This is a genomic window from uncultured Streptococcus sp. (genome assembly GCF_963536705.1).
Taxonomy (GTDB): Bacteria; Bacillota; Bacilli; order Lactobacillales; family Streptococcaceae; genus Streptococcus.
Window position 1 is genome coordinate 1 of the sequence record NZ_CAUTAP010000015.1, and the last position, 57,671, is coordinate 57,671.

Consider the following 57,671-nt stretch of genomic DNA (forward strand, 5'->3'; position numbering starts at 1 on the left):
GTCGCTCAAACCTTGCACATTTCTCAAGCAGCCTTGACCCGTTTCGCCAAAAAATGTGGCTTTAAAGGTTATCGGGAATTTAACTTTCAATATTTACAGGACCTACAAAAGGCGCAAACCGAGTCAGATAATATGCAAAGCAGCTTATCCCGTCATGTCTTGTACAACTACAATCAAATCCACCAGCAGACAAAAGAACTGATAGATGAGGAAAAGCTGAAGCGAGTGGCTCAAATCATAGAAGAGGCCGACCGTGTTTATTTCTTTGGAACAGGGAGCTCAGGCTTAGTAGCACGTGATATGAAGCTACGCTTCATGAGACTAGGAGTCGTTTGTGAAGCCCTAACTGACCAAGATGGCTTCGCTTGGACAACTAGTATTCTGGACAAGAACTGCCTCGTTATCGGATTTTCTCTATCCGGACAGACCCAGTCTATCATTGACAGCTTGATTGACGCTAAAAATATGGGAGCAAAAACCATCTTGGTGACAGGACAGCCTGAAAAGATTCAAGAAGACTTCACTGAAGTCGTTCCTGTTGCTCTTCAAAGCAAGCCTGAGTTTATCTTGCGGATTTCCGCACAATTCCCCATGCTTCTCATGATTGACCTCATCTATGCCTTTTTCCTAGAGATTAACCGCGAGAAGAAAGAAAGAATCTTTAACAGCTTTTGGGAAAATCAGAAATTGAATGGCTATTACCGTCGCAATACCCATAAAAGATAAAAACGAATCAGGATTTTCTGACTCGTTTTCTTTTTTGGTCTAACGTTTTCCTCTTTTTTTCACAAGGGAAGGATTGGCCCGTAGATTTCTAATTGGGGCTGAACTTTTTCCATATGAAAGGCATCGTAGGCACGCCACTTTTGATAAGTAGACCGATCCAGTTTGAGGCTACTAAGACCAATTAAAAAACTAGCACTTTTATGGAAGCTTTCAAGAGCAATGAGAAGACGGTTATCCAGGACTTTGGTTTTCTCCAAATTCCTTAAAACTTCTGCTAAACACTCGTAAAAGCGGATTTCATCATTTGATTGAATTGTCTTCTTTTGAAAATCTTCCATCAAGGAACCTAGAAGCTGAGCGGCTTCCTGAATGAAACTTCTTTCTGCCATTTGATTTTCCTCTTGAAAGACAAGGAACCTGAGAAAAATCTCAGGTTAAGCTTGTCTATTTTTGAAATGATAGTAGGCTCCAAACATACCCGCAGTATTTTGATGATGAGCAAAGGCCAGTTTGGTTTTGTCAGCAATACTTGGAACCAAAGCATCCTGCAAAACCGCCTGAATACGCGGTCTAAGAATAGCTTCTTGTCCCATAATGCCGCCTCCTAGGATAACAACTTCTGGATTAACAACATAGCAGATATTGGCAATTCCTTGACCTAGATAGCCAACCATGCGATCGATGCCCTCGATACAGAGTTTATTGCCCTCAGTTGCTTCTTTGAAAATCCGACGGCCATTCCAATGCTCTGCGTCTTCTCCGTGTAGCTCAGCCACATAATTGACTAAAGCAGTTGTAGATGCCACATCCTGAAAGGCTCCGTCTGGTAGATGCAGGTAACCGACCTCACAAGCAGAGTTACTAAAACCATGGAAGACTTGACCATCTACGACTAGACAGCCTCCAATACCTGTACCAATCGTCAAACAAAGGGCAATCTTGGCTCCCTTGCCGCTGCCCGACATAGCCTCCGCCAGGCCAGCACAGTTGACATCATTTTCAATCTCACAAGGCAGGGAGAATTTTTCTTCCAGGACTTTTTTGAACTGGGTGCCAGCATAATTAGGAATCTGTGGCCCAGCATAGAAAATTTCACCCTTATCTGGATCCACCATGCCAGCTGAAGAAATACAAATCCCAGCAATAGGTCCTTTTTCTAAATAGCCTGCAACAATGCTTTCAACTTTCTGCATAATTCCCGGACCGCCTTTGTGGGCCTCCGTCGGCATTTCATGTGCTTCCACCAAGGTTTCCGCCTCGTTGATTAAGCCATACTTGATATTGGTGCCGCCAATATCAATAGCAACATAGTGTTTCATAGCACACCTTCTCTCTAGTGTTTATCCTGTTGCTTATAAAAATTGCTCCTTGGTTTGTCTAATCAACTGAGCAGCTTCTTCCACAATTGGCCGATCACTTTCCTGCACTGGTGTCAGAGGAGAGCGGACAGATCCGATGGTCAAGTCTTCGTTAATTTCCAAAACACCCTTAATAACAGCGTACATATTGCCATGGGCGCTGGTTAATTTTCCGATGATGGCATTTATCGCATATTGCAACTCTTTAGCACGTTCCAATTCCTTATCAGCAATCAGTTGATTGAGTTTGAGAAAGAGTTCTGGCATAGCTCCGTATGTACCACCGATACCGGCTGCAGCACCCATAAGACGGCCACCTAAGAATTGCTCATCTGGACCATTAAAGACTACATGATCTTCTCCACCAAGAGCTACAAAGGTCTGAATATCCTGCACCGGCATTGAAGAGTTCTTCACACCAATCACGCGCTCATTCTTGAGCATTTCCTTGTAAAGACTAGGAGTCAAGGCTACACCAGCCAGCTGAGGGATATTGTAAATCACGAAATCAGTATTAGGCGCCGCCGCACTGATGTCATTCCAATATTGGGCAACCGAATACTCTGGCAAACGGAAATAAATCGGCGGAATAGCGGCAATAGCATCCACACCCAAACTTTCCGCATGACGAGCCAGCTCCACGCTGTCTTTAGTATTGTTGCAAGCCACGTGGGCAATGATGGTCAGACGCCCCTTAACAACTTTCATCACTTCTTCTAGAACCCGTTTTCGGTCTTCTACACTCAGATAGATACACTCTCCCGAAGAACCGTTGACATAAAGACCTTGCACGCCCTTGGCGATGAAATATTCCACTAAAGCACGAGTCCGCTCCGGGCTGATTTCACCTTCTTCGTCATAGCAGGCGTAGAAAGCAGGAATGACTCCTTGGTATTTGGTCATATTTTTCATTTTCTTTTATCTCCAAATCTAGAATTTCTATAAATTAAGGCCTTTCGTATTTGGCAAAAATCTTCTCTAAAACAGTAATCTGCGTGAAGGCCAATCCAGCAAAACCGATTAAAACAAAGAGCGATAGCCCTAGTAAAAGCAGAAGTCCTGAACTAAGAAGCACTGTCAAAATTGCTACTAGAATGGCTATCATCAGGAAAAACCAAGGAAAGTTAAGACTGAGCAAAACTAGACTAGTCTGTAACCCACCTATGAGAGACTGCTCAAATCGGCCAGCCAGCGGATAAACACACAGAAAGAGCGCTGTTGTAAAGATAAGAAGAGCAAAGCAGGCAACTTTCAGGATTTGAAAAGGCAGAGCCTCCTGACCCCAGATAAGAAGGAGGTCAAAAATACTGATAGCAGACAGCATCAGCTCCAGCAGGCCTAGTTTGAAGCCCAGCTGCCAATTTTCTCGGAAGGCCTTGATATAGACAGCCGTTACTTTTACACGACGACCGCCTTTGATTTCAAAAAGAGTTTGATAGAGGCTTAGCTTCGCAATACCGATGGTTAGAAGAGGCAGAGATGTCAGCAGAAAAAGCAAGTTTACTGTCGCTAAATCAAGGATTTTCTCACAAATCTGCATAAAGAAATTATCCGTATCAAAAATAGTCTCTATCAATCGGGTACCTCTTTTATCCATTGCTAGCCTCCTTTTTAAATATTAATCCAATAAAACTTTAAACACACACTTTTTAACTGTCTCTTCTCTGCCAGCAAATTGATTAGGCTGGTGGGCTTCTTCTGGCAAAAAAGCAGCAAAATTGAAACCGTCTAACAAGAGCGGATAAGTCTGTTCGCAAACAACAAAACCAATATCTCGCCCTTCATCATAGGCTTCCTGAACTTCTCTAATCTGACAGCCGTATTGGATCAGCTCATGCCCTTCCAAAAGAAAGTGCAGGTCCAAGTATCTCTGGTGAAATTCAAAGCTTTCCTCTTGCTGCTGACTGAGAGTATTTTCCTGCAAAAAGAAGAAGACCTTATCACCATCTACTTCATAGCGCCCTGAGTTTAGATTAGATACATTGTGACTCAGGAAATAATCAATGGCTGTATCGATATTTTTGTGAATCCCTCGATAGCGAACGAGATTCTCTAATTGATCAAAAATCATATTTTTATCCTTTAACAGCTCCCATAGTGATTCCTTGTGTGAAGGATTTTTGGAAGATGAGGAAGACTGCCACAATTGGCACTGCAGCCAAAGCTGCTCCAGCCATAATGAGGCCATAGTTAGTTGCCATTTCAGCCTGCATAGTCGCAACCCCGAGCGAGATTGTCAGATTTTGGCGAGATGTCAACATAACCAATTGCATAAAGTAGTCGTTCCAAGTATTGATAAAGGTGAAAATAGCTAGAGCCGCAAAGCCCGGTTTGACAATCGGGAAAGCAACACTCCAGAAAGTCCGGATTTCGCCACAACCGTCGATTTTAGCAGACTCAAGAAGCTCTGTCGGGATGTTTTCACTGAACTGCTTCATTAGAAAAACTCCGAAAGGCCAGCCAACCAACGGTAAGATTACTGCAGCCAAGGTATCGTGAATTCCCATGAAATTAACAATACGCACTAGTGGTACCAGTACTACTTGCTTAGGCAAAGCCATGGCCGCAATGAAGATGGCAAAAAGAATCCGTTGACCATAGAACCGCTTCTTGGCCAAAACATATCCTGCCAAAGAAGACGTGGCGCAGACCAAAAACATGGTCGCAAGCGAAATGAAAACACTATTCCACATCCATTGCATTGCTGGATTTTGCACCATCAATTGCTGGAAGTTTTCAACCGTTGGCATTTTTGGCCACCATTCTGGCGGAATGACAATCGTTGCTGGTTGAGACTTGAAAGCTCCTGTCAAAATCCAATAGAAAGGAAAGACAAAGAGGATGGTTAGTATGGCCAGAACAAAGCCTGATACCACCTTAAAAACATTCATTTTTTTAGTTTGCATCTTCTTTCTCCTTTCTCTAGTATTCTACATCGTTTCCAAGAATCTTGAATTGGGCAAAGCTGATGATGGCAATCATGACTGCTAAAAAGACTCCCATGGTATTAGCATAGCCGTATTCAGATAACTTGAAGGCTTTTTCATACAGATAGTACATGAGCGTACTGGTTGAATAATTAGGTCCGCCTGATGTCAAGAGCTGAATCAAGGCAAAACACTGGAATGAGTTAATCGTAGTAATGATAGCAATGTAAAGGGTTGTTGGAAGCAGGCTAGGCCATTTGATCTTCCAGAAGACTTGCATTTCTGTTGCACCATCCACTCGCGCAGCCTCAACTAGAGAATTGTCAATATTTCCCATAGCTGCGATATAGAGAATGATAGGCTGGCCCACAGAAGTTGTTAAGAGAATAATGATAATCGCTAGCAATGCCCAATGTTTATCCCCAAGCCAAGAAATATTTTGATTGATGACATGGCCTGACTTCAAAACAAAGTTCAAAATACCAGACAGCGGATCGTAGATCCATTTCCATACGACCGTCACAGCTACGCTCCCTGTAACAACTGGCAGGAAGAATACAAAACGGTAAAAGGAACGAGAGACAGCATTCATCTCATAAGTCTGCGAAGCCACAAACAAAGAGAAGAGAACTACAATCGGCACAGAGCCGACCACGATAATGACCGTATTAATCAGCGATTTCATAAAGACCGGATCTTTAAACATCCGAATATAATTATCAAATCCGACAAAAGTAAAGGAGGTCATCGTATAGTTAAAAAAACTAGTAACAAAACCCATAATCATAGGTGCCAAGACAAATACCGTGAAAAATATCAGTATTGGAGCTAAAAACGCGTATGATACTAGGGTTTCTTTCATTCTGATTTTATTGACTTTCACAATGAGGTACCCCTCTTTCAAGATTTTCTAACAAAATCCCCCTTTTTCTACCTCTAGAAACTGTCAACAGAAAAAGGGGAGGATTTCACATTTGCTTATTTTTTAGTAATTGTTTCGTTTGCTTTTTCTGTAAATGTCTTCAAAGCAGGTTCAACCTTTTCATCACCATTGGATACAGATTGGAGCATTGGGAACCAAAGGGTTCTCATTTCAGCAAAGCCATCAATCGTGTTGTAATATGGTGAATAGTACTGAGTCCAGCCACTGATGGTTTCCATACGTTTATCATCATAGAGTTTTCCAAATGAAGTACGAACTGGGAAAGCACCTGTGCGAACTACATTCTTAGGTCCCCACTCTTTGTCATCAGCGATAAATTGGACGAACTTCTTAGAAGCTGCTACTTTCTTTTCATCTTTATTGTTAAAGACTGCAAATCCGTTTACAAGATATTCAAGAGCTGGTTTGCCAGATTCTGATGGGAACGGTACTTCCACCACATCGACTTTGCTGGCTTCTAAAAGTTGTGCTTGAATACCATTTTGAGAAGGAGCCCAAAGAAGAGTGTAGGATGTTTGGCCGTTAGCAAAGTTTTGAATATCTGCTCCACCATCATATTGAGAGCCGTTCATCATCAAACCGTCGTTAATCCAACCAACTGCTTTTTCCAGTCCTTTGACAAACTTAGGATCGTCAGTTGTGTATTTGGTAACTTTTTCGTCTGTAATAGATCCGCCGTAAAGATTAGCGATGAAGGCACGAGTTCCTTGGTCACCACCTTGACCATTACTAAAGAGGGAACCTGGAGTGTAGCCTTTATCTTTCAGAGCTTTCAGCACTTTTTCAAAATCAGATGTTGTCCAGCCTTCCTTGACAAGATTTGCTACACCGGCATCTTCCAACATTTTCTTATTGAAAGCCATATAGAATGGAGCAGAGCTGATAGGATACATGTAAGCCTTGTCTCCTGCCTTGCTAGCTTGGATAATGTTATCATTATTGACATCTTTGACAAAGTCATCAGTAAAGAGATCATTCAAATCAGCTAATTTACCATTTTTTCCATACTGAATAATCCGACCTGGTGCATCAAACAAAACATCTGGTGCTGTGCCTGCTTCGATAGCGGTCGTAATCTTTTCAGGACCAGATTTAAAGTCAATAGTTTCTAGATTGACATGAATATCTGGGTTCGCTTTTTCAAAAGCCTCGATAATTGATTTTTCATAAGTTCCAACACCATCGTTAGCATTTTCCTGTGTGAAGACTGGGAAAGCCCACCAAGTAATCTCTGTTTTGCCAGAATTACTGCCAGAGCTAGCTGTTTTATCTGATCCGCCACTGTTTCCACAAGCTGCTAAAGAAACAATCGCAGCACCTGTCAATAACGATGCGAATAATTTTCCGAATTTCATATTCTTTTCTCCTTAAAAATGGATTTCTCTTGAATCTAGTCCTTTTCTTTCCAAAAACCGAGAGACTTATTTGTCTTTGTTTTTCCAGTTTCAAGTAAGGATTGGACCTGGTGACAGACATGGACCTGTTAGTCCTTCTTGTTTTACTGCTTATTCAGAACAGTAAATAAGCATTTTTAGAACCTTAACTCGATAAATTCACTCCCTTTTAATAATTCTCTTTTTATAGATAGCGTTTTCATTTTTGTTTAAAATTCTTAGATTTTGATTCGCTCCTGACTATCAAAATCAAATATATGAGCCTTAGGCATCTTAAAGGTAAAGCGAATCTTAGAGCCAGGCTCCAAATAGTTAGAAGCTTCCACTTTGGCTGAAAATTCTTGTACGCCAGCCTTACAATAGAGAACAGACTCGCTGCCTAGTAACTCAGAAACGGTGACTTCAGCATCTACAGTGCTATCTGGAAAAGTATCTTCCACTATCAACTCAGCTGAGATATCCTCTGGTCGAATGCCCAGTATCACTTTCTTTCCTTGATATCCTTTTTCTTCTAGGATTTTACGCTGACCGTCTGGGAGTCCAACAGCAAAACCTTGTCCATCTGTAAGCTGATTGCCCTCTAAGTTCACTTCAAAGAAATTCATGGCTGGACTGCCGATAAAACCTGCCACAAATTTATTAGCTGGTTCGTTATAAAGTTCCTGAGGCGTACCGATTTGCTCAATTCGGCCGATAGTACCTGTTCCTGCTTCGTTCTTAGTAGCTGACATGATAACGATGCGGTCAGCCAAGGTCATGGCCTCGGTCTGGTCGTGGGTTACATAGATTGTCGTCGCTCCGATACGGCGATGAATTTTTGCGATTTCTGCCCGCATGGACACGCGCAGCTTAGCATCCAAGTTAGACAAGGGCTCATCCATAAGGAAGACTTTGGCATCACGGACAATCGCCCGCCCCATAGCTACCCGCTGGCGCTGACCACCAGACAAGTCGGCTGGTTTACGATCCAGCAGCTCTTTCAGCCCAAGGATTTCCGCTGCTTCCTGAACTCTTTTGTCAATATCAGCCTTGTCATACTTGCGAAGCTTAAGTCCGAATGCCATATTGTCATAAACAGTCATGTGAGGATAAAGGGCATAATTTTGAAAAACCATGGCGATATCCCGATCTTTAGGAGCAATGTCATTGACAAGATTTTGATCAATATAGAGCTCCCCTTCTGTGATATCCTCAAGTCCTGCAATCATTCGCAAGGTTGTTGATTTTCCGCATCCGGAAGGTCCTACAAAAACGATAAACTCCTTATCCTTAATATCCAAATCAAAATTTTCAACAGAGTAAAAATCACTATTAGGATATTTTTTATATAGTTTATTTAGTGTTAAGGTTGTCATTCATCTACCTCACTTATTTTAATCCTGCAACAAAGCGCTCTGTAATTTCTTTAGGCCGAGTAATGGCTCCGCCGACAACGATGCCTCTTACACCCAAATCATGTATCTGCTTGGCTTGACTCGGATAGTGAATCTTTCCTTCAGCGATGACATCAAAGCCTGCTTGGCACAAGCGGCGAATGAGCTCAATGTCCGGTCCGTCAACCTTGGGGCTGTAGGAAGTGTAGCCCGACAAGGTAGTGCCGACAAAGTCTACACCAGCTTCTACAGCAGCAGCAGCTTCCTCATAGGTACTGATATCTGCCATCAATAGCTGATGAGGATACTTGACCTTGACCTGCTTGATGAAATCCGCAATTGTCAGGCCATCATGGCGCTCCCGCTTGGTACAGTCCAGAGCAATGACTTCAATATCCAGAGCAGCCAACTCATCCACTTCCCGCATGGTAGCCGTGATAAAAGGCTCTTGTGGCGGATAGTCGCGTTTGATAATTCCGATGATGGGCAGAGAAGTTACTTCCTTGATCTCCCGAATATCGCGAACGCTATTAGCTCGAATACCAACAGCACCGCCCTGCTCAGCAGCCTTGGCCAAGAGAGGAATGACTCCTCCAGCTTCAGTATAAAGCGGCTCCTGGGGCAAGGCTTGACAAGAAACAATGATGCCGTCTTTAATCTTGGCTATCAAGTCATCTTTTAAAATCTGTGACATGAATATACAATCTCCTTTCGTAAGACATCGGTCTGATCAGATAGTCTAACAACTACCTAAGACCTCAGGTGGAGCAGGGAAGAAGGCCGCAAACAAATATTTTTACTTCCTTATCCTAGACTCCATTTTTTAACTCGAGTATTTCATAATGTTATTATAAATAATTTTTAAAGCGCTTTCAATATTGTTTGAGATTTAGATTTTAGTTTCCGAATTTTCCAGAAAAACAGAAATTCCTGAAAGTACTTTCAGGATTCCGTTTTGTAGAAAAGTCAATGAAAGAGCAAGCAAACTTCTAAAAAGATTCTCATTTCTATGCTCCCTCAGGGAAGTAAAAAGGGCTAGGCAAAGGCCTAGCCCCAAAGGGGGGACGAATATTATCTCTCGGATTTAAAGTTCGAAACGAGAGAAAGTCTTTTTATTTTGGTTCCGCAGAGCCAGTTAAAGACAGTATCGCTGACACGAACATTCATAGCCTCATGCCCATACTCAGGCAGAAGATGATACTCCTTTTCTCCACCCAAACAGTTATAAATGGCAAACTGCGTGATAGGATAGCAAACATCATCCTCCAGGCCAATAATCATCTGCACTGGACAGCTAATACGATGGGCCAGATTTTTCACGTCAATATAAGCAAGTGTCTGCAACAACTGCTCTTCTGTCTCATGAAAAGGATCATGGAATTTGAAATAACGAAAGAGCTCATCATAGGCTTCACTGGTATTGCCAATCTCCAAAACCCGTCTAAAGTCAGCAAGGAAGGGATAGATAGCTACAGTCTGCTTAATCCGAGAATTTAAAGCAGCTGCTACCAAAGCCAAGGCTCCGCCCTGTGAACCACCAAAACTAGACAAACAGTTTTCATCCACAAAGTCCAAACCAGCCACTAGCTCGACCAAGGTGTAAACATCCAGATAGACATCCTTGAAAAAGAGCTGATCCGGTCCATCCAGAGCCCCACGGATAATATGTCCTTTAACAGTATTGCCGCGGACTTCTCTATTACCATCCAGTGAATAGCCAGACTGACCTCGCACATCCATCGACACCACACCCCAGCCCGCTGCCGTATAGGCCAGCATATCAGCCCAATCCCAGCCCTGCCCCATATAACCATGGAAATGAAACAATACCGGAACTTTTTCTGATAACTTAGGCACAACTAGCTTAGCATAGATTTGCCCACCGTTTCCAGACTTGAAGGTTAGCTCATAGCAAGTCGCATATGCAATTTGAAAATCTTTTTCCAGCAACTGGTAGTCCTGAGGCACTTCCACTTCTGCCACTTGTTTATTCCAAAAGGTATCAAAATCGTCGGGCATTTCATCTCTTCCGCGATAATCTAACATTTCTTTAAGTAAAGTAGGGTTTTTCATGTCTTATCCTCCCAACGATTCTTGAAACCTCTTTCATCATACCATAGAAAGAGGAAATCTTCAATAGGTTAATATATAGATTTTCTGTTTTTCTGAAATTTGTCGGGCCCTCTACCTATTTTCCATTGTCCCCCTATCTTAGCACAAAAGCTCACTCAATCACAAGTAGTCAGAAGGTTTACGTCTTTTTATCCCAGCAAGCTCTTTTCGTTAAGAGATCTAGCACTCACGTCACTACGCTCCTCAGCATCAATGTCTCTAAGCTCAGCTTCGACCGACGGTCTTGCCTCGCTAAGATACATAGAAATATCCCCCACCAAAGGTAGGGGATGACCGACAGACTGTCTTATTTTTTATTGAGGAAGCTACTCGCTTATTTGCGGCGTCCGGGGCGTTCCTTGTAGCCATAGTATGCGTCTTCGATGATTTCCTGCATGTGGTCAACCATTGGAAGGCGTGGGTTGGCTGGAGAACATTGGTCTTCATAGGCAAGGAAGGCCAATTCGCGTGAATGTTCTTTCCATTCTTTTTCGTCAATACCTTGAGCCTTGAAGTTCATTTCGATACCGACACGTTCTCCCAGTTCATAAACAGCTTTCGCAAATGATTCAACACCTTCTTCTGGAGTAGAAGCTGGCAAGCCAAGCATACGAGCGATGTCTTGGTATTTCTCATCCGCACGGTAGTAGTTGTACTTAGGCCATGTCGCTGTCTTAGCTGGACGTGTACCGTTGTAGCGGATTACATATGGCAGCAAGATCGCATTGGTACGACCGTGGATGGTGTGGAACTGAGCACCAATCTTATGGGCCATAGAGTGGGAAATTCCCAAGAAGGCATTGGCAAAGGCCATACCAGCGATAGTAGAGGCATTGTGCATCTTTTCGCGAGAGTGGAAGTCAGCATTCTTAACAGAGCTTTCCAGGTTTTCAAAGACTAGTTTGATTGCTTGGAGAGCCAAACCATCCGTAAAGTCGCTTGCCATCTGAGATACATAAGCTTCTGTTGCGTGAGTCAGCACGTCCATACCAGTGTCTGCTGCAACAAATCCTGGAACAGTCAGTACCAGAGCTGGGTCTACAATGGCTACAGTTGGAGTCAGAGAGTAGTCAGCGATTGGGTACTTACGGTTGTTAGCCTTGTCAGAGATAACGGCAAATGGTGTCACTTCTGAACCTGTACCAGATGTTGTAGGAATTGCGATAAACTTAGTCTTCTTACCAAGCAACGGGAATTTGAAGGCACGTTTACGGATATCCATGAATTTTTGCACAAGGTCACGGAAGTCCACTTCTGGTTGCTCATAGAAGAGCCACATGACTTTAGCTGCGTCCATTGGTGAACCACCACCAAGCGCGATGATTGTATCAGGTTTGAAGGTACGCATAATCTCTGTACCACGTTCAACTGTTGTGATATCTGGATCTGGCTCTACATCTGCAAAGATTTGGTAAACAACCTTATTACGACGAAGATCGAGTTGTTCGATGATACGATCTAGGAAACCAAGCTCTACCATAGCATGGTCTGTTACGATCATGACACGTTCCACATCGCGACATTTTTGCAGATATTGGATAGAGTCACGCTCGAAGTAAGTTTTTGAAGGGAGTTTCATCCATTGCATATTATTTCTACGTCTTCCTACTTTTTTGATGTTCAAGAGATTCACAGCACTAACGTTATCACCAACTGAGTTGCGACCATAAGATCCACAGCCCAGAGTCAGTGAAGGCAGGAAGGCATTATAAACATCCCCAATACCGCCGAAAGTAGAAGGTGAGTTGCAAATAACACGGATAGCACGGACAGCCTTACCAAATTCCTTGGTCAACTCTTCGTCCGCTGTATGGATAGCAGCTGAGTGACCAAGACCATGGAATTCTACCATTTGACGGGCCTTTTCAACACCGTCTTCACGGGATTCAGACTTGAGAACAGCGATGACAGGTGACAGTTTTTCGCGTGTCAATGGCTCCTTTTCACCAACTTCTTTACACTCTGCAGCCAAGATATTTGTATCTTCTGGCACGCTGAAGCCTGCCTGCTCTGCAATCCAAGTAGCTGGCTTACCAACGATATCCGGATTGAGCTTAGCACCGGCACAGTTTTTGCTGTTTGCCTTAGCACCGAAGCAGAATTCTTCCAACAGAGCTTTTTCTTTCTTATTTACAAAGTAAGTATGATAAGATTTGAACTCTTCTACAAATTCATCATAAACTTCCTTATCAATGATAACCGCTTGCTCAGAGGCACAGACCATACCATTGTCAAAGGACTTAGACATAACGATATCGTGCGCTGCTTGACGGATATTAGCGGATTTTTCCACATAAGCTGGTACGTTTCCAGCACCAACCCCCAGAGCTGGCTTACCACATGAGTAAGCTGCCTTCACCATTGCATTACCACCTGTCGCAAGGATTGTTGCAATCCCTTCGTGGTTCATAAGCGCAGAAGTTGCTTCCATAGATGGCGCTGTAATCCACTGCACACAGTTTTCAGGCGCACCTGCTGCAATCGCAGCATCACGAACGATTTGCGCTGCATGGGCAGATGATTCTTGAGCAGATGGGTGGAAAGCAAAGATGATTGGATTACGAGTCTTCAAGGAAATCAAAGCCTTAAAAATAGCTGTTGAAGTTGGATTGGTTGTTGGAGTAATTCCACAGACAACACCCACTGGCTCCGCAATCAGGGTCAAACCAGTTACATCATCTTCTTCAATAACGCCAACTGTCTTCGTATGGCGCATATTATTCACAACGTGTTCACAGGCGAAAAGGTTTTTCGTTGCCTTGTCTTCAAAAACTCCGCGACCCGTTTCTTCATAAGCGTGCAGGGCCAACTCACCGTGAGCATCCAAAGCTGCTACAGAGGCCTTGGCTACGATGTAGTCCACCTGTTCCTGATTCAGCTTTCTCATTTCCTCGAGTGCAACCAGACCTTTTTGCACCAATTCATCGACATGCTTTTGCGCTGCCAAAGCCTTGTCTTCTTGTTCTACCGTTTTCTTCTTTTCAGCCATTCTATTCCTCCAATGGTTTTGCCTTAGGTTAGACGAAGAACACTAACCTTTGTTAAATATTTCACAATTTAATTATAACCTATTTAATGATTTTTGTAAACACTTTCACTTAACATTCACAAACTTTTCTCTATTAGTTTGTGAATTGTATAACAAAACTACTGATTTTACTGCCTATTCTTTTAGTTTTTGTGAAAAAATTTTTTATTTTTTAGAGATTTCACATACTTTTACTTTCACATAAAATTTGAAAGCGCTTTCTTATCTTAGATATAAAAAGCTCGGACGAACCGAGCTGATTATTTATGGTTTCACATTACCAGAATTTGCTTCATCTATGGCTTGCTTAATGGTATTGGCATAGAGAGTTCCCCCTTCAATGATGGACTCTGAGTTTGAGCCAAAGTGGACATAGTCTGTCCCTTCCCAAATCTGCGGATTTTCGATAGCAGTTTGATGCCAGTCGGCCACAAAGACATAGTCATACTTCTTGGCTAATTCTAGCTCATACTCCCGCTGCTGGGCCAAGACGCCGCCCTCTGAGCGACCGTCATAAGGGGTCACGAGGATCAGTTGATGACCCTTAGGCAGGCTGGAAACATACTCATCCAAAAGTTCATTCGAATAACCAGACGAATTGGTTCCAAGAGCCAGGACAACCTGCTTCTTCAGCACTCTATTAGCAATATCTGTCTTGTAGACCTCCAAGCCTGTACTCAGACTGCGACTAACGACAGTGTCTAGCTCGATTCCTGGCAAGATCTGCTGCAATTGTTCGCTTGAGCGTAGGGCAACGGAGTCACCAATCATAGTAATCCCGTCCGCCACATTGTACTCAGTAGCCTTGGACTGATCAACCTGACTGCGAGTTGTTTGCATCTTTGTATCCGCTTGATTCAGAGCATTGACAATCAAACTTTCCTCAAAAGCTCCGACCTTTGGCGCTGTCACCGAGATAAAGAACATAATCAAAGTCAGCGGAATCATGCTGTAAAAGATTGGTCTGGTAAGAGACGACAGGTCCATCTTGGTGCCCATGATGACTGGCTGGCGACCAGCAAGAGTTGGCTCCAAGATGTAGAAAGACAAAGCTGCAAAAGTAAGAGACAGCAGCGTAGTCAAGAGAACAGCTAGACCATTACCCATCAGCTGGGTAAAAATAATATAGAATGGCCAGTGGAAGAGATAAACACCGTAGCTAGTATCTGCGATAAAGTTGACAATGCCAGGCTCCTTCACATCAGGGAGCTTGTCATGCAACATCCTAGCAGCCAAAATCATCAGACAGGCCAAAATAGTCGAAATCAAGAATCCTACCAGGTAGGTCCAAAGGTTATCAAACTTGAGTAGGAAGCTGAGCAAAAGCAAAACAGCTGCGCTGCCCCCCATAATCCCTAGTACTTGCTTGAGAGCCAGCTTTTGCTCCAGCATCTTAAAGCGACTGCTGACATGGCCGACACCAGACAAGGTAGCCAAGATGCTTCCTGCAAAGAAAGGAAAGACGTGGGTCAAACTTGAGAAATAAATATCAGAGAAATTCTTAGTGGTCAAAGCGCCAGCAAACATTGATACAAAGCTGACTAAAAAGAGACCTGCAGAAACCAGCGCAATCATACCGCGATAGCGGGCCGCTGACTTGGCAACCTTTCCCAAGCCCCAAGCAGCCAAGCCCCAAAGAACATAATAGTGCGCTTCTAAAGCCAGACTCCAAGTGTGGATCAGGATGTGCGGCACAAACTGACTCTCATAACTGCCGCCAGATAGCATTTCATAAAAGTTGGTCACAAAGCCCAAAGCAGCCGCAATCTGTGTCCCAATCCCAGCCACAAAATCCTTACGAATCAAGAGGGTAAAGGGCATAACGACCAAAATCATAAAGACCAGAGGGGGTACAATCCGATAAAAACGCCGTTTGAAAAAGCCTTGGATATCGATTTCTTTCTTCTTGGCAAACTCGTCAATAAGCAAAGCGGTAATCAAGAAGCCAGAAAAGGTAAAGAAGATATCCACGCCAATAAAACCGCCAGGGAAAACGCCCTGGAAGTAATGATAAAGCAGAACTAGAAGCAGCCCCGTGATTCTGACGAGCGAAAACCATTTAATGCGCATTTTGATAAATTCCTTGTTTAAACGTTCCTTCATAAACGACATTGCCTTCTGTCGTTAGCTTTCCTTGTCCATCGGCCTGACCCTTGCTGAAGTCCCCTTCATATTTCCAGCCAGACTGCGAGGTAAAGATTCCTTTGCCGTCAAAGATGCCATTGCGAAATTGACCGCTATAACTGTCCCCATTTTGAAAAGTCATAGTCCCCTGACCGTTCATCTTCCCGCGAACCAAGGTTCCGTCATACTTGATCTTTCCCTGATCCAGCGTTAAAACGCCCTTACCAGGAATCCCCGAAGTAAAGACCAGAATAGCTGACAGTACAATGACCGTGACAGCCAAGAGTTCTAAATTCTGCCGGGTCAGATAGACCTTGTATTTATCGTAAAATTCTTTTACTTTATCCATATTCCTATCCATCCAAACGCTCTAGCCACTTCTTGCAGCCAGCCAAGACCAAATCATAGGTTTGGTCAAAATCTCCTGTGTACCAAGGATCCGGCACACTTTCTTCTTCAAACTGATAAATTTTATGCTGAAAATCCTCAGGCGCCATCCGCTTCAAATCTCGGACATTGCTTTCATCCATACCGATGACGTAGTCAAAATCCGCAAAATCCGCTGTCGAAATCTGCTGAGAAGTCTTGTTCCTATCATAAGAAATGGCATATTTCTTAAAAATAGCCTGTGTCCCCCGATGAATAGGATTGCCGTGCTCCCAGCTTGAGGTTGCCCGGCTCTCGATTTTCAGCTGGTCTGTTAAACTCTTCATGACAAACTCTGCCATCGGACTACGGCAGATATTGCCCAAACATACAAATACAATTTTCTTCATAGAATACCTCGCTATCTATTATAACAAAATAATGGCAAAAACTAGCCCTGAATCGTTTACAGTTTCCTGATTCTAGTTGAAAACTGGCAAGCCCTGTCCCTCTCATGTCTGAAAATAGCAAAAAACCACCGTTTGGTGGCTTTTTGTAGGGAGATTATTTTTTAAAAAGAAAAAAGTTTTAGGAGTTAAGTTAATTTCTTAACTTGATTATAGTATAATATCCATTCCTTAAAACTTCCTTAAAATAACTTAAACATTTTACTCTTATCTTATACCTGTTTATCAGGATAGTGATATTCCAGCTGCGACCAGCGTTTCTGCCAATTCTTCTTAGCCAAGCGCTCAGTATAAACACGCTGGCGCTCCTTATTTTCAAGAAAATGAGGAGTCGGTCTGACCTGAAAGTTTAAGATATCCTCCAAACCATAGGGAGCAAAAAGTTCCAGTTTGTCATTTGCCAACAAGCGCAGGCCGATAGCCGTGCAACGCTCAGGATACTTACTCATGGCTTCGCAAGCATTTTTATAAGGCGCTGTTCCAGGACTATGGCGGTGCATATAGGCTTGATTTCTCAGCTCCCATCGATACTGTGGCCAGTCTACCTTGAGCTTGGCTTCCAGCTCTATCGTCTCTGCCTCGGCATAACTCGGATCAAAGAAAATGACATCTACATCCGTCTCTGAGTCAAAACCTGGTCGCTCTGACAGCATATTCCAGATAAAATTCCTCACACATCCAGCCGCTAACCAAGAATCCTTGAGCTCCAGACTGCGAATAATTTCCAAAATCGCTCGGATGTCTGGATCTTGACCTAGTCGGTCTAAAATCTCCTTTTCTGTCATCATTCCTTCATATACTCATATCCTAGATGCTCATAGGCTTTACGGGTAGCCACGCGCCCAGTCCGAGTTCGCATGACAAAGCCTTTCTGAATTAGGTAAGGCTCATACATGTCCTCAACAGTTTCGCGCTCTTCAGCAATATTGACCGAGAGGGTTCCCAGCCCCACGGGACCGCCACCGTAGACTTCAATCATGGTCTTCAAAATCTTCTGGTCCACATAGTCCAGCCCTTCCTGATCCACATCCAGCATAGAGAGAGCCTGATTGGTTATCTTATCATCAATCAGGCCATCGCCCATAATCTGCGCGTAGTCCCGGACCCGCTTGAGCAAACGATTGGCAATCCGCGGTGTGCCTCGGCTACGCAGAGCAAGCTCCTTCGCAGCCTCGTGGGTAATAGCCATCTCAAAAATCTCTGCCGTCCGCTCGACGATTTCCGTCAAGTCGCCAGCTTCATAATACTCCATGTGACCAGTAATTCCAAAGCGAGCCCGCAGAGGATTGGACAGCATGCCTGCCCGAGTGGTCGCTCCAATCAGAGTGAAAGGCGGTAAATCCAGATGGACACTGCGACTGGTCTCGCCCGAGCCAATCATAATGTCGATGTAAAAGTCTTCCATAGCGCTGTACAGCACTTCCTCTACTGCCATTGGCAAGCGGTGAATCTCATCTATAAAGAGGACATCACCCGGCTCAAGGTCATTTAAGATCGCAACCAAATCACCAGATTTCTCAATCACCGGACCTGAAGTTTGCTTGAGATTAACGCCTAGTTCATTGGCAATGACAAAGGCCATGGTCGTCTTCCCCAGACCTGGAGGGCCAAAAAGCAGGGTATGGTCCAGCGCCTCATCCCTCAGCTTAGCCGCTTCAATAAAAATCTTCAGCTGGTCCTTGACCTTGTCCTGGCCGATATACTCCTGTAAATACCGGGGACGCAAGGTGCGCTCCACTAATTCCTCATCACCCATTAATTCATTATCTAAAATTCTACTCATAGAACTATTATAGCAGAAAATAAGGCAGAGGAAGCAAATCTAATTCGCGTCTGAACACAAAAAAAGACCACCGGATTGGGTGGCCTTTATGGGAGATTATTATGAAAAAGTTTAGGATTTCTATCAAATAAAGTTAGGAGGTCTTCATTTGATACTCATAGTATACTGCCCCTAACTTAAAGAAACCTTAACTTTGTATAACGTATCCTTTAAAATTTAACATTTGAGTTACAATCCGATAAACATCCTGTCTTATTCTAAAATTTGAGCAAAAAAAGACCACCGGATTGGGTGGCCTTTATGGGAGATTATTATGAAAAAGTTTAGGATTATCAAACAAAGTTAGGGGGCTTCATTTGATAAAAATAAGTATAGCAGCCTTAGCTTAAGAAAAACTTAAAGTAAAATTCAGTTAGCAAAAAAGATTTTGCTTTTGATTGTGGAGGCTTTTTACTTGCTTAAATTAGCTACTTATGGAAACATAGTCTCTGAAAACTGGACAAAGAAAAACGGCAGAAGGAGGTACTGCCGTTTTCTGTGCTCTTTCGCGATTGTTTCTTTATAAAGTTGCTTTTACATCAGCAAAATACACTGTCCTGCTGGTAAAAATCTGACCGGCCTTGAGAATGACATCTGACTGCTGGCTACTGTGAATGGCATCCGGCAGGGCCTGAGCTTCCAGAGCCAAGCCATTATGCTGAATCATAGGCTGTCCGTCAAACCGAATAGAATCATCCACGCAATTCGCTGAATAAATCACGAGGCAGGGAGCCTGAGTCTGAATGGTCAGGCGGCGGCCCGATGCTGGATGATAGAGCGTGCCTGCCTGGTCTCGGCTTGGTTTTAACGCAAAGGGATGATCCAAGCCAGATACCAGCTGGATTTGCTCGTCAAGCGCATCGAAAATTTCTTTAAGGGCAGCGCCCTTGGTCAGCTTCTTGACAAAGTCGCGCTCTGCATCAGCCTTTTTTTCAGGAAGGCCGTCAGCTGCGATAGGATAAACACCATCAGTATTGAGCTGTAGGATATGATCATCAATGGGCTGATTGAAACGACCAGACAGGTTGAAATAGCTGTGGTTGGTCGGATTGACCAAGGTATCCTGATCTGTCTGCACTTGATAGGAGATTTCCAGCTCGCCCTTCTCTGTCAGGGTATAGGAAACCCAGATTTTCAGATTACCAGGAAAACCGCCAGTTCCGTCAGTCCGCTCTGTATAAAAGGTAAGTCCGTCATTACTGACTTCCTCTACTTCAAAAACGCTACTGTCCCAGCCGCTGGAGCCACTATGGTTGCAGTTTGGGCCATTATTTGCCTCTAGCTGAAAGGTCTGGCCATTCAGCTCAAAAGTTGCACTGGCAATACGTCCAGCGACTGGACCAATACTGGCTCCGTGCTTAGGACTGTTCCCAATATAATCCTCAAACTGATCAAAGCCAACGACGATATTGTCAAAGTGATTATTTTTATCAGGAGTGATATACTGGATGACGGTCGCTCCGTAGTTCATGACTGTCAGACGATAGCCTCGATCGTTTTCAAAAGTATAAGCCAGAATCTCCTGACCTCCCAGCTTGCCAAAAATGGATTCTCGGTAAGATTTCATATCAAACCTCTTTTATCTATCCTATTAAAAATCACGAACTTGCCAAGTCCTGTCTTCAAAAGGCAGGTCAAGCTTGTCCGCCCAAGACACAGCTGTTTGGCGCAAGACTTGATTAAGATCCTCGATATTCTGACGGCCTGTCTCGTCCAGCCATACTTGAGCTGCTGCAGCTCCCTCTTGGGCAAAGACAGAAACTGCATCCTTCCAGGTAGCTCGTCCGCACAGAACTCCGTTAAACTGTGAGCCCGCTTCATGGGCTAGTCGCAGCGTTTCTTGGAAAAGCTCGGCACTGACACCAGCGCTGAGGAAGATGAAAGGTAAGTGTGTCGCATCTGACTGTTCTTTAAAGAAATCTCGGGCTTCCGTCACGCTGTAGACTGGCTCAACTCCTTCTTTGGTGAAACCCTCGACAAAGTTCATATTGACCGGCACTTCAACCTTTAAGACGTCTACATGATAACGGGGATCTGAAAAGAGCTTGACTGCCTCATTGACCTTGTGCGGCTTAAGCTTGGCATAGTTAGCGTCCAAAACACTGTCACTCTTAGCATCATAGGTCAGAATCTCCAGAAAATAGGGAATATCCTCAGCTAAGCATTCACTGCCCACGCGCTCAACCCAGGCCTGCTTGATATCGTTGATTTCTGGTTTGTCGTCCACATCATAGTAAATCAAGACCTTGACGGCATCTGCGCCCATGTCTCGGATGCGACTAGCTGACCAGTTAGGCAGCAAGTCCGGCAGGCGGCCCTCGGCTGTCGCATCATAGCCAGTCTTTTCATAGGCTACTATCAGCCCACAGGACGCATCCCGCAGCTCAGCTGCCGGCAGACCGAACTCCGGATCCAGCAGGATAGAGCTGGCATAGGGCGTCAGCTGACTAGAGATTAATTCTTTAAACTGAACCAGAGCTTGGTCACCAGAAGGCGAGTGTTCTCCGCTGGCCAGCATTTTCTTGAGCGATCCACGTTGGTCAATGGCCAAAGCCCCGATAATCCCCTGTTCATCTGATAGTTTTTTCAAATGGCTCACTTTTTTGTGGCTGATTTGTAATTTCTCCATAACTTTTCCTTCTCTTACTCCCCAAAAGGGTGAATGATAACTCCTTGTACTACACGATTGACTGTTCCTGTCGGAGACGGTGTGTCTGGACGGTTCTTGACCTTGAGCGAGGTCAGGAGGGCAAAGAGCTGAGCATAGACGATGTAAGGGAAGATGCGATAGCTATCTCCCAGAGGCTCTTGGGTACTTAGCACTACTTGCTCGACTTCTTCCAACTGCTCCTCCCGGCCAGTCAGCAAGACCAGTCTACGGACAATCCCGTCACCAGCCACTTCCTTCACCAAGTCCAAATCATAAGCCTTGGTATAGGCATCTGCCGAACCAAAGACCAGAACGACTGTGTCTTGGTTAATCAGCGACTTAGGCCCATGCCGGAAACCGACTGGACTTTCGTACATGGTCGCAATTTGGCCGGCTGTCAGCTCTAAAATCTTGAGCTGGGCTTCATGTGCCAAACCAAAGAAAGGCCCTGCCCCTAGATAAATGACCCGACTGAAATCCAAATCAACCAGCTGCTGCACATCTGCAACGCGTTCTAAAACATCCTGACTGAGCTGAATCAAAGCCGCAACCTTGACTTCCTTCTGGTCTAGTTCAGCCCGGTCAAAGACCAAAAGGGCTGTCAGCATCATAGAGCTGAAGCTAGAAGTCATGGCAAAGCCAGCATCATTAGAAGCTTCCGGCTGCAGGAGCAAAAGATTCTTTTCATCACCTTGGGCCTGCTGGGCTAGCTTGCCTTGAGCAGCACAAGTAATGGTAATCTGGTACAAGTCATCTACCAACTGCTTGGCCAAGTTCACAGTCGCTACACTTTCTGGAGAATTTCCGCTGCGGGCAAAGGAAACCAGCACTGTCGGCACTTCTCTCTTCAGATGCACCAAGGGGTTGGCCACGATATCTGTCGTCGCGATGGCGTTGAAATTCCATTTGCGCTCATCATAAATCTGCCTGAAATAAGGCGTCAAGGTATCTCCAACATAGGCTGATGAGCCGGCTCCGGCAAAAATGACCTTGATGTAGTCATGTTTGTCCTCGATTTTTTTCAGAAAAGCAGCGATGTCTGCGGCTTGAGCCTTGTAATGTTCAAAGGCTTCCTGCCAAACCCCAGGCTGCTGATAGATTTCTCTCGTTGTGATGTCAGCCCCCAGACGCTGCAATTCTTCCTGTGAATAATCTAACATTCTCTTTCTCATTCCTTTCCATTATTTTAAAAAAAGGGGAAGTGGGACAGAAATCCAGAAAATCCAAGATTTTCGGCTCGCTGTCCCACCCCCGCAACGATGGCTAGACTTGAACTATGCTTTTAACAAGCTTTTTCAAACCAGACAGCGACTGCATTTTGCAATGCTGAACTATCCATTTCCCTAGGCTAAGAGGCATCTCCCAAATTCCTCTTAGACCAATATGCTTGAATCAACCACAGTGGCTTGGCCTCACCTATCATCAGTCTCCCATCTGCTGACAGCGCAAGGACTTGACCTAACTAGAAGTGGCTGTTCAAGCTTTTATTCATCTTCATCATCCATTAGACCCGCTAGAACATCATTAACCTTAACAATATTCTCTGCTGCCTTGGATGGATAGCTGACTTCTGCTCCTGTCAAAGAAGCGTTAATAAACTCAATGACCATGGGCAGATTGACCCCCGCATAAAGCTCAATATCCTGTCCTTCCATAATGAAGCGGCTGACTACATTACAAGGAGTGCCCCCCAAGAGATCCGCAAAAACCAAGTAATCCTCAAAATCTTTAACCGTTTCTAAGAATTTAGCTGCGAAGTCTTCTGGACCTTCCTCCGGAAGCAGGGCTACTGCATGGATGTCTTCCTGAGGCCCCATAATCATTTCCGTAGTTGTTTTCAGTTCTTCACAAAAGCGACCATGACTGACTAAAACTAATTTCTTACTCATAAATCACTCCATTACTCTGGTACTTGTCCCAGCAGGAAATAGCCAATAGCAGAGAAGCTTACTGCCATGATAATGATAATGAAGATAGCCTTAGTAGAGTTCATTCCTTTCTTGCCCAAGAGCCAGAAGATAAAGCCTGTAAAGACTGCTGGAATCAAACGTGGGAAAATCAGATTCATCATGTCTTGGAAATCAATAGCTTTTTCACCGATGTTCCATACCCAGGATACTTCAAAGTTGATCATAGTAGCAATCAAACCACCCACCATAAAGATACCCAATACAGAAGCCGCTTCAACAAGAGCTGTTAAAGTGCTTTGCATGTTGGTAATGAGATTGACCCCTTCTTTGTAGGCAAATTCTAACTGTTTCCAACGGAAAATATCATAAGCAACTGCTACAGCAATCCAAAGGAAAATTCCCCAAGGCTGGCCTGCGATAGCCATGGTAGCAGCGATAGATCCCATGATGGCTGGCACAAGAGAGCCAAAGATAGAGTCTCCAAGAGGAGCAAATGGCCCCATAAGACCTGTCTTGATACCATTGACCGCATCTTTTGATTTAACACCGTCTTTTTCTTCCATAGCTAGGTCAAAACCTGCAATAATAGTGTGGAAGAAAGGTGATGTATTGAAGAATTGCGTATGCAATTTCATCATTTCTTTCAATTCTGGAGTGCCGTCTCCGTACATTTTGCGCAGCTGAGGCAAGAGCATATAGAGATAGCCAGAACCTTGCATCCGCTCGTAGTTCCAGCCTAATTGGAAGGTGAACAAGCTGCGTTTATTGATTTGTTTAAAATCTTCTTTTGTTAATTTATAATTAGAGTTCGTCATCTTCAATTTCCTCACTTTCTGAGTTTGTGCTAGCAGCTGGAGCAGCAACTACTGTTCTTTGGCTGTATTTGAAATGCTGTACTGCAAGGAAGATACCAAAGATAGCTACACCAATCATAGACAAGCCTTTGAAGTTGTTGGCAAATGTGATCGCAGCATCTTTTGGAAGAGTTCCAACAATACTAGATACAGCCCCACCCAAAGTTTGAATATTTGAGTAAAGAACAGTCAGCATAGCAGTCAAGCCAAAACCAAGAGCTAAGTAGTGAAGATTACGTTTAACTGGAAGGTAACGAAGCAAGATAGCAAACCCGAGTCCTGGAAGCATACGACCTGCCAGTGTCAAACCTGCAGCCAGCCATTTCACACCAGCAACACCATCTACTATCGCTTGTACAAATGCTCCACCAAATGCCAGAGCCAGAAAGACTGGGAGGGCACGAGACAGAGCCCAAGGAAGGGCACCTAAGAGATAGTTACGTTCAATACCTTTATAGTCGAAGCGTTCAATGGCTGCATCCACACGGTGTGCGAAATAAGTCGTTGTCATACGACCTAAGATATCGAAGTAGGTCAACAAAGTTGCTACTGGTACTGCGATTGTCGCAATAGCCAACTCTGGCTTAATGCCTTGTGCTACAGAGAAGGCTGTCGCCAAAACGGCACCTGATGTCGCATCAATACGAGAAGCCCCACCAAATGTTCCTACACCAAGAACGAACAATTGCAGGCTACCACCAATAAACAAACCAGTCGTCAAATCACCCATAATCAAGCCAGTAATGAATCCAGCAAATACAGGGGATCCTGCTGACGAAACGATGGTCAACTCATCACAGATTTGATAAGCTGAGTACAAAGTGAGTAGTAAAATTTGCCACCATTGTATCATAACAATGTCCTCCTAAAATTTTGTCTTATTTTAATAACTTCATGAAGTCCTCAACCGGATCGTTGGGAACCATTTGCGCTGTCAGTTTTACTCCTTTTTCATGAAGCTTGTGAAAGGCTTCAACATCTGCATCTACCACATTGATAGAGCGAGTAATAGAGCGAGTTTCGTCTGACTGAGACATATTGCCGACGTTCAGCGTTTCCAGCGGAACACCAGCTTCGACCAACCGCAGGAAGCGGTCTGGCTTGCGAGCAACAATCAAGAGTCGCTGCGAATCATACTTGCCGGCCAAGATATTTTCTGCTGCCTTAGCAATCGGCAAGACACTGAGTTTCACACCAGCTGGCGTTGCGAGCTTGAGCCCGCTCTTTTCGATAGCATTTTCAGCTACCTCATCGTCAATCACCATAATGCGTGAAATGTTAAGCTTGGTAGTCCAAAGATTGGCTACCTGTCCATGGATCAAACGTCCATCGATACGTGCACCTACTATTGTCATAGATTTTCCCCCTTTATTGTTTTAAATGTAGGTTGGTTAACTAAGTGAATGGTTTCGCTGTAGATCCCTTCTGTCTCAAAGATAACGATGCGATTGTCGCCCTCTCTGAGCAGGCTGTGCGGGATATAGAGCGATAGGGTCGGTCCGACATTCCAGAAACGGCCAATGCTGACACCATTGACAAAGACGACGCCCTTGCCAAAGTCGGACAGATCCAGATAAGTATCTTTAAGCGCTTTCATTTTAAAGTCAAAAGCGTAGAAAGCTGGTTGGTTTTCCTGCCACCCTTTTGAAAAGTCAATCTTTTCTGGATGGTCCAGCGGAAGCGGATAATGCTGCCAGTCAAGCAGGAAGTGGAGATCCTTGCAGACACCCGTACGAATCCCCTTCTGCTGGGTATCTGCCAGTAGCTTGTGCCCATAATTGACCCGGCCCATATTTTCCATCAGAATGTCAAGCTGGTGCTCTGCCTTTTTCTGGCCGTCCACCATGATATCCTGACCGATTTCTGTCTGGTACTGGGTTGAAATGTGCTGACCGTCCACATAGAGCTGCATACGGTCGCGACCGTCAATGACACGGAGCCTTTCCTGATCAGCATCCCAACTAGCCCAAGTCCGATAGAGCAGGTAGCCGACATTTTGCCCCAACTCTTCCATCTTCATCGGATAGAGACTTTCGATAGGCTCTGCCAAGTCTGGCAGTGTCTCAAAGAGACTAACCTTCTGACTGAGCGGAATATTCCTGAGCTCAAAAGACTCTTTCACCAAGGGCTCCATCTGCGGATACTCTGGATAATACTTTTTCAGCATCCTCTGGACTGTATAGTACTTGTCCGTCGGATTGCCTCGCTCATCGAGTAGAGCATCATAGTCATAGGAAGTTACCTGTGGCAGGTCAATGACTCCTCTGGCCGAACAGCCGTTCATAAAGCCAAAATTGGTACCGCCATGAAACATATAGAGATTGATTGAGCCCTGCTGGAGCACTTCGTGAACAGCCTGAGCCAGTTCGTCTGGATCTCGCTTGATGATAGGTTCTTTCCAGCGATTGAACCAGCCGTCCCAGAACTCCATACACATGAGCGGCCACTTTTTGCCATGTTCGTCAAAGAATTCCTGCATCTGAGCAAAATTGTAATCTGCCTTGGAGCCGAAATTTCCTGTCACAAAGACATCATCATCAATCAATGTACCCGCTTGAAGCGTAGCCCGCCAAGGTCCGTCTGAAGTAAAGAGCGGACAGGTTACACCTCGTTCTTCCATGAGCTGTCTGATTGCTCTTAAGTAGGCCTTGTCTTCCCCATAAGAACCGTACTCATTTTCCACCTGCATCATGAGGATATTTCCCCCATTGTCCAGAAGCCTTGGAGTCAGTCGCGGCAGCAGCTCGTCATAATAGCTGGCTACAGCCCGCAGAAAGGCCTCATCTGATGAGCGGATGCGCATGTTCTCATTGAGCAGCCAAGCAGGCAGACCACCGAACTCCCACTCCGCACAGATAAAAGGCGAAGGGCGGATAATGGCATAAAGTCCCAAATCCTGAGCTGTCTGTAAAAATGCCTCAATATCTAAAATCCCTTGGAAGTCAAAGACACCTTTTTGGGGTTCGTGCATATTCCAGGGAAGATAGGTCTCTACTGTATTAAAGCCCAGAGCTTTGAGATTATAAAGGGAATGATACCAATCCTCAGGCTGTACCCGAAAATAGTGAATGGCTCCCGATAAAATCTTAAACTCCCGATCATCCAAACAGAAGGAATGACCAATTTTGAATCTTGCCATCTGATGTTCCCTCGGTTATAAAACCGCTTTCATCTCTTATTAATATTAATATAATAAATTTTTGCATAAATGTCAACATTTTTTTTAAAAATATGTTAAAATCTTAAGTAAGAAAAGTAAAAAAAGAGAGGTGAACAAAATGGCTATTCCAAAATACCAACAAATCAAAGATGAGCTCAAGCAGCAAATCATTTCTGGCAAATTTGAAAATGGCGATAAGTTTTACACAGAGGCTGAGCTGATTCAGATGTTTAATGTCAGCTCCATTACTGTTGTCCGCGCTTTGAATGAACTGGCCAATGATGGTTACATCATCCGCCAGCAAGGCAAGGGAACCTTCGTTTCACGTGCAAGAAAGCACAAACTGGTGGAATTTTCTGACGTTGAGACCTTCCCTATCCAAAAAGATAAGGTGACTGTTCTCTCCATTAAACGCGGGAATGACCTAAAAATCTTGGATAAGCTAGAACTAGCACCAACGCAGTTCTACTATAAGATTGACCGGATCAGACGGACTGGCGATAAAGTCTATATCTATCACCAAACCTATATACCTGAGCAGTACATCAATCCTAACTATCCAGATATGGACTACTACAGCTCTATCTACAACCGCTTCAAAACTGACTACCACATTCACATGAATGATGAGCATTTTGAAGAAACCAATGAAATTGTCTTCCCAACACCAAAAGATGTTGCGAAAGTACTGGAAGTTGATACCAACTTCCCGACCGTTCATCAGGTGAAGATTACCCAGCTGGAAAGCACTGGACAGATCTTAGAGTACAGCGAAACTTACAAACGCGGTGACTTCTTCAAGATTAAGTTCATTTCCTGCAATCGGGACCACTAAGATTGAAAACGATGGCTTCTAATCGGCTGTCGTTTTTTGTTTCATCTTGTGTACTTATATCTATTATAAGTCTATCTATACCAATTTGCAATCCATTCTAAAAACTTTTGTTCATTAAAAAGCGAATAGTGTCAAAAATTAAACACAGACTATAAATTTGTCCTATTTTTAATCAATTTAAAGAAGAAAAAATTAAGAAATACTGGCTATTTCCCTGAAAATTGGTACAAGGATAAAGCAAAAAGCTGGGATTAAATCCCAGCTTTTTGATATAAAATGTTCTTCATTTTGCAAATAAAATCGTTTATCAAGTCTTTAGAAAAACGGCTATTTCTTTATTTCTAATTCACGGACCTGAAGCAAAACATTAGGCAAATCTGCCCCAGCCTGAAGAAGGGCAGCAGCCGTATAAGCGCCCTCTACCAAAGGAACATTATTGATAATGATTTCCTTGTCAGAAAAGTCTGCGACCATTTCTAGATTCATCCGAGCCGAACCCAGATCGAAAAAGGCCAAAATAGTGTCCTTGTCATTGGCATCTAAAGCTGCCTGAATCCCTTCAAAGCTGGTCCCAATGCTACCGTCGTCCAACCCGCCCACATAGCTGATGGCCACATCTGCCGCCACCTGCGAAATGAGGTCAAACAAGCCTTGGGCCAGGTTTTTGGAATGGGAAATGATAAGAATGCCAGTATCTGCCATCAGCCTGCCTCCGTTTCTAGAAGAGCCTCAAAGAGGAGACCAGATGAAGCCGAACCGGGATCGATATGACCGATAGAGCGCTCACCGACATAGGAAGCCCGCCCCTTGGTCGCCTTCAAATCCTTAGTCGCTTCCACTAGGGAACCAATCATTTCACGCGTCAAGTCTCCGGACTGCAGAGAAATGGGAAGCCCCGACCAGACATCCACCATGGTCTTCTCACCCGGCACAGCCTTGCCCCGCTTCTGAATCATGTCCAGCCCAGCTTGGATGACTTCTGACAAGTCTTTGCCGTCTTTTTCAGCTTTGGCCATACCCATGAAAGCTGAGCCATAGAGAGGTCCGGAAGCACCGCCGACCTTGCTAATCAGCTGCATAGAAACAGCCTGAAAAACCTCAGCCGCACTGGCAAAGTCCTTAGCAGCTAGACTCTCTACTGCTGCCGCCATTCCCCTGGCCATATTGGCGCCATGATCACCGTCGCCGATGGGAGTGTCGAGATCAGACAGATAGACTTTCTGGTCCTGGATCTTCTCGTTGAACAACTGCATCCATTTTTTTGCTCTTGCTGCGTCCATAAGCACCTCCTTACCAAGCGGCTGTTGTGACAGGACTGTTGAGAGCTTTCAGCCAGTCTGGCTGGTCCAGCTGGATAAAGGTCAGAGAAATCCCCGCCATATCAATGGAGGTCATGTAATTACCCAGCTTTTTGTAAACAACTTCGACTCCAGCATCTGCCAGGAGATTTGCTACATCTGCCGCAAAGACATACTGCTCCATGAGCGGTGTTGCCCCCATACCATTGATGAGGATACCAATTTTTTTGCCAGATTTGAGCTCAAAGGACTGACTGAGTTTTTCGACCAATTCTTTAGCTAAGTCCTTAGACGGCTGCATCTTTTCCTTGCGATAGCCTGGCTCACCATGGATGCCAATACCGAACTCTATCTCATCATCAGCCAAAACAAAACCAGGCTTGCCGACTTCCGGTACGGTTGCCCCGCTCAGAGCCAAGCCAACCGTGTGAATATGTTTGACCAGCTCATCAGCCAGAGCCTTGATTTCAGTCAGAGATTTGCCTGCACGCGCCGCATTCCCTAGAATCTTATGGACAAGAATGGTGCCAGCCACTCCGCGGCGACCTTGGGTATAGAGGCTGTCTTCCACTGCGATATCATCATCTACGACGACACTAGCCACCTCAATCCCTTCCATCTCAGCCATTTCCTGAGCCATTTCAAAGTTCATGATGTCACCGGAGTAATTCTTAATCACCATGAAGACCCCAGCTCCCTCATCTGCTTCCTTGATAGCCTGCAAGACCTGGTCTGGTGTTGGTGAAGTAAAGACCGCTCCGCAGATAGCGGCCGACAGCATGCCCTCACCGACAAAGCCAGCATGGGAAGGCTCATGACCACTGCCACCGCCAGAAATCAAGCCAACCTTGCCTGTCTTCTCACTCTTGCGGGCAATAATATCAAAGCCCTCCACCCGATAAACCAAATCGCTGTGAATATAGGCCAAGCCGTCCAGCATCTCGTCCACAACCACTGTTGGATCGTTGATAATTTTCTTCATAGGTGTCCTCCGTTTCTCAGCGTTTCTTTACAACGAGCAATCCACCCTAAAAAGAAAGCGCTATCATTTTAATGTTATTTTAACATTTTATTTTACCGAAAGCAAATTCTGCCACATCCTAGACTAGAAGAAAGCATCAAATTAGTTGACAAGAAAAAGTAGACAGTGTATACTAAAGATAGATAAGTAGACAGTGTATACTTTTGGAGGAGATACATGAAACGCAATACTGCCCAGCTGAAAGAACAGCTCATTCAAACAGGGATTGACGAAATCGAAAAACATGGGATTGAACAGCTTTCGCTCAGGACTGTTGCCAAGGCCTGTGGTGTAACTCACGGTAGCCCTTACCGCCATTTTGAGAGCAAGGAAGGCTATCTCAAGGTGGTTTTGACCCAGCTTTCGCTGTTTCTCAATCAGGAAATCAATGAAAATATTGATGCGACAGGTTCTGCGCGTGAACAGCTGACCCAGCTTGGTCTTAATTTCATTATTTTTGCCAAGACCTACCCTTATTTCTTCGAAGCTCTCTTTATCAAATTCCCTTTTAAATATATGAAGGTGACCCAGGACACCATTCTCTTGGAGTCCGATTTGCCTGGATTTGATAAATTTAAGGAGCTTGTTTTAAAGCTTCGCGAGGAGGAGAATTTTAGCAATAGCGAAGCGGAAAGCCTTTTTCACTTTTGGAGCTTTATCACAGGCCTAGCCGTTCTGGCCAACAGTCCTATCGGACAAGACCTTGATCCTCAAGCCATCCAAAACACGATCGAGCACATGCTTGACATTTATATCAAAGGAGAACGATCATGAAAACCTTGATTATTTACACCCACCCCAGCCCAACTGGCTTCAATGCTGCTATTCTCAAAGAAGTTCAAAGCAATCTTTCTAAGAAGCACGAGGTGAAAACCTTGGACTTGTATGCTGAAAACTTTGACCCAATCTTGCGCTTTGACCAAGAACATAGACGTCGTGACCTGCACAAAGACCCTGAAATGGCCAAATACCGAGATTTGATCACTTGGGCAGACCACCTGATTTTCATTTTCCCTATCTGGTGGAGCGGCATGCCGGCCATTCTCAAAGGCTTTATCGATCGTGTCTTTGCGGCTGACTTCGCCTACTCTTATAAGAAAGTCGGACTCCAAGGCCACCTGCAAGGCAAGACCGGCTGGATTATCGTCAGCCACAACACACCAGGTTTTGCTCTTCCTTTCGTCCAAGACTACGGCAAGGTGCTTAAAAATCAAATACTGAAACTTTGTGGCATTTCTCCAGTCAAACTGACCGAGCTCAACGGAGTAGAACGCAAAACAGACCAAGAACGCCAAAAAATGCTGCTGAAAATCGGGCAGCTGGCCAGTCAAATTTAAGAACAAGCAAATAGGCACTTCCTAAGAAGCGCCTATTTTTTTGTTTAATCCAGCCCCACGCGCTTGAAGATTTCATCCACGCGCTTGGTGTAGTAAGTTGGATTGAAGATTTCATCAATCTCTTCCTGAGTCAGACGAGAAGTGACTTCTGGATCCGCTTCAAGCAGAGGCTTGAAGTCTACTTGATTGTCCCAAGATTGGGCAGTCTTTGGCTGCACCAAGTCATAAGCCTGCTCCCGCGTCATTCCTTTTTCAATCAGGGTCAACATAGCCCGCTGGCTGAAAATAAGACCAAAGGTTGAGTTCATGTTGCGCTTCATGTTTTCTGGGAAGACGGTCAAGTTCTTGACGATATTACCGAAGCGGTTGAGCATGTAGTCAATGAGAATGGTCGTGTCCGGAGCGATGATCCGCTCAGCAGATGAGTGGGAAATGTCGCGCTCATGCCAGAGAGAGACATTCTCAAAGGCTGTCACCATGTGGCCACGAATGACACGCGCCAGACCAGTCATATTTTCAGAGCCGATTGGATTACGTTTGTGAGGCATAGCTGAAGATCCTTTTTGCCCCTTGGCAAAGAATTCTTCCACCTCACGCTGCTCAGATTTTTGCAGACCACGAATCTCGGTCGCCATACGCTCAATAGACGTCGCAATCAAGGCTAGAGCTGAGAAGTATTCAGCGTGGAGGTCACGTGGCAATACTTGAGTCGAAATCTCTTGCGGACGGATACCTAATTTCTCACAGACATAGCTTTCCACAAATGGTGGAATATTGGCAAAGTTCCCAACCGCACCAGAGATTTTCCCAGCTTCCACACCCGCAGCCGCAATCTCGAAACGCTCGATATTGCGCTTCATTTCGCTGTACCAGGTCGCAAGCTTAAGACCAAAGGTCGTCGGCTCCGCATGCACCCCGTGGGTCCGTCCCATCATGATGGTGAACTTATGCTCCCGCGCCCGCTCCGCAATGATGTCGGTGAAGCGACGCAGATCCTCACGAATGATATCATTAGCCTGCTTGTAGAGGTAGCCGTAGGCCGTATCCACCACATCGGTCGAGGTCAGGCCATAGTGCACCCACTTGCGCTCTTCGCCAAGAGTCTCAGAAACCGCACGTGTAAAGGCAACCACATCGTGACGAGTCTCCTGCTCGATTTCCAAAATACGGTCGATGTCAAAGTCCGCTTTTTCACGAATCAAAGCCACATCTTCCTTAGGGATTTCTCCCAATTCAGCCCATGCCTCGTCAGCCAAGATTTCCACCTCAAGCCAAGCACGGTATTTATTTTCTTCAGTCCAAATGTTCGCCATTTCAGGGCGAGAATAACGGTTAATCATGATTTTATTCCTCACTATAATTATCTATAAAAATTTTAGACAATGTAATTTTTACATCAAAATCTGTAGAAATTACTAATTCCACTATCCCTTCTTCATCATTAGTTCTAATATTTTTAAATAAGTCTGAAACATCCGCTTCAAATATAGAGCCTTTTTTTGTTTTTGATAAACAATAATCCTTAAAATACTGAAATACCCCTGGATTAGACTGATTATCAAACTTCAATGAATAGTTTTTAGAATCAGTTTCATAATAATCCATAGTAAATTGGGAACGAATCGTTTCCAAAACTTTCAATATCTTATCCTTCCTATGCTGATAAAAAGCTAGGTCTCTTTTAAAAAGGGGTAGTTCTAAAGGGATGTCTTTTAATTCACCTTTATAATTTGTCCAATCCAACCTGATTTTATCATAAAATTTCCCTGATAGATTCCACTTAAAATTATTTTCTCTTAAATGATTGATTAAATGTAGAATTGGAACCCCAACTATATTTTCCTTGGTGTTTTGAATAATATTATCAGTATCACTCAATATTTTCTTACAATGATCATTACTACAAGAACTAAAAAATTTTAAAATTTTTCCAGATATAACTTTGTCACCCTTTATAGATAACAAGATTCCCCTCATTTCTTCAAATAAAGATATATCTTCTGGATTATTAAAAATATCAAGAGGTGCATATAATTTATTAGAGAGATAGTGAACACTCTCATACGAAAAAGTAGCCTCACATTTATCCATTATTTGTTGGAGTAGAAAGTTAGAGTGCAATTCATCTGTGACACTATAATTAATCGAACAATGGTAATTAAAATTCAATTCTTTCAAACTTTCATTTGAAAGATCGTTCAAAACGAACTGTGAAAAAATTAAATCCTCACTTGATATCTTTAAAATTCTGTCTTTATCTTCAATCTCATGTCCGCCAGTATTTACATGTTGTAGATCTTCTTTTTCGCTATCTAATTCAGCTTTTAAAAGCTTCAAATCCATACGAACACTGTCACTTGATGGCCTTGAGTCCGGGGACGGATTAATTAATCTATCGACTAACTTATCTAATTCAAAGAGATAAGGATAAGTATGCCAAATACGCTTATATTCTGACCCAGCTGGATTTTCTCCAGTGAAGCATTCATTAACAATCAAACCAAAAGAATACACATCTGACGCAAATGTAATGTTAAGGGCTTCTCCAATTTTCTTTTGTTCTGGTGATAAATAATTTCTATTTACTAATAAATCTTCTGCAACAGTTAAATCAGATCCTTGAAAATGCGCAATTCCAAAATCACTTAAAACCAAATTTTCATTTCTTATTAGAATATTCTCTGGCTTGATATCTCTATGAATTATTCCTTTATCATGAGCAGCGTTTATGCCCTTTGATAATTGAATTAAATAATTTAATCTTTGTTCTGGTGAATAATTTTCTGATTCATCTATTACATCCCTAAGATTTTTGGGGAAATAATCCATTACTGCATATAAGAATTGAGCTATTTGTCCGTCATTTGGATATTCTCCATGTAAATGATACTTAATAACATTTTCATGATTATACTGTGAACAAAATTCAATATCATTTTTTAGTCTCTCAATTTTTGCCCTATTTGCACGTCCTCTAGAAGTTGGTATTTTCATAATTTTAACAGCTTTTTCGATACCAGTACTATCTTTTGTCAAAACTACTACACCTTGACCTCCTTGACCTAAAATTTTAATAAAACAATAACCAATAGATTGCAAAATCTCATCAATTTTAAACTGATTTTTGAGAGCATCAATACGCTCATTCGTTAAATCCATATTCCCTCACTTCTGTTAAAATAATTCCATGATTACTCAAACTCCTCTTTCCCAATAAACACAGATGGATAGTGATCTAGTGTGTTCAAATCAGTATCCAATGGCAAATCATAAATCACCAAATAGTTTTCAGGATATTGAGCAACTAGTTCTTCATACTTGGCTTTCACTTTTTCGTGATTGCTACTAGCAAACAAGACTTCGACGACTGCTCCAGTCTTATCCTTTTCAACAAAAGCATTAACGATGATTTGAATCATATCAATCTCTCCCCTTTAAATAATACCTAGGTCAGCTCTTACGGCTTGTTCAAGTTTCCAACGAATATCATCCAATTTATTGTTTCTACCATCGTTATATTCTAAAGGTCTACCTGCAATAAAAGCGTTGTGCCAAGTAACATCAAACTTGGCTAAGCAATTTTTTACGTTTTGACTGGCATACAGTTCAATAATCTTAACGTTACTTCTAAATTGTTCATATTCTTTCTTAGCTAAAAAATACTGATTCTTAATTTTCTCTATTTCTCTAATACAGTATTCTCTATTCCTAATCTCCGTTTTTATATCTTCTTCATCTTGATAGTTAAGATTTTCTCGCTCCAATCGCTTTTTAAAATCTTCCTGAATCTGAATTTCTAAAATTCTATTTACCGTATCAAAATCTTCACGATTAAATACTGGGGGAAACGGTAGGTTAGTCATAACATCATAGGGCGTTTTATTAGGAAATAAAGATATTATCCTGATTAACTCGTTATAAGGTTCCGTTAATTTTTCTTGTTTTTGTACTTGACTTTGTATTTTTTGTTCTTTTTGTTTCGATTTTAGTTTATCAGTATAAACATAAATCCCCCATAAAAAACCTAAAATCCCTACAATTGCTACTATAGATTGCCAATTAAAATAACCATGTTCAGTTGTAAAAAACTTGTCCACTAAAAATCAATCCCTTCTAGCAGTAGTTGACTGACTTCTCTTGCTGACTTTATCAGCTACGACAAGCCTAGTCAACTTTGCAGGGGTAAGACGACGGACCTTATAACTGGGGTCCTGTCTTACTCCCCAAACTCAACCACACTATCCGGCACATCACTAAACAAAGTCACATGCCCCATTTTGCGGTTGTGCTTCGCTTCTATTTTACCATACAGGTGGAGGTGGGCGCTTGGATTTTCTGTGACATATTTTTCAGCGGCCTCGACATGCTGGCCGAGAACATTGAGCATAACGGCTGGCGCATGCAGTTGGATGACTGGCAATGGTGCTCCGAGAACACCAAGAATGTGGGTGTCAAACTGCGAGAAGTCGCAGGCTTCGATAGAGTAGTGCCCAGAGTTGTGTGGTCGTGGGGCAATCTCATTGACGATGATGTCATCAGCGGTCGCAAACATTTCCACGCAGAGGGTTCCAGACAAGTTAAGCTGGTCTGCGATTCGCACTGCCATAGCTTTGGCCTTGTCAGCTAGACTTTCTGAAATGCGAGCTGGGACGATGGTCTTAGACAGGATGTTATTGCGATGGATATTTTCCTGAACTGGGAAAACTGTCACATCCTTGCCATTTCCGGACACGATGACGGAAATTTCAAGGTCAAAATTGACAAATTCTTCCAAAACGCAGTCTGCTGAGTCGGCTAACGCATAAGCTTCTTCCAAGTCTGCTTCTGAGCGAATGACCTTTTGTCCATGCCCATCGTAGCCACCAGTCGCAGTCTTAAGGACATAATTTTTCGACAGGTCAATATCCGCCAAGTCTTGGCTAGAAGTCACGACCTTGTAAGGTGCCACGGTGACTTGGGCCTTGTTTGAGAGAAAGTCCTTTTCAAAGATACGATTTTGAGAAATGCGGAGCAGGTCCGTCCCTTGAGGGAGCTGACCATCCTTGATAACGGCATCCAAACCATCAGCATCAACATTTTCAAATTCATAGGTCAGGATATCACAACGTTCCGCCAACTGACGGAGGGCGTCCACATCGTTATAAGGAGCTACGATGATTTCCGCCACACGAGAAGCTGGGCAATCCGCCGCAGGATCCAGCGCAATGACCTTGTGCCCCATGTAGATAGCAGAAATGGCCATCATCTGTCCCAGCTGACCGCCACCGATAATTCCGATAATTTTAGATGAGCTCATTGCTAGACTCCTCAGCGATTTTTCCTTGTTCTTCTGCAAAATCTGCCAAAGCTGTCGCAATAGCCTGATCCTCTACTGACAGGAGACGGAGGGCAAAGAGGGCCGCGTTTGTCGCTCCCGCTTCACCGATAGCCATTGTCGCCACAGGCACACCACCTGGCATTTGAACGATCGAATAAAGGGAGTCCAGACCGCTGAGAGCACGTGATTTGACCGGTACACCGATAACAGGTAGAGTCGTTTTGGCTGCTACCATTCCTGGCAAATGCGCGGCACCACCAGCACCTGCGATGATAACCTTAATGCCACGACTGCGGGCTTCTTCGGCATGTCTAAACATGAGGTCAGGCGTGCGGTGGGCAGAGACAACTTTCTTTTCGTAGGCAACTCCGAAGCGATCTAGCACTTCGGCGGTTTTTTGCATGGTTGCCCAATCGGATTTTGAGCCCATGATGATGGAAATAATTGGTTTCATATTTTCTCCTCTGAATAAACTAATTCTTTTGCTCAATATTTTTTACAGTGGCTGACTCAACACTATAATGTTTAACAGTCTGATTAACCAGATTTTCAACGCTCTTAGGTTTTAGCAATAAACGAAGTATAATTGTCACAAGAGGTATAATGCTCGGCAAATCCTTCCAGACAGGTGTCAACACTTCTTCACTATCACGTCTTAAAAGCCAGTACTTTATTGTCTGCAATATTTTTCTTCTACTTTTCGTCTTTTCAGCTGTTCCAATAATCAAAGCCATCAGACTATGCGTCTCAACACCTGCTTGACCAAGAATGACCTCAGATTTAGCGTAGCTGTGACTTGCTAGTTCTATCATGATTTTTGGAAAATTAACTCCTGCTTTATAGGCGTTAGCAGGCTCTACCATTCTAGGGTTACACTCTATATAGTAAAATTGGTCTCCCCTACGTATAAAATCTAGGGTTAGGCAACCATGCCAGTGTATATATTGTCCTAATTTTTCGACATGCTCTCTCGTTCTTTTAGATTCTATGCTTAATCTTGCCGCAGCCGAACCACCCGCGCCAGAACCTACTTTTACGCTAGAATGCACTGCGAGTAATTCTCCATGATCAAACACTGCTTGAACCTGACCATAGTCTCCAACTATGTCTTGCTGAACCATCCATTCCTCATCACTCGCTGTTAATTTGCTCGCCACTTCAGCCAAATCTTTCTTACTTGAAATCTTATAAACCGAGCGACCGGCAGTACCATAATCTGCTTTCAGCCAATAAGGATAGTCTAACAGTATAGAGTCTGCATCTTTCACGTACTCCCACTTAGGTGTGGGAAGTCCTAATAAATCCGCAGTTTCAGCAAAAGCAATCTTTCCAGCTAACTTTTCAAACTGCTCTTTATTAGCAAGGGCGATTGGTAGCGATTGAGGCAAAAATTGTTTCCCATTTGCCAATAACCAGCCTTCTTCATGTGTTGGCAAAATGGCCTTGTAATTGGTTTTATGAAGCAACTGACTAACCTGTCTCAAATAATCTACAGGAAAACGGTTCACATCAACTATCGGAACTCTATGGGTTAGACGACTGAAGTGTGCAATGGAAAATCTTCCAGGAGATAATACATCAATTTTATAGCCTTCTTTCAACAAAACTGTCAAAGTTTCTCGTGAGGTCAAGCTTGAACCTTCTAAAAATAGCAATCTATTTTTCATTTTTCAAACACCTGAATTCTATATTTAAGTCTCACGGCTAAAAGTTTCATTGATTTACAAAGCCTTACCACCAATGTCATGCCTATAAAAGAGGCCTGTTGTGTCTTGTTTTTTTAGTTGGTCGTAGATTTTTTCTTGCGCAGCTGAGACGGTATCTGCTGTGGTGACCAGCATATATACTCGACCGCCATTTGACAGCAGTGCTCTGCTATTTTCCGCGAACTTAGCCCCAGCATAGTAAGTGATGATGTCGCCGTCTGTCTTCTCTGGCAGAGGCAGTCCTTTCTCATAGTCCAGCGGGTAGCCTTCTGATGCGACAACCACGCCAAGGGTCACGCCCTCATCCAACCAAGTGATAGCAGGCTCTTTCTTGTCCAAAATGTCCGTGATGTTCTGCGCAAAGTCAGACGTCAAACGCGGCAGGATAATCTGGGTCTCTGGGTCGCCAAAGCGCGAGTTGAACTCAATGACCTTAGGGCCATCTGCTGTCAGAATCAGCCCAGCATAGAGCACGCCCAGATAAGGTCGGCCCTCAGCTATCATGCCTTTGAGAACGGGCTTGATAATCGTCTCAACTGACTGGTCCACCACGCTTTGTGGCAGGTGAGGCACCGGCGCATAAGCTCCCATACCACCTGTATTGGGACCTTTGTCCCCATCGTAGGCCCTCTTGTGATCCTGAGCCGTCGGCAGGATGTAAAACTTATCGCCATTGACAAAGGCAAAGAGGGAGAACTCCTCGCCATCCAGGAACTCCTCGATAACCACGCGCGCACCGCTGTCGCCAAATTTATTATCCAAGAGCATATCGTGAGCTGCTTCGACCGCCTGCTCCACGGTCTCCGCTACGACTACACCCTTACCCAGAGCTAGGCCGTCCGCCTTGACCACGATAGGCGCTCCCTGCTTTTCGATATAAGCCTTGGCTTCCTCAAAGTCGGAAAATGTGCCATAGGCTGCTGTCGGAACACCGTATTTGACCATGATTTCCTTGGCAAAATCCTTGGACCACTCCAGCTCCGCTGCTAAACGAGATGGGCCGAAAGCCTTGAGCCCAGCTTGGTTAAAATCATCTACAATTCCAGCTGCCAGCGCATCATCCGGACCGATAAAGGACCAAGCAATATCATTCTCCTTGGCAAATTCAATTAGTTTAGAATGTTCGGAAATTCCAATGTTTACTAAATCCAACCCATCCAAGGTCATACCATCATTTCCAGGAGCGACAAACACCTGCTCCACACCCTGAGACTCTAACAATTTCTTGGCAATCGCATGCTCACGACCGCCTGAACCAACAACCAAAAGCTTCATAGCTAAGATACCTCAATATCCAATATCACAGGCGCTTACGCACCAAACTAACACATCATGTAAAAATATAGCATTTTTACGAATTATTTATCTAAATTATATCACAATCGTTCGTTTTATTCCATTCTAATGAGAAAAAGAATATCTCTTCCATATGATTGCCGTAATTATTGTTGGCTTCAGCCTTCTCCTTTTTGAGTGGTTTGTACCCATTTTAGACAAAAAATATTCAGGGCTTGTCAAATTTACTATCATTTTCAAACAAATTTTCCGAATAATACAGGTGGGCCCATCCAAAACCATTCTCACAAAGGAGTTTTATGAAGAAATATCAAAAACTGTTTTTATTATCTGGAGCTGTCCTAGGTCTCTTTGCGAGCCACTCAACAGTTCATGCGACCGAAACGCCTGAATCTGAAGTCAAAATTCTATACCCTACTGATCGTGCCAGCAATGTCGATGTGACTGTGAACGATCGTACAGCCTCTATTAGTTATACCCGTTCCCAAGCTCAAGAACCTTATCTTATTGCTCATGCTGTTTGGTCTGAAGAAAACGGACAAGATGATTTGAAATGGTATGATACACCACAAACACCCATCACTGACATTGACTTAAGCAATCATCCAGGATATGGTACGTTTCATGTTCATACCTACATACGGATAGGAGAGCGCTTGGTAGCTCTAAATGCCACTACCTTTCATGTAGATAAACCAGCTAGTAAAACGAATGCATCCGTCTCAGGAGGTACAGGGCGCATTAGTTTTTCCCGCAACAAAGACCAAGCTCACTCAAAGATTGTCCATGCTGTCTGGTCAGAGGAAAAAGGCAGCGACGACCTTCAGTGGTATGACGCAGGAGAAGAATTAACTGAGTTTAATCTATCCAAACATCGTGGTTATGGACGATACTTCGTTGACACTTATGAAAATGTAAACGGAAAAATGATTTTCCTGTCTGGTACTACGTTCCATCTTGAAAATCCGAAACCGATAATCGAAACCAGCTTCCCTCAGACCGGTATCATGGAAATTACTGTCAAAAACGTACCTGATACCATGCATCGAATTGTTCTTCCAACTTGGTCTGATAAGAAAGGGCAAGATGATCTACAATGGTATGAAGCAAGCAAAAATCCGGATGGTAGCTACAGCGCTCGGGTGGAACTCAGAAAGCATAACTACGACACTGGGACTTACAATATCCACCTTTACGGCCAAAGCTATGTTCAACCGGAATCAACTGGTATAACAGGAACGACAGTTCAAGTTGACAGCGGAAAATTACCTTCGGACGAGGAGCAAAAACCGCTTTTTACTGTAGAAAATATCAACCCCAAACAAGGAACCTATACTGTAAAAATCGCTGAAACAGCTTTATCTAAACCTATTCAATCTGTTCGGGTGCCAATTTGGAGCACTAGCAATCAGAGCAATCTTAAATGGTATGCAGCCACTCCTAACGGAGATGGCTCCTTCAGCGCAACCTTTGATATCCGTAATCATCAGGCTTTGTCTGGAACCTATAACAACCATGTATATGTCACCTATAAGGACGGCAGTGAGCGTAGCTACGCAGCAGATGCCGTCTCAATGTCTACCGACCAAATTCAAGCCAAGGTTGCAGTCAGGAAAACTGAGGCTAATCGCTATGAGGTGACAGTAACAGACGCCTACGGAGATGGCGATATTATTCTGCCAACTTGGTCAGAAGCCAATGGACAAGATGATTTACAATGGTATACCGCCAATAAGGTTGGCAATGGAACCTACAAATTCACCGTGGACACTCAGAAACACAAGGGGAGCGGTCTATTCCATACCCATGTCTATCGTAGAAAAGCGGGACAACTGACTGGTCTGACTGGAACTAGCTATCAGGTTGAGAAATCAAGCGTTCAATCAGCTAATATTCAGCCTAACTATGCCGCTGCTAATGCGACAACTTATCCTGTCGGTCAATGTACTTGGGGAGCCAAGGCTCTAGCTCCTTGGGCTGGAAATTACTGGGGCAACGGCGGTCAATGGGCGGCTAGTGCCAGAAGAGCTGGATTCCGCACCGGCAGTACGCCTGAGGTTGGCGCCATCGCCTGCTGGGATGACGGTGGCTACGGCCACGTCGGTGTTGTGACTCATGTCGAATCCAATACCCGCATCCAGATTCAAGAGTCTAACTACCTCGGCAAGCAGTACATCAGCAACTTCCGTGGCTGGTTTGACCCAACTGCTTCCTACTGGGGCCGCCTGACCTATATCTACCCTAAATAAGTCGCTTTCGCATTTCTCAAAACACTTCAAACCAGTGCTTTGAGCAAACTGCTCCTGCTTAGTTTGTTCATGATTTTCATTGAGTATAAGACTACTAAAAAATCCTCGGGTCGAGCCGAGGATTTTTTCTATTTCTTAATGTCTAAAATGTCTCACACCTGTAAAGACCATAGTCAAGCCATGCTTGTCAGCCGCTTCGATAGATTCCTCATCACGGACAGATCCACCTGGCTGGATGATGGCTTTGATACCAGCTGCCGCGATTTCTTCGATATTGTCCGCAAAGGGGAAGAAAGCGTCAGAAGCAAGAGCAGCACCGTCAAGGCGATCTTTGGATTGCTCAATAGCAATCTTGACAGAAGCCACGCGGTTGGTCTGACCGGGACCGACTCCCAGCACCTGACGGTCATTGGTAATGATGATCCCGTTGGATTTGACATATTTGACGGACTTCCAGGCAAATTCCAAAGCTACGCGCTCCTGCTCACTCGGCTGGCGCTTGGTCACGACCTGCCAATCAGCTGGTTTTTCCTCGATGACATCTTGGTTTTGCACGAGGAGACCACCCAGAACACCGGTCACTTCCTTCTCAGCTCCAGAAGCTGCCTGAGCATCAAAAGCCAACTCCAAAATCCGCAGATTTTTCTTTTTATTGGTCAAAATCGCTAGTGCTTCTGCCGTGTAGCTCGGTGCGATGATGATTTCCAGGAAAATACCGTGCATCTTCTCAGCTGTCGCAGCATCTACCTCGCGGTTGAGGACGACAATCCCACCAAAAATAGACACTGGATCAGACTCATAGGCATAGTCCCAGGCAGTCTCGATATCATCCGCCTGACCAATACCACAAGGATTCATATGTTTTAGCGCCACAACAGTTGGGCGCTCTTTGAAATCACGAATAATCCGAATGGCCGCATCCGCATCGCGGATGTTATTGAAGGACAACTCTTTCCCATTCAGCTGTTTGGCCGAAGCGATGGAATAGTCCAGTGGCAAGGCCGTCTGATAGAAATCAGCATCCTGCTGGGGATTTTCCCCGTAGCGCATAGGCTGCTTGAGCTCATAGGTCAAGGTCAGCTTTTCAGGCTTGCTTTCGCCCACCTGATCCGTGAAATAGTCCGCAATCAAAGCATCATAAGCTGCTGTATGACGGAAAACCTTAGCTGCTAAGCGCTGCCGCGTTTCATAGGTCGTTTGGCCATTTGCTGCCAACTCTTCCAGAACAAGAGCATAATCAGCCGGATCTACAACAACCGTCACGCTGGCATGATTTTTAGCCGCAGAGCGCAGCATAGAGGGGCCACCGATGTCAATATTTTCCACCGCATCCGCATACTCAACACCCGGCTTGAGAATGGTTTCCTTAAAAGGATAGAGGTTGACCACGACCAGGTCAATGAGCTCAATCTGATTGTCCTTAGCCGCCTCCAAGTGGCTATCTAAATCCCGACGAGCCAAGAGACCTCCGTGAATGTTTGGGTGGAGGGTCTTAACACGGCCATCCATCATCTCTGGAAAACCAGTCACATCATCGATAGCAATGGTGCCCACTCCTTCATTGTCTAGGGCCACCTTGGTACCACCAGTTGAGATGATATCCCAACCCAGAGCTTTCAGCTCTTTCGCAAATTCTACAATGCCTGTCTTGTCTGAGACACTGATCAAGGCTTTTTTCATCATTTTATTCCTCTTTCTTTAGGTCCAAGCGCATAGAGACTTCGTTATTTTCTTCTGTAAATCCTGTTTCCTGAAAACCCAGACTAGTCAGCAGGTGCTTCATTTTTTCATTTCCAACCACATAATCTGCGATAATATGACTGCAAGCTCTATCCATCTGAGCCTTTTTGATCAGAACTTCCAAGGCTTTTCGACCATAGCCTCTTCCTTGGTACTGCTGACCAATCATTATCCTCCAGACAAAGTATTCCGCTTCATCCTTGTCTATTTCCAGCAGGAGAAAGCCAACCACTTGCTTATCCCAATAGATTGCCATCGGAAACACATCTTCATTTTTCCGGTAGAGCCATGCGTCAGCTAAAGAGCGCACATTTGGAGCTACGAAACGTGCTTGTTCATCAGCTTCTGATATTTTCAAATCCAGCACTGCCTGAAAACTGCTCTCATCTACTAATTTCAGCTCAATCATTTTTTCTCCTAGCAATATTGCACAATCAAAACTTGATTTACTTCTTACTTTCTCCCCACCCCTAAACTCTCCAGCACTTGTGAATAGAGCTGATACTCGGCGGCATGGATGCGTTCTTCAAAACTTTCCAGCGTATCTTCGGCTAAACGCGGCACGCGCACTTGCTGGATAATTTTGCCTGTGTCAACGCCCGAGTCCACCCAGTGAATGGTCACGCCAGACTGTTCCACGCCAGACTGCCAAGCATCCTCAATGCCATGAGCTCCTGGAAACTCGGGTAGATAGGCTGGATGGATATTGATGATACGTCCTTCATAAGCACTAAGCAAGGTCGGCCCGACAATTTTCATATAGCCTGCTAGGCAAACCAAGTCAATCTGCTGCGCTTCTAGTAGGTCTACAATGGCTTGCTCGTAAGCCACCTTACTGTCAAATTCTCTGAGCTCAAAGGCATAGCTTTTGACACCTAGCTTGTCCGCCCGCTCGAGCACATAGGCATCTCGATGGTCTGAAAAGACAAATTCAACAGGAAACTGCTCAGCAATCACTTGGAAATTTGATCCATTTCCCGAAGCAAAAACGGCAATTTTTTTCATTTGATAAGGACACTTTCATTTTCTTTTTTGACAATCCGGCCAACTTCATAAACAGGCTCGGCAAGAAGTTCTTTGACACGATTCACATTTTCAGGCGCTACTGCCAAAATCATCCCTAATCCCATATTGAAGATTTCAAACATTTCTTGGTGCTTGATGTGACCATATTTTTCTAAGGCCTCAAAAATCGGCAAGACTGGAATCTTGTCTTCTTCAATCTCAGCAGCCAAATCATCAGCAAACATGCGGGGCACATTTTCGATAAAACCGCCACCGGTAATATGGGCAATCCCATGAACCAGCTTTTCCTTAATCAGCGGCAGCAAAGCCTTGACATAGATACGAGTCGGCTCAAGCAACACTTCCTTGAGTTTTTTACCTTCCAATTCTGGCAGTTCTTCCTCACCCGTATAGTCCACAAAAACACGGCGAACGAGAGAATAACCATTTGAGTGGATGCCGCTGGAAGCCAATCCCAAAAGGACATCGCCCTCTGCGACTTTAGAGCCGTCAATAATCTCTAACTTTTCAGCAACTCCGACCGCAAAACCAGCTAGGTCATAGTCATCTTCACCATACATGCCAGGCATTTCAGCGGTTTCCCCGCCAATCAAGGCAGCTCCAGACTGAACGCAGCCTTCAGCTACACCAGCAACAACTTGTTCGAGTTTAGCTGGTTCATTTTTCCCAGTGGCAATATAGTCCAGGAAGTAAAGGGGCTCAGCCCCTGCAGCGATGATGTCATTGACACACATAGCCACACAGTCCTGCCCAATGGTATCGTGCTTGTCATACTGAATGGCTAGCATGAGCTTGGTTCCGACCCCATCCGTACCAGAAATCAACACTGGCTCCTTGACCCCCGTCTGAGACAGGTCGAACATGCCGCCAAAGCCACCCAGCGCCCCCATGACACCAGCCCGCTCTGTACGTGCCACATGCTTTTTGATTCGCTCAACAACTTCATAACCTGCTTCAACATCCACACCGGATTGAGCGTATGCATTTTTATTTGTCATAATTTTCTTCCTTACTCTTATTTTTGAAAAAGATTGCGACAACTACCGCCGACCTTGTTTTAATAAAAACTCGTCTTTTCCTTCAGGCTTTCCAGATAGCGCTCTTCATAGTCATAGAGCGGAGTTGGGTACTGACCGTCAAAGTAAGCCACACAAAGCCCGCCATTCGGAGCGTCCGTCTCAATACCAACTGATTCAATCAATCCTTCCAGCGACAGGTAGGTCAGGCTGTCAGCTCCGATAATCTCACAAACCTCATCAACCGTATGATTGGCCGAGATGAGCTCGCGCCGATTCTGAATATCAATGCCGTAAAAACATGGATATTTAAGTTCTGGACTGCCGATAGCCACATGGACTTCAGCTGCACCTGCATCTCGTAGGAGCTGGACGATACGTCGGCTGGTCGTTCCCCGCACGATAGAATCATCCACCATGACCACGCGCTTGCCCTTGACAATGCTAGAAACAGCAGATAATTTCATGCGAACTCCTTGCTCTCGCAACTCCTGCGTTGGCTGGATAAAAGTCCGTTGAATGTATTGATTTTTAATCAGGCCCATTTCATTTGGCAGGCCAGACTCTTCGGAAAAGCCAGAGGCCGCTGACAGGGAAGAATTAGGCACACCGACAACGATATCTGCCTCATACTGGAATTCCTGAGCCAGTCTGCGCCCCATCCGCTTGCGGGCTGCATGAACATTGACCCCGTGAATGACGCTGTCCGGCCGAGCAAAATAGACATATTCCATTGAGCAAATAGCCAGCTGGGTATCTGTCGTATAGCTATCGTAGGTCACGCCTTCATCATCGATAATCACGATTTCCCCTGGCTCAAGGTCGCGCACCCATTCGGCACCCACCACTTCAAAAGCACAGGTTTCACTGGAAACGACCCAGGCCCCATTTTTCATGCGGCCGATGGACAAAGGACGAAAGCCATTAGGATCCAGCGCAGCATAGAGCTTGTCCTCTCTCATGATGAGGTAGGCAAAGCCGCCCTGAACTCGTCTCAAGGATTCCTTGAGCTTGTCTAAGAAATTTTCCTGCTTACTATGGCGAATCAAGTGCATGAGAATTTCCGTATCAGACGAGCTGGCAAAGATGGAACCCTTCTTTTCCAACTCCCGTCTCAGTGAATGGGCATTTGTCAGATTGCCATTATGCGCCAAGCCCATCTGCATATCATAGAAACTGAAGAAGAAAGGCTGGACATTATTGATGGAGGCTCCGCCAGACGTTGCATAGCGGACGTGGCCGATGGCTGCTTCTCCTGTCAGATTATCCAAATCTGCTGGGTTTTTAAAGACCTCTGCAACCAATCCCAAATCGCGGTGGCGTTTGAGCTTTCCGTGGTCGTTTGACAGGATACCAGCTCCTTCCTGACCGCGGTGCTGCAGACTATGGAGTCCGAAGTAGGTGACCTGAGCCGCCTGTGGATGGCCCCAAATTCCAAAAATACCGCACTCTTCATTCAGTGACTTTACTTCGTATGTCATTGTTGTACCTAAATTCTTTTGTCTTGTAAAAGGGAGAAAACCTGGCCTTCCAGGCCAAGCAGACTCCTTTTTTGATTGTTATTGCAAGCCAGCTTTATTCGTGACTCGCTTGGAAATAACGAACGGCGCTTTCAAACAATTTCTGGTCTTTCTGACCTGGAATATTTTGGAAAAGGCCGTCTTCATAACGTTCTGAGTGACCCATCTTCCCGATGATTTGGCCATTCTTGCTCATAATCCCTTCGATAGCGTAGAGAGAGCCGTTTGGATTATACTTGCTGTCCATGCTTGGCTGACCATCAAAGTCTACATACTGACTCCAAATCTGACCATTATCGCGCAGTTCAGCAAACTCTTCAGCCGTCACGACAAATTTCCCTTCACCATGTGAAACCGGAATGGTATGGATATCTCCCACTTGCACACCAGCCAGCCAAGGCGAGTTGGTATTGGCAATGCGGGTTTCAACCATCTTGGCCACGTGCTGGTTGGCATCATTGTAAAAGAGAGTTGGACTGTTAGCCCCTACTTCTTCGAAGTTCCCGTAAGGAAGAAGGCCGGATTTAACCAGAGCCTGGAAGCCATTACAGATACCAATGATGAGACCGCCGCGAGCAATGAAAGCATCGATGGCTTTCTTGACCTTCTCGTTTAGCAAGATGTTGACGATAAACTTAGCGGATCCATCTGGCTCATCTGCAGCAGAGAAGCCGCCAGCAAAGAAGATGATATTGGCCTTGTCAATGTTGTCAACCATGCTGTTAACGGACTTGACAATGGCTGCTTCATCCAAAGTAACGAACGGAACTAGATTGACCTTGGCTCCAGCTGCTTCAAAGGCTTTGGCTGAATCGTATTCTGAGTTGGTTCCAGGGAAGACTGGAATATAAACCAGCGGCTCCGCTACTGTCTCTTTGGCTTTGATAACTGTATCAGAGACAAGAGCCGGCACTTCTTCAATAACTGTTTCCTGTTTAAATTCTGTCGGGTAGATAGACTCTAGTCGGCCTTCAAAGCTTGCCAAAAGCTCTGCTCCCTCAAGCTGGACACCATTGACAATCAGGGTAAAGTCTGGCTTGGTCTGACCGATCTTCACTGCGCCTGGAATATCCTGCTCCGGACTGGTAAAGACAAATCCGCCCAGTTGCGCCTGCAAAACGGAAGGCAAATCAGCAACATCCACTTGAGCACCGATGCGATTACCAAAGCTCATCAAGGCCAGACTCTCTGCCAGACCACCATATTTGACAGCAGCGGCAGCGGTAATCTCATACTTATCCTGAATGGCCGCAAAATTTTCAAAGTTATTCTTGATTAAGTCAAAGTCAATATCCTGAGACAGGAACTGCCCTGGCAGATAGTAGATAGACTCTCCTGCCGCCTTAAACTCTGGAGACAGGATGCGCCCAGCAGTTGAAGTAGTCACTCCAAAAGCTACCAAGGTTGGCGGTACGGTCAATTCTTCAAAGGTTCCGCTCATGGAATCCTTGCCACCGATAGACGGCAAACCTAGCTGAATCTGGGCTTCAATCGAACCAAGCAGAGCAGAGACCGGCTGTCCAAAACGCTCGGCCTGCTTATCCATCCGCTCAAAGTATTCCTGATAAGAGAAGCGAGCCTTGGACCAGTCCGAACCAGCAGCAACCAAGCGAGCTGTCGCTTCAATCACTGCATAAGCTGCTCCATGATAAGGCGACCAAGCTGCCACATAAGGATTGTAGCCCTGCGCCATCACAGATACGGTCTCAGTCTTGCCATGCTCAACTGGCAGTTTCTGCACAGAAGCCTCAGTCGGCGTGATTTGGTAGCGCCCACCAATTGGATGATTGACAGTAGAACGGCCAACAGAGCTGTCAAAGATTGTCTGTAGCCCCTTTTGACTGGTATGATTGAGGTTGCTGAGCAAGCTCTTGAGGTCCTGTTCCAGACTTGCTTCAGAAGTCACAGCCTGCCCTGGCAGTACTTCTTGGGCATCCACAACCTTAGCATCCACAACCACACGCACACCATTGGTATCCAGAAAACTCCGCTCAATATCCACGATGGTTTCCCCGTTCCAGTGCATGACCAGATTTGGCTTTTCTGTCACTTTAGCCACAACGACTGCCAGTAGATTTTCCTTAGCTGCTGCAGCGATAAATTGTTCCACATCTTCTGGGCGGACCACCACTGCCATCCGCTCCTGCGATTCAGAAATCGCGATTTCTGTACCGTTAAGTCCTTGGTATTTGAGCGGTACCTTATCAAGGTCAATTTCCAGCCCATCTGCTAATTCACCAATAGCTACGCAGACACCGCCAGCCCCAAAGTCATTGGATTTCTTGATAAGACGAGTCACATTGCCATCGCGGAAGAGGCGCTGAATCTTGCGCTCCTCAATAGCATTTCCTTTTTGTACTTCCGCACCAGCCGTCTCGACAGACGCAGCTGTCTGCACCTTGGACGATCCAGTTGCTCCACCGACACCGTCACGGCCCGTCTTGCCTCCCAGCAAGATGACCACATCACCTGCTGCTGGTTTTTCACGGACAACATTTTCCTTAGGAGCCGCACCGACAACCGCACCCAGCTCCATCCGCTTAGCTACAAAGCCCGGATGGAAATACTCACGGACATAGGTCGTTGCTAGACCAATTTGATTCCCGTAAGAAGAATAGCCATGCGCTGCTGTTTTTGAAATGACCTGCTGAGGGAGCTTGCCAGCCCGCGTTTCAGCAATCGGTTGAGTAATATCGCCCGCACCTGAAATCCGCATAGCCTGATAAACATAAGAACGGCCAGAAAGCGGATCACGAATGGCTCCGCCGATACAGGTCGCAGCCCCACCAAAAGGCTCAATTTCTGTTGGGTGGTTGTGGGTTTCATTTTTAAACATCAGCAGCCAAGGCTCCTTGACACCATCCACATCCACTTCAATCTCTACGGAGCAGGCATTGATCTCATCAGACACTTCCATGTCATCCAGACGGCCATTAGCTCGCTCATAGCGACCAAAAATAGTCGCCATATCCATGAGGGTCTGCGGTTTGTCACCACGTCCCAGCTCATCGCGCATAGCCAAGTATTTATCATAAGTAGCCTGCAGCTGCTTTTCAAACTTAGAAGCTGAAAAATCAATCTTCTTCAACTCCGTCTCAAAGGTCGTATGTCGACAGTGGTCGGACCAGTAAGTATCTAAAACCTTAAGCTCAGTCTCCGTCGGGAAACGACCAATCGACTTGAAATAGTCTTGAATGAAGAGCAAATCTGCCACTTCCATAGCCAGACCATGCTCCTGCTTGTAGGCTTTAAAGTCCGCTTCCGTATAGTCCTTAAAGAAGTCCAGAACCGGAATGGTCTTGTCGGACTCGGAAAACTGCTCCAGCTGGATCGGCTGCTCAATATCTTTAAAGCGTGAATCAACTGGATTCAGCAAGTATTTCTTGATTGCTGCCAACTCGCTGTCTGAGATGTCTTTATTGACCAAATAAAGCTGAGCGGTCCTTACCAGAACATCTGTCCCAGCACCAAGCAAAAAGAGAGCCTCCTGAGAGCTGGCTGCCCGCTGGTCAAACTGACCCGGCAGCGCTTCGATAGCAAAAAACGCTGTCTCTGCAAGTGCAGCCTCTACTTCCTCCTCCGTCAGCAATCTATCTGTCACCTGCTCGGAGAAAATATGCTTTTCAGCACGATCAACTAAATCTTCTGCCAAATGAAAGACATCATAAACTTGAATCATCCGAAGATCTGACAATGTTTTTAACTGAAGATTGTGCGTCAGCTCTCTCACCAAACTCTGTGACTTCACACCGAAGTTGCTCTTCTTCTCTACAAAAATACGCTTGTCCATGATTTTTCACACCCTGCCCTTACTTAATCGCCTGTAATTTTTCCCAAACAACCTGATAGACATCTGTCAGTTCACCAAGGCCACGCCGGAAAACGTCCTTATCCATGTGATGGCCTTCCGCATCCCAGAGACGGCAATTGTCTGGTGAAAATTCATCTGCCAGAATAATCTTGCCATCTTTGTCAAAGCCGAACTCTAACTTGAAATCAATCAATTTCAGTCCGATTTGGCGGAACCAGTCTGACAAGAGCTCATTGATTCGATGAGTTTCTTCTTTCAAAAAGGCAATTTCTTCGTCGCTGGCAATCTTCAAGAATTTCACATGTTCGTCATTGATAAAAGGATCGTCCAAATCATCATTTTTGTAGTAAAATTCCACAATCGGAGTTTCAAGCGCGATGCCCTCTTCTACTCCAAAACGTTTGGAAAAAGAACCCGCTGTGTAATTGCGCAGCACCACTTCCAAAGGAATAATCTCCACTTTTTTATTTAACTGGTCCGTATCCGAAACCTTCTCAATGAAATGCGTCGCCACACCAGCTGCATTGAGTTTCTCAAAAATAAAAGATGAAATCTGGTTGTTGAGCACTCCTTTACCAGCAATCTGCTCCTTCTTGACTCCATTAAAGGCCGTTGCCTGGTCCTTGTAGCGTGCCATAATGACTTGCTCATCATCTGTAGAGAAAATATCCTTAGCTTTTCCCGAATATAACAACTTATTAGACATTTTAATATTCGCCTTTCGTGGTTTTATACCCTCATTTTATCATCTTTGAATATATTTTACAAGAAATTCCGTATAAACTTTATATACCATATACCCAGTTAAAGAAATCGTTTCCTTTCCAAGATACAAAAAAAGACCGGAAGATACCGATCTTTGATTTTTAATGTTGCTTCTTCAGTTTCTCATGGATATAAGCCACCACATCGGAAATCGTTTTGAAGTTATCCATATCCTCATCAGGAATCTCAATATCAAAAGCTTCTTCCAGATTGATGATAAATTCCATCAAATCAACAGAGTCCACTCCCAGTTCTTCTTTCAAATTCAATTCCGGAGTGACATGCAGCTTGCTGCTGTCATGTTCTTGAATGATTTCGACAATTTTTGCATAAATTTCTTTTTCGCTCATAGTTACTCCTTTGCATCTGAAAATTCAATGACCGATTTACTAACAACATCTGTTTCCAGCATGGTGCGAATCTGACGAATCGTGCTATAAACAGCCTTAGCATCGCTAGAGCCATGCGTTTTGACAACAGGCACTTTCAAGCCGAATAGAACTGCACCGCCTGCACTAGAATAGTCTAGACTGTTCTTGAGCCCTCGCAAGCTGTCCTTGAGCAGCCAAGCTCCCAATTTAGCCTTGAAACCACCGCCTAAAATAGACTTCTTCAGCTGACCCATGATACTGATAGCAGTTCCCTCGATTGACTTCAGAACAGCATTACCAGTAAAGCCATCTGCAACGACAACATCCGCCACATCATTCATCAAATCACGCGCTTCTACATTGCCGATAAAGTTAAGTGTCGAATCCCCAGCTAAAAGCTCGTAGGCTTCCTTGCGCAGAGGGTCGCCCTTGCTACTTTCTGTTCCGTTATTCAAGAGACCCACCCTCGGCTTCTTGATTCCTCGGACATTTTCAGCATAGAAAGAACCCAAAGTCGCATACTGGTGTAAATGATGGGCTGTGTTTTCAGCATTGGCTCCCAAATCCAGCATATCAAATCCCTGACCGCCAACCGTTGGCATAGTAGATAAGAGACCCGGTCGGTCAATGTTCTTGATACGCCCTACGATAAAGAAACCTGCCGCCAAAAGCGCTCCAGTATTTCCAGCAGACAACATGGCATCTGCCTCCCCTGCCTTCACAGCCTTGGCTGCCAGCACCATACTAGCCTCTTTCTTCTGACGAATGGCCTTGGTCGGCTCGTCGTCCGAGTCAATCTTTTCCTCCGTGTGGATGATGCGGACCCGCTCACCAGCAGTCAGATAAGGCTTAATTTTCGCCTCATCGCCATAAAGGAGAATTTCAATATCCGAAAACTCCTGTACCGCTCGATTGGCTCCTTCCACCAAAGCCTGAGGGGCATTGTCCCCTCCCATAGCATCAACAGCTATTTTTTTCATTCGATTTATTCCTCGTTCTTATATTTTAAAATGCTTCCCCAGTCCCCCAGAGAATCTATAAATTTTTTGGATTTGAGATGGATGCCGACATATTCATCATAGAGCAGGTCGATAAAATCCCGCAGCTGCTTTTTAATATCTGGCTTCAAAGAAATGGTCTCCAATTCGCTAAAGCGGACCGCCTGAAATTGGTCCAGCAGAAAAGGAAGATTAGGATTCAGATGACAACGCCGTTCATCCTGATGGTAATGATCAGGGCAAAGGACTCCGCTATATTTGAAAGAAAAGTCAAAAGGCAGACCCGTTCGATGACAAAAGGCACAGTCATGGAAGTTCAGCGAAACCCCAAAACGTGACAAAATCTGAATCTCAAAGATATTGGTCAGCACCTCATAATCCAGACCATTATTCATCAGCTCCAGGGTTTTCTGCAGAAAAGCAAAGAGAGCAGGATCCGGCTGATTGTCCTGAAGACTGGCATCTGCCAAGGCCGCCACATAACTGGCATAGGCCATGATGAATAAGTCCTCATTGATGCGGTGATAGGTGACTACATCCTGATAATCCTCGATATAGCTAAGACCATCATCATTGATTTTCATCAGCAAGTTCGCCGCAGTCAAAGGCTGAATGACGGGTGCTAGCTTGGACTTCCCAGCATGCTTGACGAAAAACATACGCTTGCCAGCCTGTTCAGTAAAGATCTTGACCAGCTTATCATCCTCACGGAAATTACGGTTATAGAGAACCAGACCTTGACTTGTTAGAGATTTAAGCATAGTCCTCCATGTAGTCCTTGAGGCGTTTCAGAGCTTCTCGAATCGTCTCCATACTAGCCGCGTAGGACAGGCGGATATAGCCTTCCCCATATTGACCAAAAGCCGCTCCCGGGATAAAGGCCACAGCCTTCTTCTCTGCAAAATCCTGCAGAAAAGCAAATGAATCTTGATTATAACCATCTGGTATCTTAGCAAAAATATAAAAAGCCCCGTCTGGTTTGATAATCTTAAAGCCTAGCTCAGCCATTTTCTCTATGATATAATCACGACGCTGGATATATTCAGCCTTCATTGGCTCCGCATCATCTTTCCCAACGGTCAGCGCTTCAATGCCGGCAAACTGAGCCATAGTATTGGCTGCTGTTACGAGATACTGATGGCTCTTAATCAGCTGAGCAGTGAAAATTGCTGGAGCAAAGATAAAACCTAGCCGCCAGCCAGTCATGGCATGAGACTTAGACAGGCCGTTGATGACAATGGTTTGGTCTGGCAGATACTCCGCGATGGAGACATGACCCTGCTCCGCATAGGTCAGCTCAGAATAGACCTCATCGCAGACCACAAAGACTTGGTATTTTCCTAGGACATCCGCCAGAGCTTTTATCTGCTCCCGCGAATAAGTCACGCCGGTCGGATTGGCTGGATAATTAAGAATGACCGCTTTTAGCTGCTCGCCCTGTTCTAAAATAGCCGCTTCCAGCATCTCTGGAGTAAGGACAAAGTTATTGGCCGTTGTGTCAATCTCGACAATCTCCGCCCCTACTAGATTGACAATGGGCTCATAGCCTGGATAAGCAGGAGCTGGCAGCAAGACCTTGTCTCCTTCTTCTAGAATAGCTGTCAGCGTAGCCGACAAGGCCTCTGTTGCGCCAATAGTGACTAAGACCTCATCTTCTGGGCGATAGTGCAGATTGTACTTTCCTTTCACAAATCTGCTAGCCGCCTGACGCAGCTCCAAGAGACCGCTCATGCCAGTGTAGTGACTTTGATTAGCATCAATCGCTGCCTTGGCCGCTTCTTTGATATGATCCGGTGTCGTAAAATCCGGCTCCCCTAAGGTCAGCCGAAGAACTCCGGGAATAGCAGAAATTGATTGGTCAAACTGACGAATCAGCGAAATTTCTATTTTTTCTAAGTTTTTATTAAATTTCTTACTTAAATCCATACATACCTCCAGCCGCTCAATAGAACTATTATACTATAAATGCAGAAGCATAGCAAAAGCTATTACATGATTTCTTATGCAGAAAAAGGACTAAGCTTGCACTCAGTCCCTTTTTTCCTTGCCTTAAAATTCTTTACTGCTAGATAATGGATATAGCCACATCTCACGTGACTGGCCAGTCAACGAGTCGGAGTATAGGTCAATTCCTTGCCATGCTCGGCCAGAAAATCTGGCAGTTCTGAATCAGGAATCTGCCGCAAATAAAGGTTAGAACGAATCGTGTCGTCTTCCTCACGGCAGGTTGAAAGAACCACATACCGGTCACTCGCCTTAATCTGGATCTTAGGATCCTTAGTCCGAGCAGCTTCATAGATATTTCTGAGCTGAGTCGTAAAGTCCTCGTCGTCCTTAAACTCCGTCCGATAAAAAGCAGTCTCTTCCGGCACGATAACCAGTCCCATAGCTTGATAATAATACTTACGCTCAGGAGTCTCAATCACGACATATCTATGTTTGTCAAAATAATCCTGACGATCATAGTAGTTGACATCATTAAACATGCGATGATCTCCCGCCTTGCTGCCCCGAGCATGCCCGAAAAGCCAAGTCAGACGATCACTGAAATCTTTATGATTGTCCTTATCCATAAAGACCGCTCCCATATAAGGCTCTTGCTTTCCTTCAAAAGTCTTCAGCAGATAAGTCTCATTATCTTTCGTTTGCACCACTGGCTCATCCAACTGTGTACCAGGAGCATAGACATAGCCTATCGTTTCTGAATTCACAGCTTTCAGTTTAGCAAAACGCTCTGCTAAATATTCCTTTTCTGTCTGACTTGAAGATGCGGATGAGCTTGATGTTTCAATCCTGCTAGGATGCGAAACTCGAAGCTTACTGCCTGATGCTGATGAACGGAAAGAATAAAAAACAGAAACAATAACCAGAACAACTAGCAGGAGGCAGATGCCAACAACAAGGAACTGTTTCTTATTCGAAGTTTGACTCCTATCTTTTTCTTTCATAATCTAAAAATCCTTTATTTTTCATTTTTTACAAAAAATATCACCGAACGAAGGCTCAGTGATATTTAGGCGTTAGCACAAATTAAAGACAAAATTATTTGACTGCACTTGTCTTAGGAAGTGACTTGTCTTCAGAGTTTTCCTCATTTTCCTTGTTCTCTTCTTTTGCTTCCGGAGCTTTTTTTGCTTTATTTTCTGATTTTTTAGTTTTCTTTTTACCTGCTGTTGAAGAGGATGCCGCCGAAGATTGAGACGGTGCTGGAAAAGTTGGAACTGATGAAGAAGCTGTGGAGTAAGGTGCTGCCGAATAAGCCGGTGTAGATGGGTCTGTAGTAGATGGTGCCACTGAAGGCTGATCAGCATTGGCCGACTCTCCCTCACCAATAACAAGAACTTTGTTACCAGCTTGATCCTCCATCACAGCACTTTTGCCAACCGGAGCTTTCTTAGCTTCAGCAACTTGCTGATCCAGAGCTGATTGTGCATCTCTATAGGCCTGCAATTCATCCATAACTTTATTAGATTCTGAGTCCGTACTGCCTTGGGGAACTTCATTATTATCAATGTCATTAACCCAAAGACTGGCTGTACCCTCAGCAAATACCGGTGCAGCAGCCGCGAAAAGTGAAAGGGCCACAGCACTTGAAAGCAAAACCTTTTTCATTATCTCATCTCCTCGTTACTTTTCAAAAATAATTGTAACTCCCCGTTACCTAATATTACCTACTAATAAGTATAGTTCGAACTCTAAAAAAAGTCAAGAATTTTACTACATAAAAATTTTTAAAACCAAATAATACCAAGGGATGAGACAAATTGTCAATTTACCAACTATTTAAATGGTCATTTATTTATATTTGAAATATCAAGTAATTTGAGTTTTCTTTTAAAGTGAATGTTGGACTTTTTTTAAAAAAGATAGTAGGAATAAAATAAAAAAGAGGCCAGAAATCAAGTATCCCAGCCATATATCTCAGATTATTTTTTACCTATTTCAAACAAGGGTGACAGCGGCCGTTTTTCATGAATACGGACAATGGCTTCCCCTAAAAGATGCGCAATTGAAATCTGCTCAATCTTATCAATCAAGCGCTCTTGAGGCAGATAAATTGTATCCAGCACAACCAATTTTTTAATCGCCGACTTTTGGATATTATCCATAGCTGGACCAGACAAGACTGGATGCGTACAGCTAGCATAGAC

55 protein-coding genes and 1 pseudogene (1 of these 56 running past the window's edge) are annotated in these 57,671 nt (G+C 44.5%); 5 read left to right on the plus strand and 51 right to left on the minus strand.

What is annotated here, in order from left to right:
• Window positions 1–726: MurR/RpiR family transcriptional regulator (locus tag RWX26_RS08790; protein ID WP_314580966.1), on the plus strand; the 726-nt coding region annotated here is incomplete at its 5' end.
• Window positions 727–785: 59 nt separating this feature from the next.
• On the opposite strand, the gene RWX26_RS08795 is transcribed toward RWX26_RS08790, so the two are convergent.
• The 26 genes and pseudogenes from RWX26_RS08795 to RWX26_RS08915 all read right to left on the minus strand — a co-directional run bounded on the left by RWX26_RS08795 (window position 786) and on the right by RWX26_RS08915 (window position 27,193).
• The gene (locus RWX26_RS08795) at window positions 786–1,115 is read right to left on the minus strand and encodes a DNA helicase (protein WP_314580968.1); all 330 of its coding nucleotides are present in this window, start codon (window positions 1,113–1,115) and stop codon (window positions 786–788) included.
• 45 nt (window positions 1,116–1,160) lie between these two features.
• Window positions 1,161–2,045 (minus strand): ROK family protein, encoded by an 885-nt coding sequence (locus RWX26_RS08800; protein ID WP_314580970.1) that lies wholly within the window; start codon window positions 2,043–2,045, stop codon window positions 1,161–1,163.
• Window positions 2,046–2,078: 33 nt separating this feature from the next.
• A complete protein-coding gene (locus RWX26_RS08805) occupies window positions 2,079–2,996 on the minus strand; it encodes an N-acetylneuraminate lyase (protein ID WP_314580972.1) in 918 nt (305 codons plus the stop codon).
• Between the two features lie 34 nt (window positions 2,997–3,030).
• On the minus strand, window positions 3,031–3,681 hold the full coding sequence (locus RWX26_RS08810) for a DUF624 domain-containing protein (protein ID WP_125340220.1): 651 nt from the start codon (window positions 3,679–3,681) through the stop codon (window positions 3,031–3,033).
• A gap of 21 nt (window positions 3,682–3,702) precedes the next feature.
• Window positions 3,703–4,155, minus strand: a complete 453-nt coding sequence (locus tag RWX26_RS08815) for a YhcH/YjgK/YiaL family protein (protein ID WP_314580976.1) — start codon at window positions 4,153–4,155, stop codon at window positions 3,703–3,705.
• Between the two features lie 4 nt (window positions 4,156–4,159).
• Window positions 4,160–4,990 (minus strand): carbohydrate ABC transporter permease, encoded by an 831-nt coding sequence (locus tag RWX26_RS08820; protein WP_002905745.1) that lies wholly within the window; start codon window positions 4,988–4,990, stop codon window positions 4,160–4,162.
• Between the two features lie 16 nt (window positions 4,991–5,006).
• Entirely contained in the window at window positions 5,007–5,894 is an 888-nt protein-coding gene (locus RWX26_RS08825) for a carbohydrate ABC transporter permease (protein WP_032906291.1), read from the minus strand.
• A 95-nt stretch (window positions 5,895–5,989) separates the two neighbouring features.
• Entirely contained in the window at window positions 5,990–7,309 is a 1,320-nt protein-coding gene (locus RWX26_RS08830; protein WP_002926440.1) for an ABC transporter substrate-binding protein, read from the minus strand.
• A gap of 257 nt (window positions 7,310–7,566) precedes the next feature.
• On the minus strand, window positions 7,567–8,703 hold the full coding sequence (locus tag RWX26_RS08835; RefSeq protein WP_002931787.1) for an ABC transporter ATP-binding protein: 1,137 nt from the start codon (window positions 8,701–8,703) through the stop codon (window positions 7,567–7,569).
• Between the two features lie 13 nt (window positions 8,704–8,716).
• Window positions 8,717–9,415, minus strand: coding sequence for an N-acetylmannosamine-6-phosphate 2-epimerase (locus tag RWX26_RS08840; protein WP_125401708.1), 699 nt, complete (start codon window positions 9,413–9,415; stop codon window positions 8,717–8,719).
• Window positions 9,416–9,792: 377 nt separating this feature from the next.
• Window positions 9,793–10,794: an acetylxylan esterase gene (locus tag RWX26_RS08845; RefSeq protein ID WP_125401707.1), complete on the minus strand. Its 1,002-nt coding sequence runs from the start codon at window positions 10,792–10,794 to the stop codon at window positions 9,793–9,795.
• A gap of 188 nt (window positions 10,795–10,982) precedes the next feature.
• A pseudogene (locus RWX26_RS11215) lies at window positions 10,983–11,087 on the minus strand (shikimate dehydrogenase); the annotation flags it as partial.
• 80 nt (window positions 11,088–11,167) lie between these two features.
• Window positions 11,168–13,822: a bifunctional acetaldehyde-CoA/alcohol dehydrogenase gene (gene adhE / locus RWX26_RS08850; protein ID WP_314580983.1), complete on the minus strand. Its 2,655-nt coding sequence runs from the start codon at window positions 13,820–13,822 to the stop codon at window positions 11,168–11,170.
• Between the two features lie 303 nt (window positions 13,823–14,125).
• On the minus strand, window positions 14,126–15,931 hold the full coding sequence (locus tag RWX26_RS08855) for an acyltransferase family protein (protein ID WP_314581072.1): 1,806 nt from the start codon (window positions 15,929–15,931) through the stop codon (window positions 14,126–14,128).
• On the minus strand, window positions 15,921–16,346 hold the full coding sequence (locus tag RWX26_RS08860) for an MORN repeat-containing protein (protein WP_268685058.1): 426 nt from the start codon (window positions 16,344–16,346) through the stop codon (window positions 15,921–15,923). Before RWX26_RS08860 ends, RWX26_RS08855 begins: the two co-directional genes overlap by 11 nt.
• Complete coding sequence (locus RWX26_RS08865; protein ID WP_314580988.1) at window positions 16,339–16,761, minus strand: low molecular weight protein-tyrosine-phosphatase; 423 nt, start codon at window positions 16,759–16,761, stop codon at window positions 16,339–16,341. The genes RWX26_RS08860 and RWX26_RS08865 overlap by 8 nt, the downstream gene beginning before the upstream one ends.
• Before the next feature lie 269 nt (window positions 16,762–17,030).
• Window positions 17,031–17,606 carry a nucleotidyltransferase family protein gene (locus RWX26_RS08870; protein WP_314580990.1) on the minus strand — a complete coding sequence of 192 codons (576 nt, stop codon included), beginning with the start codon at window positions 17,604–17,606 and terminating at the stop codon, window positions 17,031–17,033.
• The gene (ruvB, locus tag RWX26_RS08875; RefSeq protein ID WP_314580993.1) at window positions 17,603–18,601 is read right to left on the minus strand and encodes a Holliday junction branch migration DNA helicase RuvB; all 999 of its coding nucleotides are present in this window, start codon (window positions 18,599–18,601) and stop codon (window positions 17,603–17,605) included. Before ruvB ends, RWX26_RS08870 begins: the two co-directional genes overlap by 4 nt.
• Window positions 18,602–19,160: 559 nt before the next feature.
• A complete protein-coding gene (locus RWX26_RS08880) occupies window positions 19,161–20,207 on the minus strand; it encodes an aldose epimerase family protein (protein WP_223337842.1) in 1,047 nt (348 codons plus the stop codon).
• Between the two features lie 24 nt (window positions 20,208–20,231).
• Complete coding sequence (lacD, locus tag RWX26_RS08885) at window positions 20,232–21,269, minus strand: tagatose-bisphosphate aldolase (RefSeq protein ID WP_223337843.1); 1,038 nt, start codon at window positions 21,267–21,269, stop codon at window positions 20,232–20,234.
• 14 nt (window positions 21,270–21,283) lie between these two features.
• The gene (locus RWX26_RS08890) at window positions 21,284–22,462 is read right to left on the minus strand and encodes an SIS domain-containing protein (RefSeq protein ID WP_314580999.1); all 1,179 of its coding nucleotides are present in this window, start codon (window positions 22,460–22,462) and stop codon (window positions 21,284–21,286) included.
• Between the two features lie 312 nt (window positions 22,463–22,774).
• On the minus strand, window positions 22,775–23,179 hold the full coding sequence (locus RWX26_RS08895) for a PTS sugar transporter subunit IIA (protein WP_002894390.1): 405 nt from the start codon (window positions 23,177–23,179) through the stop codon (window positions 22,775–22,777).
• An 11-nt stretch (window positions 23,180–23,190) separates the two neighbouring features.
• Window positions 23,191–24,015: a PTS system mannose/fructose/sorbose family transporter subunit IID gene (locus RWX26_RS08900; protein ID WP_011836304.1), complete on the minus strand. Its 825-nt coding sequence runs from the start codon at window positions 24,013–24,015 to the stop codon at window positions 23,191–23,193.
• On the minus strand, window positions 24,002–24,907 hold the full coding sequence (locus RWX26_RS08905) for a PTS mannose/fructose/sorbose/N-acetylgalactosamine transporter subunit IIC (RefSeq protein WP_314581002.1): 906 nt from the start codon (window positions 24,905–24,907) through the stop codon (window positions 24,002–24,004). The genes RWX26_RS08900 and RWX26_RS08905 overlap by 14 nt, the downstream gene beginning before the upstream one ends.
• Window positions 24,908–24,932: 25 nt before the next feature.
• Window positions 24,933–25,409 carry a PTS system mannose/fructose/N-acetylgalactosamine-transporter subunit IIB gene (locus RWX26_RS08910; RefSeq protein WP_002898809.1) on the minus strand — a complete coding sequence of 159 codons (477 nt, stop codon included), beginning with the start codon at window positions 25,407–25,409 and terminating at the stop codon, window positions 24,933–24,935.
• Window positions 25,406–27,193, minus strand: coding sequence for a beta-galactosidase (locus tag RWX26_RS08915; protein ID WP_314581005.1), 1,788 nt, complete (start codon window positions 27,191–27,193; stop codon window positions 25,406–25,408). The genes RWX26_RS08910 and RWX26_RS08915 overlap by 4 nt, the downstream gene beginning before the upstream one ends.
• Before the next feature lie 139 nt (window positions 27,194–27,332).
• Here RWX26_RS08915 and RWX26_RS08920 point away from each other — a divergent pair, with 139 nt between their 5' ends.
• Entirely contained in the window at window positions 27,333–28,049 is a 717-nt protein-coding gene (locus RWX26_RS08920; protein WP_002907683.1) for a GntR family transcriptional regulator, read from the plus strand.
• A 327-nt stretch (window positions 28,050–28,376) separates the two neighbouring features.
• Here the strand turns inward: RWX26_RS08920 and dhaM are convergent, their stop codons facing one another.
• The 3 genes from dhaM to dhaK are packed head-to-tail and all read right to left on the minus strand — an operon-like array spanning window position 28,377 to window position 30,329.
• Window positions 28,377–28,751, minus strand: a complete 375-nt coding sequence (gene dhaM, locus RWX26_RS08925) for a dihydroxyacetone kinase phosphoryl donor subunit DhaM (protein ID WP_227965170.1) — start codon at window positions 28,749–28,751, stop codon at window positions 28,377–28,379.
• A complete protein-coding gene (dhaL, locus tag RWX26_RS08930; protein WP_111675122.1) occupies window positions 28,751–29,329 on the minus strand; it encodes a dihydroxyacetone kinase subunit DhaL in 579 nt (192 codons plus the stop codon). Before dhaL ends, dhaM begins: the two co-directional genes overlap by 1 nt.
• Window positions 29,330–29,339: 10 nt before the next feature.
• Window positions 29,340–30,329: a dihydroxyacetone kinase subunit DhaK gene (gene dhaK, locus RWX26_RS08935; protein WP_314581012.1), complete on the minus strand. Its 990-nt coding sequence runs from the start codon at window positions 30,327–30,329 to the stop codon at window positions 29,340–29,342.
• A 216-nt stretch (window positions 30,330–30,545) separates the two neighbouring features.
• Between dhaK and RWX26_RS08940 the strand changes: the two genes are divergently transcribed.
• Both RWX26_RS08940 and RWX26_RS08945 read left to right on the plus strand, forming a co-directional pair.
• On the plus strand, window positions 30,546–31,142 hold the full coding sequence (locus tag RWX26_RS08940; protein ID WP_314581014.1) for a TetR/AcrR family transcriptional regulator: 597 nt from the start codon (window positions 30,546–30,548) through the stop codon (window positions 31,140–31,142).
• Window positions 31,139–31,705, plus strand: a complete 567-nt coding sequence (locus RWX26_RS08945; protein WP_314581016.1) for an NAD(P)H-dependent oxidoreductase — start codon at window positions 31,139–31,141, stop codon at window positions 31,703–31,705. Before RWX26_RS08940 ends, RWX26_RS08945 begins: the two co-directional genes overlap by 4 nt.
• A gap of 44 nt (window positions 31,706–31,749) precedes the next feature.
• Here RWX26_RS08945 and purB read toward each other — a convergent pair whose 3' ends face one another.
• From purB to purD, 8 genes are all read right to left on the minus strand, one after another.
• Window positions 31,750–33,045: an adenylosuccinate lyase gene (gene purB / locus RWX26_RS08950; protein ID WP_314581019.1), complete on the minus strand. Its 1,296-nt coding sequence runs from the start codon at window positions 33,043–33,045 to the stop codon at window positions 31,750–31,752.
• A gap of 4 nt (window positions 33,046–33,049) precedes the next feature.
• On the minus strand, window positions 33,050–34,864 hold the full coding sequence (locus RWX26_RS08955) for a serine/threonine-protein kinase (RefSeq protein ID WP_314581022.1): 1,815 nt from the start codon (window positions 34,862–34,864) through the stop codon (window positions 33,050–33,052).
• Window positions 34,865–34,896: 32 nt separating this feature from the next.
• The gene (locus tag RWX26_RS08960; protein WP_314581025.1) at window positions 34,897–35,124 is read right to left on the minus strand and encodes a phosphoribosylaminoimidazole carboxylase; all 228 of its coding nucleotides are present in this window, start codon (window positions 35,122–35,124) and stop codon (window positions 34,897–34,899) included.
• A 15-nt stretch (window positions 35,125–35,139) separates the two neighbouring features.
• Complete coding sequence (locus RWX26_RS08965) at window positions 35,140–35,802, minus strand: hypothetical protein (RefSeq protein ID WP_314581026.1); 663 nt, start codon at window positions 35,800–35,802, stop codon at window positions 35,140–35,142.
• Between the two features lie 119 nt (window positions 35,803–35,921).
• Window positions 35,922–37,001, minus strand: coding sequence for a 5-(carboxyamino)imidazole ribonucleotide synthase (gene purK / locus RWX26_RS08970; protein WP_314581027.1), 1,080 nt, complete (start codon window positions 36,999–37,001; stop codon window positions 35,922–35,924).
• A complete protein-coding gene (gene purE / locus RWX26_RS08975) occupies window positions 36,988–37,476 on the minus strand; it encodes a 5-(carboxyamino)imidazole ribonucleotide mutase (RefSeq protein WP_314581029.1) in 489 nt (162 codons plus the stop codon). The genes purK and purE overlap by 14 nt, the downstream gene beginning before the upstream one ends.
• Before the next feature lie 19 nt (window positions 37,477–37,495).
• Complete coding sequence (locus RWX26_RS08980) at window positions 37,496–38,689, minus strand: ATP-grasp domain-containing protein (RefSeq protein ID WP_314581030.1); 1,194 nt, start codon at window positions 38,687–38,689, stop codon at window positions 37,496–37,498.
• A 54-nt stretch (window positions 38,690–38,743) separates the two neighbouring features.
• Window positions 38,744–40,003 carry a phosphoribosylamine--glycine ligase gene (gene purD, locus RWX26_RS08985; RefSeq protein WP_314581032.1) on the minus strand — a complete coding sequence of 420 codons (1,260 nt, stop codon included), beginning with the start codon at window positions 40,001–40,003 and terminating at the stop codon, window positions 38,744–38,746.
• A gap of 320 nt (window positions 40,004–40,323) precedes the next feature.
• Here purD and lytF point away from each other — a divergent pair, with 320 nt between their 5' ends.
• Window positions 40,324–42,273, plus strand: a complete 1,950-nt coding sequence (gene lytF / locus RWX26_RS08990) for a murein hydrolase LytF (RefSeq protein ID WP_314581033.1) — start codon at window positions 40,324–40,326, stop codon at window positions 42,271–42,273.
• Between the two features lie 135 nt (window positions 42,274–42,408).
• Here the strand turns inward: lytF and purH are convergent, their stop codons facing one another.
• The 14 genes from purH to RWX26_RS09060 form a co-directional block, all read right to left on the minus strand.
• Window positions 42,409–43,956, minus strand: coding sequence for a bifunctional phosphoribosylaminoimidazolecarboxamide formyltransferase/IMP cyclohydrolase (purH, locus tag RWX26_RS08995; protein WP_314581036.1), 1,548 nt, complete (start codon window positions 43,954–43,956; stop codon window positions 42,409–42,411).
• A 1-nt stretch (window position 43,957) separates the two neighbouring features.
• On the minus strand, window positions 43,958–44,422 hold the full coding sequence (locus RWX26_RS09000; protein WP_314581038.1) for a GNAT family N-acetyltransferase: 465 nt from the start codon (window positions 44,420–44,422) through the stop codon (window positions 43,958–43,960).
• A 44-nt stretch (window positions 44,423–44,466) separates the two neighbouring features.
• Window positions 44,467–45,018: a phosphoribosylglycinamide formyltransferase gene (gene purN, locus RWX26_RS09005; protein WP_314581040.1), complete on the minus strand. Its 552-nt coding sequence runs from the start codon at window positions 45,016–45,018 to the stop codon at window positions 44,467–44,469.
• A complete protein-coding gene (gene purM, locus RWX26_RS09010; RefSeq protein ID WP_314581042.1) occupies window positions 45,015–46,037 on the minus strand; it encodes a phosphoribosylformylglycinamidine cyclo-ligase in 1,023 nt (340 codons plus the stop codon). Before purM ends, purN begins: the two co-directional genes overlap by 4 nt.
• Window positions 46,038–46,096: 59 nt before the next feature.
• Window positions 46,097–47,536 (minus strand): amidophosphoribosyltransferase, encoded by a 1,440-nt coding sequence (purF, locus tag RWX26_RS09015; protein ID WP_314581045.1) that lies wholly within the window; start codon window positions 47,534–47,536, stop codon window positions 46,097–46,099.
• A gap of 94 nt (window positions 47,537–47,630) precedes the next feature.
• The gene (locus RWX26_RS09020) at window positions 47,631–51,365 is read right to left on the minus strand and encodes a phosphoribosylformylglycinamidine synthase (RefSeq protein WP_314581046.1); all 3,735 of its coding nucleotides are present in this window, start codon (window positions 51,363–51,365) and stop codon (window positions 47,631–47,633) included.
• A gap of 19 nt (window positions 51,366–51,384) precedes the next feature.
• Window positions 51,385–52,092 carry a phosphoribosylaminoimidazolesuccinocarboxamide synthase gene (gene purC, locus RWX26_RS09025; protein WP_314581049.1) on the minus strand — a complete coding sequence of 236 codons (708 nt, stop codon included), beginning with the start codon at window positions 52,090–52,092 and terminating at the stop codon, window positions 51,385–51,387.
• Window positions 52,093–52,252: 160 nt separating this feature from the next.
• A complete protein-coding gene (locus tag RWX26_RS09030; RefSeq protein ID WP_002898839.1) occupies window positions 52,253–52,501 on the minus strand; it encodes an acyl carrier protein in 249 nt (82 codons plus the stop codon).
• A 2-nt stretch (window positions 52,502–52,503) separates the two neighbouring features.
• Window positions 52,504–53,502, minus strand: a complete 999-nt coding sequence (plsX, locus tag RWX26_RS09035; protein ID WP_314581053.1) for a phosphate acyltransferase PlsX — start codon at window positions 53,500–53,502, stop codon at window positions 52,504–52,506.
• Between the two features lie 5 nt (window positions 53,503–53,507).
• A complete protein-coding gene (recO, locus tag RWX26_RS09040) occupies window positions 53,508–54,281 on the minus strand; it encodes a DNA repair protein RecO (protein WP_314581056.1) in 774 nt (257 codons plus the stop codon).
• Window positions 54,274–55,446, minus strand: coding sequence for a pyridoxal phosphate-dependent aminotransferase (locus RWX26_RS09045; protein WP_314581057.1), 1,173 nt, complete (start codon window positions 55,444–55,446; stop codon window positions 54,274–54,276). Before RWX26_RS09045 ends, recO begins: the two co-directional genes overlap by 8 nt.
• Window positions 55,447–55,625: 179 nt before the next feature.
• Entirely contained in the window at window positions 55,626–56,468 is an 843-nt protein-coding gene (gene srtB, locus RWX26_RS09050; RefSeq protein ID WP_314581059.1) for a class B sortase, LPKTxAVK-specific, read from the minus strand.
• A 94-nt stretch (window positions 56,469–56,562) separates the two neighbouring features.
• A complete protein-coding gene (locus RWX26_RS09055; protein WP_314581062.1) occupies window positions 56,563–57,132 on the minus strand; it encodes a hypothetical protein in 570 nt (189 codons plus the stop codon).
• 314 nt (window positions 57,133–57,446) lie between these two features.
• Window positions 57,447–57,671, minus strand: partial view of a ribose-phosphate diphosphokinase gene (locus RWX26_RS09060; protein WP_002894321.1) — the 3' portion only. 741 nt of this gene lie beyond the right edge of the window; the window shows 225 of its 966 coding nt (coding positions 742–966); the start codon falls outside the window, past its right edge — the gene reads right to left on this strand; its stop codon occupies window positions 57,447–57,449.

Bases quoted from the DNA above. Each gene is read 5' to 3' on its own strand.
- RWX26_RS08795 (WP_314580968.1), bottom strand. From the start codon at position 1,115: ATGGCAGAAAGAAGTTTCATTCAGGAAGCCGCTCAGCTTCTAGGTTCC.
- RWX26_RS08800 (WP_314580970.1), bottom strand. From the start codon at position 2,045: ATGAAACACTATGTTGCTATTGATATTGGCGGCACCAATATCAAGTAT.
- RWX26_RS08805 (WP_314580972.1), bottom strand. From the start codon at position 2,996: ATGAAAAATATGACCAAATACCAAGGAGTCATTCCTGCTTTCTACGCC.
- RWX26_RS08810 (WP_125340220.1), bottom strand. From the start codon at position 3,681: ATGGATAAAAGAGGTACCCGATTGATAGAGACTATTTTTGATACGGAT.
- RWX26_RS08815 (WP_314580976.1), bottom strand. From the start codon at position 4,155: ATGATTTTTGATCAATTAGAGAATCTCGTTCGCTATCGAGGGATTCAC.
- RWX26_RS08820 (WP_002905745.1), bottom strand. From the start codon at position 4,990: ATGCAAACTAAAAAAATGAATGTTTTTAAGGTGGTATCAGGCTTTGTT.
- RWX26_RS08830 (WP_002926440.1), bottom strand. From the start codon at position 7,309: ATGAAATTCGGAAAATTATTCGCATCGTTATTGACAGGTGCTGCGATT.
- RWX26_RS08835 (WP_002931787.1), bottom strand. From the start codon at position 8,703: ATGACAACCTTAACACTAAATAAACTATATAAAAAATATCCTAATAGT.
- RWX26_RS08840 (WP_125401708.1), bottom strand. From the start codon at position 9,415: ATGTCACAGATTTTAAAAGATGACTTGATAGCCAAGATTAAAGACGGC.
- RWX26_RS08845 (WP_125401707.1), bottom strand. From the start codon at position 10,794: ATGAAAAACCCTACTTTACTTAAAGAAATGTTAGATTATCGCGGAAGA.
- adhE (WP_314580983.1), bottom strand. From the start codon at position 13,822: ATGGCTGAAAAGAAGAAAACGGTAGAACAAGAAGACAAGGCTTTGGCA.
- RWX26_RS08855 (WP_314581072.1), bottom strand. From the start codon at position 15,931: ATGCGCATTAAATGGTTTTCGCTCGTCAGAATCACGGGGCTGCTTCTA.
- RWX26_RS08860 (WP_268685058.1), bottom strand. From the start codon at position 16,346: ATGGATAGGAATATGGATAAAGTAAAAGAATTTTACGATAAATACAAG.
- RWX26_RS08865 (WP_314580988.1), bottom strand. From the start codon at position 16,761: ATGAAGAAAATTGTATTTGTATGTTTGGGCAATATCTGCCGTAGTCCG.
- RWX26_RS08870 (WP_314580990.1), bottom strand. From the start codon at position 17,606: ATGATGACAGAAAAGGAGATTTTAGACCGACTAGGTCAAGATCCAGAC.
- ruvB (WP_314580993.1), bottom strand. From the start codon at position 18,601: ATGAGTAGAATTTTAGATAATGAATTAATGGGTGATGAGGAATTAGTG.
- RWX26_RS08880 (WP_223337842.1), bottom strand. From the start codon at position 20,207: ATGAAATCTTACCGAGAATCCATTTTTGGCAAGCTGGGAGGTCAGGAG.
- lacD (WP_223337843.1), bottom strand. From the start codon at position 21,269: ATGGAGAAATTACAAATCAGCCACAAAAAAGTGAGCCATTTGAAAAAA.
- RWX26_RS08890 (WP_314580999.1), bottom strand. From the start codon at position 22,462: ATGAGAAAGAGAATGTTAGATTATTCACAGGAAGAATTGCAGCGTCTG.
- RWX26_RS08895 (WP_002894390.1), bottom strand. From the start codon at position 23,179: ATGAGTAAGAAATTAGTTTTAGTCAGTCATGGTCGCTTTTGTGAAGAA.
- RWX26_RS08900 (WP_011836304.1), bottom strand. From the start codon at position 24,015: ATGACGAACTCTAATTATAAATTAACAAAAGAAGATTTTAAACAAATC.
- RWX26_RS08905 (WP_314581002.1), bottom strand. From the start codon at position 24,907: ATGATACAATGGTGGCAAATTTTACTACTCACTTTGTACTCAGCTTAT.
- RWX26_RS08910 (WP_002898809.1), bottom strand. From the start codon at position 25,409: ATGACAATAGTAGGTGCACGTATCGATGGACGTTTGATCCATGGACAG.
- RWX26_RS08915 (WP_314581005.1), bottom strand. From the start codon at position 27,193: ATGGCAAGATTCAAAATTGGTCATTCCTTCTGTTTGGATGATCGGGAG.
- RWX26_RS08920 (WP_002907683.1), top strand. From the start codon at position 27,333: ATGGCTATTCCAAAATACCAACAAATCAAAGATGAGCTCAAGCAGCAA.
- dhaM (WP_227965170.1), bottom strand. From the start codon at position 28,751: ATGGCAGATACTGGCATTCTTATCATTTCCCATTCCAAAAACCTGGCC.
- dhaL (WP_111675122.1), bottom strand. From the start codon at position 29,329: ATGGACGCAGCAAGAGCAAAAAAATGGATGCAGTTGTTCAACGAGAAG.
- dhaK (WP_314581012.1), bottom strand. From the start codon at position 30,329: ATGAAGAAAATTATCAACGATCCAACAGTGGTTGTGGACGAGATGCTG.
- RWX26_RS08940 (WP_314581014.1), top strand. From the start codon at position 30,546: ATGAAACGCAATACTGCCCAGCTGAAAGAACAGCTCATTCAAACAGGG.
- RWX26_RS08945 (WP_314581016.1), top strand. From the start codon at position 31,139: ATGAAAACCTTGATTATTTACACCCACCCCAGCCCAACTGGCTTCAAT.
- purB (WP_314581019.1), bottom strand. From the start codon at position 33,045: ATGATTAACCGTTATTCTCGCCCTGAAATGGCGAACATTTGGACTGAA.
- RWX26_RS08955 (WP_314581022.1), bottom strand. From the start codon at position 34,864: ATGGATTTAACGAATGAGCGTATTGATGCTCTCAAAAATCAGTTTAAA.
- RWX26_RS08960 (WP_314581025.1), bottom strand. From the start codon at position 35,124: ATGATTCAAATCATCGTTAATGCTTTTGTTGAAAAGGATAAGACTGGA.
- purK (WP_314581027.1), bottom strand. From the start codon at position 37,001: ATGAGCTCATCTAAAATTATCGGAATTATCGGTGGCGGTCAGCTGGGA.
- purE (WP_314581029.1), bottom strand. From the start codon at position 37,476: ATGAAACCAATTATTTCCATCATCATGGGCTCAAAATCCGATTGGGCA.
- RWX26_RS08980 (WP_314581030.1), bottom strand. From the start codon at position 38,689: ATGAAAAATAGATTGCTATTTTTAGAAGGTTCAAGCTTGACCTCACGA.
- purD (WP_314581032.1), bottom strand. From the start codon at position 40,003: ATGAAGCTTTTGGTTGTTGGTTCAGGCGGTCGTGAGCATGCGATTGCC.
- lytF (WP_314581033.1), top strand. From the start codon at position 40,324: ATGAAGAAATATCAAAAACTGTTTTTATTATCTGGAGCTGTCCTAGGT.
- purH (WP_314581036.1), bottom strand. From the start codon at position 43,956: ATGATGAAAAAAGCCTTGATCAGTGTCTCAGACAAGACAGGCATTGTA.
- RWX26_RS09000 (WP_314581038.1), bottom strand. From the start codon at position 44,422: ATGATTGAGCTGAAATTAGTAGATGAGAGCAGTTTTCAGGCAGTGCTG.
- purN (WP_314581040.1), bottom strand. From the start codon at position 45,018: ATGAAAAAAATTGCCGTTTTTGCTTCGGGAAATGGATCAAATTTCCAA.
- purM (WP_314581042.1), bottom strand. From the start codon at position 46,037: ATGACAAATAAAAATGCATACGCTCAATCCGGTGTGGATGTTGAAGCA.
- purF (WP_314581045.1), bottom strand. From the start codon at position 47,536: ATGACATACGAAGTAAAGTCACTGAATGAAGAGTGCGGTATTTTTGGA.
- RWX26_RS09020 (WP_314581046.1), bottom strand. From the start codon at position 51,365: ATGGACAAGCGTATTTTTGTAGAGAAGAAGAGCAACTTCGGTGTGAAG.
- purC (WP_314581049.1), bottom strand. From the start codon at position 52,092: ATGTCTAATAAGTTGTTATATTCGGGAAAAGCTAAGGATATTTTCTCT.
- RWX26_RS09030 (WP_002898839.1), bottom strand. From the start codon at position 52,501: ATGAGCGAAAAAGAAATTTATGCAAAAATTGTCGAAATCATTCAAGAA.
- plsX (WP_314581053.1), bottom strand. From the start codon at position 53,502: ATGAAAAAAATAGCTGTTGATGCTATGGGAGGGGACAATGCCCCTCAG.
- recO (WP_314581056.1), bottom strand. From the start codon at position 54,281: ATGCTTAAATCTCTAACAAGTCAAGGTCTGGTTCTCTATAACCGTAAT.
- RWX26_RS09045 (WP_314581057.1), bottom strand. From the start codon at position 55,446: ATGGATTTAAGTAAGAAATTTAATAAAAACTTAGAAAAAATAGAAATT.
- srtB (WP_314581059.1), bottom strand. From the start codon at position 56,468: ATGAAAGAAAAAGATAGGAGTCAAACTTCGAATAAGAAACAGTTCCTT.
- RWX26_RS09055 (WP_314581062.1), bottom strand. From the start codon at position 57,132: ATGAAAAAGGTTTTGCTTTCAAGTGCTGTGGCCCTTTCACTTTTCGCG.